Source organism: Actinophytocola sediminis (assembly GCF_054779715.1).
The window spans coordinates 1-54,671 of sequence record NZ_BAAGXS010000009.1 but is presented as its reverse complement, the minus strand read 5'-3'; the positions used below and the strand labels follow the sequence as shown (position 1 = coordinate 54,671).

56 protein-coding genes and 1 pseudogene (1 of these 57 running past the window's edge) are annotated in these 54,671 nt (G+C 69.9%); 23 read left to right on the top strand and 34 right to left on the bottom strand.

All coding sequences use genetic code 11. The features are described from left to right. On the bottom strand, positions 1-957 hold the 5' portion of the coding sequence (locus ACYVIP_RS05450; protein ID WP_460392653.1) for an RCC1 domain-containing protein. Its footprint begins 228 nt before the window's first position; only the first 957 of its 1,185 coding nucleotides appear in the window; it begins with the start codon at positions 955-957; its stop codon lies beyond the left edge, outside the window. 184 nt (positions 958-1,141) lie between these two features. Here ACYVIP_RS05450 and ACYVIP_RS05445 point away from each other — a divergent pair, with 184 nt between their 5' ends. After that, positions 1,142-2,350, top strand: a complete 1,209-nt coding sequence (locus ACYVIP_RS05445; RefSeq protein WP_460392651.1) for a cytochrome P450 — start codon at positions 1,142-1,144, stop codon at positions 2,348-2,350. Between the two features lie 5 nt (positions 2,351-2,355). Next, the gene (locus ACYVIP_RS05440) at positions 2,356-2,553 is read left to right on the top strand and encodes a ferredoxin (protein WP_460392649.1); all 198 of its coding nucleotides are present in this window, start codon (positions 2,356-2,358) and stop codon (positions 2,551-2,553) included. Between the two features lie 68 nt (positions 2,554-2,621). Here ACYVIP_RS05440 and ACYVIP_RS05435 read toward each other — a convergent pair whose 3' ends face one another. Together ACYVIP_RS05435 and ACYVIP_RS05430 are read right to left on the bottom strand one after the other, a co-directional pair. Further along, positions 2,622-3,731 (bottom strand): DUF418 domain-containing protein, encoded by a 1,110-nt coding sequence (locus ACYVIP_RS05435; protein WP_460392647.1) that lies wholly within the window; start codon positions 3,729-3,731, stop codon positions 2,622-2,624. A 348-nt stretch (positions 3,732-4,079) separates the two neighbouring features. Then, on the bottom strand, positions 4,080-5,273 hold the full coding sequence (locus tag ACYVIP_RS05430) for a CaiB/BaiF CoA transferase family protein (RefSeq protein WP_460392645.1): 1,194 nt from the start codon (positions 5,271-5,273) through the stop codon (positions 4,080-4,082). Between the two features lie 136 nt (positions 5,274-5,409). Between ACYVIP_RS05430 and ACYVIP_RS05425 the strand changes: the two genes are divergently transcribed. From ACYVIP_RS05425 to ACYVIP_RS05415, 3 genes are all read left to right on the top strand, one after another. Further along, positions 5,410-6,780: an SLC13 family permease gene (locus ACYVIP_RS05425; protein WP_460392643.1), complete on the top strand. Its 1,371-nt coding sequence runs from the start codon at positions 5,410-5,412 to the stop codon at positions 6,778-6,780. 153 nt (positions 6,781-6,933) lie between these two features. Next, a complete protein-coding gene (locus ACYVIP_RS05420) occupies positions 6,934-7,368 on the top strand; it encodes a hypothetical protein (protein WP_460392641.1) in 435 nt (144 codons plus the stop codon). A 27-nt stretch (positions 7,369-7,395) separates the two neighbouring features. After that, complete coding sequence (locus ACYVIP_RS05415) at positions 7,396-7,821, top strand: hypothetical protein (RefSeq protein WP_460392639.1); 426 nt, start codon at positions 7,396-7,398, stop codon at positions 7,819-7,821. A 62-nt stretch (positions 7,822-7,883) separates the two neighbouring features. Here ACYVIP_RS05415 and ACYVIP_RS05410 read toward each other — a convergent pair whose 3' ends face one another. Next, positions 7,884-9,512: an outer membrane protein assembly factor BamB family protein gene (locus tag ACYVIP_RS05410; RefSeq protein WP_460392637.1), complete on the bottom strand. Its 1,629-nt coding sequence runs from the start codon at positions 9,510-9,512 to the stop codon at positions 7,884-7,886. Between the two features lie 122 nt (positions 9,513-9,634). Then, on the bottom strand, positions 9,635-9,883 hold the full coding sequence (locus tag ACYVIP_RS05405; protein WP_460392635.1) for a hypothetical protein: 249 nt from the start codon (positions 9,881-9,883) through the stop codon (positions 9,635-9,637). Positions 9,884-10,113: 230 nt separating this feature from the next. On the opposite strand from ACYVIP_RS05405, the gene ACYVIP_RS05400 reads away from it, so the two are divergent. The 3 genes and pseudogenes from ACYVIP_RS05400 to ACYVIP_RS05390 form a co-directional block, all read left to right on the top strand. After that, on the top strand, positions 10,114-11,352 hold the full coding sequence (locus tag ACYVIP_RS05400; RefSeq protein ID WP_460392633.1) for a helix-turn-helix domain-containing protein: 1,239 nt from the start codon (positions 10,114-10,116) through the stop codon (positions 11,350-11,352). Positions 11,353-11,372: 20 nt separating this feature from the next. Next, positions 11,373-11,903, top strand: a complete 531-nt coding sequence (locus tag ACYVIP_RS05395) for a flavoprotein (protein WP_460392631.1) — start codon at positions 11,373-11,375, stop codon at positions 11,901-11,903. Between the two features lie 6 nt (positions 11,904-11,909). Next, positions 11,910-12,143, top strand: a pseudogene (locus ACYVIP_RS05390) (hypothetical protein); the annotation flags it as partial. 54 nt (positions 12,144-12,197) lie between these two features. Here the strand turns inward: ACYVIP_RS05390 and ACYVIP_RS05385 are convergent. From ACYVIP_RS05385 to ACYVIP_RS05350, 8 genes are all read right to left on the bottom strand, one after another. Further along, positions 12,198-12,665, bottom strand: a complete 468-nt coding sequence (locus tag ACYVIP_RS05385) for a hypothetical protein (RefSeq protein ID WP_460392629.1) — start codon at positions 12,663-12,665, stop codon at positions 12,198-12,200. 13 nt (positions 12,666-12,678) lie between these two features. Further along, the gene (locus ACYVIP_RS05380; RefSeq protein ID WP_460392627.1) at positions 12,679-13,017 is read right to left on the bottom strand and encodes an antibiotic biosynthesis monooxygenase family protein; all 339 of its coding nucleotides are present in this window, start codon (positions 13,015-13,017) and stop codon (positions 12,679-12,681) included. Beyond that, positions 13,014-14,246, bottom strand: a complete 1,233-nt coding sequence (locus ACYVIP_RS05375) for a beta-ketoacyl synthase N-terminal-like domain-containing protein (RefSeq protein WP_460392625.1) — start codon at positions 14,244-14,246, stop codon at positions 13,014-13,016. The genes ACYVIP_RS05380 and ACYVIP_RS05375 overlap by 4 nt, the downstream gene beginning before the upstream one ends. Further along, positions 14,243-15,646, bottom strand: a complete 1,404-nt coding sequence (locus ACYVIP_RS05370; RefSeq protein ID WP_460392623.1) for a beta-ketoacyl-[acyl-carrier-protein] synthase family protein — start codon at positions 15,644-15,646, stop codon at positions 14,243-14,245. Before ACYVIP_RS05370 ends, ACYVIP_RS05375 begins: the two co-directional genes overlap by 4 nt. Next, entirely contained in the window at positions 15,643-16,536 is an 894-nt protein-coding gene (locus tag ACYVIP_RS05365) for a cupin domain-containing protein (RefSeq protein WP_460392621.1), read from the bottom strand. The genes ACYVIP_RS05370 and ACYVIP_RS05365 overlap by 4 nt, the downstream gene beginning before the upstream one ends. 14 nt (positions 16,537-16,550) lie before the next feature. Next, positions 16,551-16,796 (bottom strand): phosphopantetheine-binding protein, encoded by a 246-nt coding sequence (locus ACYVIP_RS05360; protein WP_460392619.1) that lies wholly within the window; start codon positions 16,794-16,796, stop codon positions 16,551-16,553. Positions 16,797-16,808: 12 nt separating this feature from the next. After that, positions 16,809-17,126, bottom strand: a complete 318-nt coding sequence (locus ACYVIP_RS05355) for a TcmI family type II polyketide cyclase (protein WP_460392617.1) — start codon at positions 17,124-17,126, stop codon at positions 16,809-16,811. Positions 17,127-17,374: 248 nt separating this feature from the next. Then, a complete protein-coding gene (locus ACYVIP_RS05350; RefSeq protein WP_460392615.1) occupies positions 17,375-18,433 on the bottom strand; it encodes a medium chain dehydrogenase/reductase family protein in 1,059 nt (352 codons plus the stop codon). 178 nt (positions 18,434-18,611) lie between these two features. Between ACYVIP_RS05350 and ACYVIP_RS05345 the strand changes: the two genes are divergently transcribed. Both ACYVIP_RS05345 and ACYVIP_RS05340 read left to right on the top strand, forming a co-directional pair. Further along, positions 18,612-19,088 (top strand): ester cyclase, encoded by a 477-nt coding sequence (locus tag ACYVIP_RS05345; protein ID WP_460392613.1) that lies wholly within the window; start codon positions 18,612-18,614, stop codon positions 19,086-19,088. Beyond that, complete coding sequence (locus ACYVIP_RS05340; protein WP_460392611.1) at positions 19,088-19,999, top strand: NAD(P)-dependent oxidoreductase; 912 nt, start codon at positions 19,088-19,090, stop codon at positions 19,997-19,999. The genes ACYVIP_RS05345 and ACYVIP_RS05340 overlap by 1 nt, the downstream gene beginning before the upstream one ends. A gap of 255 nt (positions 20,000-20,254) precedes the next feature. Here ACYVIP_RS05340 and ACYVIP_RS05335 read toward each other — a convergent pair whose 3' ends face one another. The 3 genes from ACYVIP_RS05335 to ACYVIP_RS05325 form a co-directional block, all read right to left on the bottom strand. Continuing rightward, positions 20,255-21,334 (bottom strand): hypothetical protein, encoded by a 1,080-nt coding sequence (locus tag ACYVIP_RS05335; RefSeq protein ID WP_460392609.1) that lies wholly within the window; start codon positions 21,332-21,334, stop codon positions 20,255-20,257. Between the two features lie 82 nt (positions 21,335-21,416). Next, complete coding sequence (locus ACYVIP_RS05330) at positions 21,417-22,280, bottom strand: SDR family NAD(P)-dependent oxidoreductase (protein ID WP_460392607.1); 864 nt, start codon at positions 22,278-22,280, stop codon at positions 21,417-21,419. Between the two features lie 10 nt (positions 22,281-22,290). Then, positions 22,291-22,800, bottom strand: coding sequence for a nuclear transport factor 2 family protein (locus ACYVIP_RS05325; protein WP_460392605.1), 510 nt, complete (start codon positions 22,798-22,800; stop codon positions 22,291-22,293). Positions 22,801-22,894: 94 nt separating this feature from the next. Between ACYVIP_RS05325 and ACYVIP_RS05320 the strand changes: the two genes are divergently transcribed. Further along, on the top strand, positions 22,895-23,788 hold the full coding sequence (locus tag ACYVIP_RS05320; protein WP_460392603.1) for a LysR family transcriptional regulator: 894 nt from the start codon (positions 22,895-22,897) through the stop codon (positions 23,786-23,788). Positions 23,789-24,115: 327 nt separating this feature from the next. On the opposite strand, the gene ACYVIP_RS05315 is transcribed toward ACYVIP_RS05320, so the two are convergent. The 8 genes from ACYVIP_RS05315 to ACYVIP_RS05280 all read right to left on the bottom strand — a co-directional run bounded on the left by ACYVIP_RS05315 (position 24,116) and on the right by ACYVIP_RS05280 (position 31,386). Then, entirely contained in the window at positions 24,116-24,979 is an 864-nt protein-coding gene (locus ACYVIP_RS05315; RefSeq protein ID WP_460392601.1) for a hypothetical protein, read from the bottom strand. Between the two features lie 120 nt (positions 24,980-25,099). Continuing rightward, positions 25,100-25,714 (bottom strand): PIN domain-containing protein, encoded by a 615-nt coding sequence (locus ACYVIP_RS05310; RefSeq protein ID WP_460392599.1) that lies wholly within the window; start codon positions 25,712-25,714, stop codon positions 25,100-25,102. Beyond that, on the bottom strand, positions 25,711-26,577 hold the full coding sequence (locus ACYVIP_RS05305; protein WP_460392597.1) for an ImmA/IrrE family metallo-endopeptidase: 867 nt from the start codon (positions 26,575-26,577) through the stop codon (positions 25,711-25,713). Before ACYVIP_RS05305 ends, ACYVIP_RS05310 begins: the two co-directional genes overlap by 4 nt. 13 nt (positions 26,578-26,590) lie before the next feature. After that, positions 26,591-26,926 carry a helix-turn-helix domain-containing protein gene (locus ACYVIP_RS05300; RefSeq protein WP_460392595.1) on the bottom strand — a complete coding sequence of 112 codons (336 nt, stop codon included), beginning with the start codon at positions 26,924-26,926 and terminating at the stop codon, positions 26,591-26,593. Between the two features lie 100 nt (positions 26,927-27,026). Continuing rightward, positions 27,027-29,612, bottom strand: a complete 2,586-nt coding sequence (locus ACYVIP_RS05295; protein ID WP_460392593.1) for an ABC transporter permease — start codon at positions 29,610-29,612, stop codon at positions 27,027-27,029. A 3-nt stretch (positions 29,613-29,615) separates the two neighbouring features. Next, complete coding sequence (locus ACYVIP_RS05290) at positions 29,616-30,383, bottom strand: ABC transporter ATP-binding protein (protein WP_460392591.1); 768 nt, start codon at positions 30,381-30,383, stop codon at positions 29,616-29,618. After that, positions 30,383-30,916, bottom strand: a complete 534-nt coding sequence (locus tag ACYVIP_RS05285) for a hypothetical protein (RefSeq protein ID WP_460392589.1) — start codon at positions 30,914-30,916, stop codon at positions 30,383-30,385. Before ACYVIP_RS05285 ends, ACYVIP_RS05290 begins: the two co-directional genes overlap by 1 nt. 23 nt (positions 30,917-30,939) lie before the next feature. Beyond that, positions 30,940-31,386, bottom strand: coding sequence for a DUF1707 SHOCT-like domain-containing protein (locus ACYVIP_RS05280; protein ID WP_460392587.1), 447 nt, complete (start codon positions 31,384-31,386; stop codon positions 30,940-30,942). A 181-nt stretch (positions 31,387-31,567) separates the two neighbouring features. On the opposite strand from ACYVIP_RS05280, the gene ACYVIP_RS05275 reads away from it, so the two are divergent. The 3 genes from ACYVIP_RS05275 to ACYVIP_RS05265 all read left to right on the top strand — a co-directional run bounded on the left by ACYVIP_RS05275 (position 31,568) and on the right by ACYVIP_RS05265 (position 34,222). Beyond that, positions 31,568-32,758, top strand: a complete 1,191-nt coding sequence (locus tag ACYVIP_RS05275) for a histidine kinase (RefSeq protein ID WP_460392584.1) — start codon at positions 31,568-31,570, stop codon at positions 32,756-32,758. Beyond that, the gene (locus tag ACYVIP_RS05270) at positions 32,755-33,420 is read left to right on the top strand and encodes a response regulator transcription factor (protein ID WP_460392582.1); all 666 of its coding nucleotides are present in this window, start codon (positions 32,755-32,757) and stop codon (positions 33,418-33,420) included. Before ACYVIP_RS05275 ends, ACYVIP_RS05270 begins: the two co-directional genes overlap by 4 nt. Positions 33,421-33,532: 112 nt before the next feature. Further along, positions 33,533-34,222 carry a hypothetical protein gene (locus ACYVIP_RS05265; RefSeq protein WP_460392580.1) on the top strand — a complete coding sequence of 230 codons (690 nt, stop codon included), beginning with the start codon at positions 33,533-33,535 and terminating at the stop codon, positions 34,220-34,222. Between the two features lie 62 nt (positions 34,223-34,284). On the opposite strand, the gene ACYVIP_RS05260 is transcribed toward ACYVIP_RS05265, so the two are convergent. The 5 genes from ACYVIP_RS05260 to ACYVIP_RS05240 all read right to left on the bottom strand — a co-directional run bounded on the left by ACYVIP_RS05260 (position 34,285) and on the right by ACYVIP_RS05240 (position 40,573). Next, a complete protein-coding gene (locus ACYVIP_RS05260; RefSeq protein WP_460392578.1) occupies positions 34,285-34,950 on the bottom strand; it encodes a response regulator in 666 nt (221 codons plus the stop codon). Beyond that, entirely contained in the window at positions 34,934-35,665 is a 732-nt protein-coding gene (locus tag ACYVIP_RS05255) for a sensor histidine kinase (RefSeq protein ID WP_460392576.1), read from the bottom strand. The genes ACYVIP_RS05260 and ACYVIP_RS05255 overlap by 17 nt, the downstream gene beginning before the upstream one ends. 149 nt (positions 35,666-35,814) lie before the next feature. Further along, positions 35,815-36,684: a hypothetical protein gene (locus tag ACYVIP_RS05250; protein WP_460392574.1), complete on the bottom strand. Its 870-nt coding sequence runs from the start codon at positions 36,682-36,684 to the stop codon at positions 35,815-35,817. A gap of 96 nt (positions 36,685-36,780) precedes the next feature. Beyond that, positions 36,781-38,373 (bottom strand): ABC-F family ATP-binding cassette domain-containing protein, encoded by a 1,593-nt coding sequence (locus ACYVIP_RS05245; protein WP_460392572.1) that lies wholly within the window; start codon positions 38,371-38,373, stop codon positions 36,781-36,783. Between the two features lie 178 nt (positions 38,374-38,551). Beyond that, positions 38,552-40,573 carry an AfsR/SARP family transcriptional regulator gene (locus ACYVIP_RS05240; protein ID WP_460392570.1) on the bottom strand — a complete coding sequence of 674 codons (2,022 nt, stop codon included), beginning with the start codon at positions 40,571-40,573 and terminating at the stop codon, positions 38,552-38,554. A 261-nt stretch (positions 40,574-40,834) separates the two neighbouring features. Here ACYVIP_RS05240 and ACYVIP_RS05235 point away from each other — a divergent pair, with 261 nt between their 5' ends. Together ACYVIP_RS05235 and ACYVIP_RS05230 are read left to right on the top strand one after the other, a co-directional pair. Further along, positions 40,835-40,957 (top strand): hypothetical protein, encoded by a 123-nt coding sequence (locus ACYVIP_RS05235; RefSeq protein WP_460392568.1) that lies wholly within the window; start codon positions 40,835-40,837, stop codon positions 40,955-40,957. Continuing rightward, positions 40,957-41,097 (top strand): hypothetical protein, encoded by a 141-nt coding sequence (locus ACYVIP_RS05230; protein ID WP_460392566.1) that lies wholly within the window; start codon positions 40,957-40,959, stop codon positions 41,095-41,097. The genes ACYVIP_RS05235 and ACYVIP_RS05230 overlap by 1 nt, the downstream gene beginning before the upstream one ends. 79 nt (positions 41,098-41,176) lie before the next feature. Here the strand turns inward: ACYVIP_RS05230 and ACYVIP_RS05225 are convergent, their stop codons facing one another. Continuing rightward, positions 41,177-42,364, bottom strand: coding sequence for an FAD-dependent oxidoreductase (locus ACYVIP_RS05225; RefSeq protein ID WP_460392564.1), 1,188 nt, complete (start codon positions 42,362-42,364; stop codon positions 41,177-41,179). A 74-nt stretch (positions 42,365-42,438) separates the two neighbouring features. Between ACYVIP_RS05225 and ACYVIP_RS05220 the strand changes: the two genes are divergently transcribed. The 3 genes from ACYVIP_RS05220 (at position 42,439) to ACYVIP_RS05210 (ending at position 45,603) form a co-directional block, all read left to right on the top strand. Continuing rightward, entirely contained in the window at positions 42,439-43,059 is a 621-nt protein-coding gene (locus ACYVIP_RS05220; protein WP_460392562.1) for a PadR family transcriptional regulator, read from the top strand. Between the two features lie 196 nt (positions 43,060-43,255). Then, positions 43,256-44,611: a hypothetical protein gene (locus ACYVIP_RS05215; RefSeq protein WP_460392560.1), complete on the top strand. Its 1,356-nt coding sequence runs from the start codon at positions 43,256-43,258 to the stop codon at positions 44,609-44,611. Continuing rightward, the gene (locus ACYVIP_RS05210) at positions 44,608-45,603 is read left to right on the top strand and encodes a glutamate ABC transporter substrate-binding protein (protein ID WP_460392558.1); all 996 of its coding nucleotides are present in this window, start codon (positions 44,608-44,610) and stop codon (positions 45,601-45,603) included. Before ACYVIP_RS05215 ends, ACYVIP_RS05210 begins: the two co-directional genes overlap by 4 nt. On the opposite strand, the gene ACYVIP_RS05205 is transcribed toward ACYVIP_RS05210, so the two are convergent. Continuing rightward, a complete protein-coding gene (locus ACYVIP_RS05205; protein WP_460392556.1) occupies positions 45,534-46,190 on the bottom strand; it encodes a hypothetical protein in 657 nt (218 codons plus the stop codon). The genes ACYVIP_RS05210 and ACYVIP_RS05205 overlap by 70 nt on opposite strands. 453 nt (positions 46,191-46,643) lie before the next feature. Between ACYVIP_RS05205 and ACYVIP_RS05200 the strand changes: the two genes are divergently transcribed. Together ACYVIP_RS05200 and ACYVIP_RS05195 are read left to right on the top strand one after the other, a co-directional pair. Beyond that, entirely contained in the window at positions 46,644-48,929 is a 2,286-nt protein-coding gene (locus ACYVIP_RS05200) for a serine/threonine-protein kinase (protein WP_460392554.1), read from the top strand. 56 nt (positions 48,930-48,985) lie between these two features. Beyond that, positions 48,986-49,543 (top strand): SMI1/KNR4 family protein, encoded by a 558-nt coding sequence (locus ACYVIP_RS05195; protein WP_460392552.1) that lies wholly within the window; start codon positions 48,986-48,988, stop codon positions 49,541-49,543. Positions 49,544-49,632: 89 nt separating this feature from the next. Here the strand turns inward: ACYVIP_RS05195 and lysS are convergent, their stop codons facing one another. From lysS to ACYVIP_RS05180, 3 genes are read right to left on the bottom strand one after another with little or no spacing between them, the layout of a single operon-like run. Next, entirely contained in the window at positions 49,633-51,291 is a 1,659-nt protein-coding gene (lysS, locus tag ACYVIP_RS05190; protein WP_460392550.1) for a lysine--tRNA ligase, read from the bottom strand. Between the two features lie 56 nt (positions 51,292-51,347). Continuing rightward, complete coding sequence (locus tag ACYVIP_RS05185) at positions 51,348-52,553, bottom strand: metallophosphoesterase (protein WP_460392548.1); 1,206 nt, start codon at positions 52,551-52,553, stop codon at positions 51,348-51,350. Between the two features lie 25 nt (positions 52,554-52,578). Further along, positions 52,579-53,160 (bottom strand): PaaI family thioesterase, encoded by a 582-nt coding sequence (locus ACYVIP_RS05180; RefSeq protein WP_460392546.1) that lies wholly within the window; start codon positions 53,158-53,160, stop codon positions 52,579-52,581. A gap of 137 nt (positions 53,161-53,297) precedes the next feature. On the opposite strand from ACYVIP_RS05180, the gene ACYVIP_RS05175 reads away from it, so the two are divergent. Next, positions 53,298-53,774: a hypothetical protein gene (locus ACYVIP_RS05175; RefSeq protein ID WP_460392544.1), complete on the top strand. Its 477-nt coding sequence runs from the start codon at positions 53,298-53,300 to the stop codon at positions 53,772-53,774. Continuing rightward, the coding region (locus tag ACYVIP_RS05170; protein WP_460392542.1) for a PPE domain-containing protein at positions 53,771-54,671 on the top strand (901 nt) is incomplete at its 3' end. The genes ACYVIP_RS05175 and ACYVIP_RS05170, both read left to right, overlap by 4 nt.

The following is a 54,671-nucleotide window of genomic DNA, read 5'->3' as shown; positions in this document are numbered from 1 at the left end:
GTTGTCGTCGCCGCCACCACCGGTCGCGGCGATCTGCACCACGTCGGTCAGGCCGGCGACCTCGACCGGGGTCGGGCGCTCGACCGTGCTGCCGTCACCGCACTGGCCGCGGTCGTTGATGCCACACGCGCGGACGGTGCCGTCGTTGAGCAGGATCAGCGAGTGGTGGTACGCGCCGGCGACCGCCTTCACGTCCGACACCAACGCCTTGACCGGGGTGCGGTACTCGCGCTTGCGATTCTCCGCCACACCGTCGCCGAGTTGGCCACAGTCGTTCAGTCCCCAGGTGAGCAGCGAGCCGTCCTCGAGCACCACCAGGCAGTGCCCGCCGCCGGTGGCGACGAACGTGGCGCCGTTGACGCCCTCGACCGGCTGGGGCAGCGCGCGGATCGGGTACTCCCGGCCGGCGTGCACCTGGACCAACGCGCCGTCCCGCTTGCCGGTCTGGTCGCCGTCGGCCAGCTGGCCGCAGTCGTCGCGGCCCCAGGCCCACACGGTGCCGTCGTCGAGCAGCGCGAGCGCGTGGCTGCCGCCGGAGACCAGCTGCACGATGTTGCTCGGCGCCTCCAGCTTGACCGGCACCGGGTGCACCCGCATGTTGTCCGGGCCGAGCATGCCGAAGAAGCCGGCGCCACAACCCCAGACCGTGCCGTCCTCCAACAGGAACAGCGTGTGTCCGCCGCCGGGCGCGACCGCCTTGATGCCCTCCAGCTTCACCCTGGTCGGCTCGACCTGCTGATCGGTGGAGATGTCACCGATCTGGCCGAAACCGTTGCGGCCCCAGCCATACGCCGATCCGTCCTCGAGGATCGCGATCACGTGGCCGCTGCCGCCCTCGATCGTTCGCACGCCTTCCAGCGCCTTGACTTCTTGGGGCAGGTGGGTCTGTTCGCCACTGCGCCCGTTGGCGAGCTGTCCGTTCGTATTGTCGCCCCATGCGCTGACGATCTGGCTCATGTCGTCCCTCTCGTTTCTGGGGATTCCGTGATCGGCGGCAAGCCTCGATTTCTCCTCGATAATGAGTGATCCGGACAAACCGCGCCAGCAACCTCGAATGGTTCTTGAGCGCGCAGTCAAAGGCGCGCGTCATGGTAGGTGCAGGCAAATAGCTCCGCGGAAATACAGAGCCTGAGAGGTCGCCATGGCGCCGCCGTCTTCGTTGCCCGAGCTACCCCGCTCGCGCACGCATCCGTTCCACCCTCCGCCGGAGTACGAGCAGCTACGCAAGGAGTCCCCGATCTCGCGGTTCGTCTGGCCGAACGGGGTCGAGGGCTGGTTGGTCACCACGTACAACGAGGTGCGCAGCCTGCTCGCCGACCCCCGGCTGTCGATCAACCGGTTCAACAGTCCGCCGCCGTCGCTGTCGGCGATCAAGGACCGCAAACCCGAGGTCATGCTGCCGAGGTCGTTGGTGGCCATGGATCCGCCGGAGCACACCCCGTGGCGGCGGGCCATCGTCAAGGAGATGACGCCGCGCTGGGCCAGGTCGATGGAGCCCAGGATCGCCGCGATCACCCGCGAGTACCTCGACCGCATCCGGGACATCGGGCCGCCGGCCGACCTGGTGGAACAGCTCGCGTTGCCGGTGCCCTCCAGGGTGATCTGCGAGGTGCTCGGCGTGCCGCAGGCCGACCAGGAGTTCTTCCAGGAGCAGGCCGAGGTGCGCAGCCAGGTCGGGGCGCCGGCGGAGAAGATCAACGCCGCCACCAAGGCGCTCTACGAGTACCTCGGCGAGCTGGTCACCGACAAACGCAAGAGCGCCAACACCTCCGACGTGCTCGGCCGGTTGGTGCACGCGGAGATCGCCGGTGAGCCGGCGCCGCACGACATCGTTGTCGGGCAGGCGATGCTGTTGCTCATCGCCGGGCACGAGACCACGGCCAACACGATCGGCCTCGGGGTGGCGACGTTGATGGACAACCGCGAGCTGATCGCGGACCTCAACGACACCACCAAGGGCACCGCGCTGGTCGAGGAGATCCTGCGGATGCACGCGATCATCCAGTGGGGCATCGTCCGGCGGGCCACCGACGACATCGAGATCAACGGGTTGCGCATCGCCAAGGGCGACTGGGTGGTGTGCTCGCTCGCCTCGGCCAACCGGGACGAGGAGCGGTACGCCTGTCCGCACGCGGTGGACACCAGCCAGGCCCAGTCCCCGCACGTCACCTTCGGCTACGGCGTGCACCAGTGTGCCGGGCAGAGCCTGGCCAGGACCGAGGTGCGGGTGGTGTTGCGCGAGTTGTTCGCGGCCTTCCCCGGGCTGCGCACCACCGTGTCGCCGGAGGAACTGCGCTACCGCTACGAGATGTGGGTCTACGGCCTGTACGAGTGCCCGGTGGTGTGGTGATCGCGATGCCGAGGGTGATCGTGGATCGGGACCGGTGCTGCGGTGCGGGTCTGTGCGCGGACAGCCTGCCGAGGGTGTTCGACCAGGGCGACGACGCGGTCGTGGTGGTGCTGGACGACAACCCGCCGGCCGAGTTGGCCGGGGAGCTGGCGGACGTGGTGTTCGCCTGCCCGTCCGGGGCGATCCAGGTGGTCAGCGAATAGTTTCGTGAACGACGAAGATGGGCCCGGTGGCGAGTCGCCACCGGGCCCACCTTCGTGGTGCCGCGCCGTCAGGCGTTGGCGGGAACCTTGGGGTCGGGCTTGGCCTGCGAGGACGCGTCGCGCCCGTAGGTGAGCCTGCGGTAGACGATCTCGACCGGGCCGCGGATGTTGCGCCGGGCCATGGCCGAGGAGACGCACAGCGCGAAGATCCACACCACGGCGCCGACGCCGAGCGCGCCGAGCTCGGACATGGTGTTGCCGAGGCCGAACAGGTAGGGCGCGCCGAGCACCATCCAGCACAGCGACTGGAACAGGTAGCAGCTCAGCGATCGCTGGCCGGTGGCGACCAGCGCCTTGGTGAACCAGCTGCGCTTCTCGCCGATCTTGACCGCGAGCAGACCGAACATCGCCGCGAAGGCGAAGCCGCCGAAGTAGCCGCCCATCTGGTTGATCCAGTACAGGCCGTTGTAGACGACCTCGGACTGGGTCATGAAGTAGCCGCCGTTGAGCAGCCCGTACGGCAGACCGAGGACGATCGTGATCAGCATGCCGTACCCCGCGACCTTGCGCAGGTAGGACCGGTGCAGGTGGGGCTCGTCGAGGATGCGCTTGCGGGCGGCCCAGATGCCGACGATGACCGGGAACACGGCGCCGACCACGACCAGCGGGACCATCATCGGCCACTGCAGGCGGTAGAGCATGTCCGTCACCGGGGTCACGGTCTCCGGCTGGTTCAGGCTCATGAACACCCTGGGGATACCGAAGGCGTAGATCAGCGTGCCGACCGTGGCGAAGATGCCGCCGGTGATCCACAGGCTCCGGCCGCTCCAGCGCAGCGCGCCGACGAACAGCAGCGTGACCAGGCCGTAGGCGGCGAGCAGGTCACCGAAGAACAGCAGTGCGGTGTGCAGCAGGCCGATGACGAGCAGCCAGAAACCCCGGCGTTGCATCAGCGCCCGGAAGCTCGGCCACTCCTGACCGCGCGCGGAGTACCGCAGGTACATCTGGGACAGGCCGTAGCCGAAGAGGAAGGCGAACAGTGCGGCACCCCGACCGTCGAGCAGCACCGCGGAGGCCGTGTTGTAGATCGCAGAGATCGGGTCGATGTTCGAGTAGCCGTCCTCCGACCACGCCGCGCGCAGCACCGACGAGTGGCCGAGCGCGATCAGCAGCAGCATGAAGCCGCGGGCGAGGTCGGGCGCGAGCGAACGCGCCTGGAACGATTGTGGACCTAACGACGTTGGACCAGCCGTGGCCGAACCACGGGATAAATTGGGAGCACTGTCAGGCATGGGGGTGTCCGCTTTCCAGTCGGCCGGATGACTCCGGGTGCCCAGGTCCCCCGGAAGGGATGCACGTCGGGCTCAATAAACCGCGACCCACTCAACGTCATCGCAACGTTCGCTCGAGCCGCCTCCCCGCGTTTAACGCTTGTGGGTGCGTGGGTTGGTAGCAGCCGGTTCGGCGCGGGGTTGATGGCTGGGCTGCGTCCCGTTCCCCTTAGGTGCGGTGTCGTGCCGCTTGCGTTAGCCAGCAACAATTCCGCGTTTTTGCAGGTCAGCGATCTGTTCTTCCAGGTAGCCGAGTTCGGCGAGCACCTCGGCGGAGTGTTCGCCGAGGTCGGGTGGCGGCAGGGTGACCTGGGCCGGCTCGCCGTTGACCCAGATCGGTCCGCGGACCAGTGGCGTGGAACCGCCGCCGGGCAACGGGGTCTCTGTGACCATGCCCAGCGCGCTGACCTGCGGGTCGGCGAAGACCTGGTCCATTCGGTACACCGGGCCGGCCGGGATCCCGGCCGCGCGCAACAGCGGCACCCACTCGGCGGCCTTCCGCCTGGCCAGGGCATGTTCCAGCTCGGCCTGCAGCGCGGCGCGGTTGACCACGCGGGCGGTGGCGTCGGCGTACTCGGCCCGCTCGGTGAGCTCCGGCACGCCCAACTCGGCGCACAGCGCGACCCACTGCGCCGGGGTGCCGGCGGCGACGTTGATCGGGTCGTCGCCGGTGGCGAAGGTCCCGTAGGGACTGATCACCGGATGGTCGTTGCCGGTGGCCGGCGGCACCTCACCGGCGCCCAGATAGCGCTGCGCCTGGAAACTGAGCACGGCGATGGCCGACTCGAGCAACGAGGTCTGCACGTAGCCGCCGACCCCGGTGCGTTCCCGGCCGGCCAGCGCGGCGGCCACCGCGAGCGCGGCCACGATGCCGGAGATGCTGTCCACCACCGGGACCCCGACCCGCATCGGGGTGTGCTCGCCGGCCCCGGTCACCGACATCAGGCCGGACATGCCCTGCGCGACCTGGTCCAGCCCGGGGGTGTCCCGCTCCGGCCCGGTCGGCCCGTACCCGCTGACGCTGGCGACCACCAGCCGCGGATGGTCGGCGGCCAGCCGCTCGGGCGCCAGGCCCAGTTTCGCCAGCGTGCCGGGGCGGAAGTTCTCCACGAGCACGTCGCCGTGCGCGACCAGCCGGTGCAGCACCTCCTGGCCTGCCGGGTCGCGCAGGTTGAGCGCGAGCGAGCGTTTGTTGCGGTTGACCGAGGCGAAGTACTGGCCGCGGCCGTCGACGAACGGGCCCCACGCGCGGGCGTTGTCCCCGCCGGGCAGGCCCTCCACCTTGATCACCTCGGCGCCGAGGTCGGCGAGCAGCGCGGTGGCTGTTGGGCCGGCGAGGACCCGGGTCAGATCGATCACCCGCACGCCGGTCAGCGGAAGGTTCGACATTCCACACAGTGCACCACAAGGGGTTCAAGACCCGGTCGAGACCGGTGCTGAGCTGGGACTTCAGCGGTTTACGAGCATTTGTAGCTCGGTGGTCCCCACGATGCCACGCAATCATCTCCCTGGAGGGAGCGCGCCCATGGCTGCCCAAATCACTGCGCTGCTGGTCCTCGCCCTGGCTTTCCTGATAGCGACTGTACGGCCCGTCCATCTCGGCGCGCTCGCTCTGGCCGCGGCGTTGGCCGTCGGCACCGGGCTGGCGGGCCTCGAGGTCAAGGACATTCTCGCTGGTTTCCCCGTCGACATCCTGTTGTTGCTGCTCGGTGTGACGCTGCTGTTCGGCATCGCGCGGGCCAACGACACCCTGGACTGGTTGATCGACCGGTCACTGCGGCTGATCGGCAACCGGACCACGTTGTTGCCGGTGCTGTTCTTCGTGCTCTCCGCGGGGATCGCGAGCCTGGGGTCGCCGCTGGCGGCGATCGTGCTGATCCCCGTTTCGGTGTCCTTCGCCGGGCGCAACCGGCTCAGCCCGGTGGTGCTGGCGCTGGCCACCACGACCGGCGGCTCGGCCGGCGCGTTCGCGCCGACCAGCCTGTTCGGCCTGATCACCGCGGGTACCGCGCGGGGTAGCGGGATCGACTTCGACGGGCTGTTCCTGTTCGGCGCGGCGCTGGCGGTCAACCTGGTGCTGTTCGTCGGCTCGTGGATGCTGTTCGGCAAGTACCTGGTCAAGGAGTCCCAGGAGCTGGAGGAGCCGGACGGCGGCGCGCCTTCGAGCGGGCCTTCAGCCGACGTTGAGCCCGACCCGCTACCGGCCGCCAACGGGACCGTCACCGCCACCGCGACCGCCACGCGGGTCACCGCGCCGGTGATCACGGCGCCGACGAAGCTGAACGCCTACCAGCTGGCCACCGTGGTGTCGTTGCTGCTGCTGGTCTGCTCGGTCATCGGGCTGGCGTTCTTCGGCGTTGACCTGCACGTCGGCGCGACCGCGCTCGGCCTGAGCGTGCTGCTCATGCTGGCGTTCACCAAGGAGACCGCCGACGCGGTCAAGCGGGTCGACTGGTCGACGATCCTGCTGGTCGGCGGGATCACGACCTATGTCGGCGTGCTCGACCACATGGGCGCGGTGAAGTCGGTCGCCGACCTCGGCACGAAGATCTCCAGCCCGTTGCTGGCGGCGTTCGCGTTGTGCGTGTGCGGTGCGTTGATCTCCGCGGTCGGGTCGACCACGGCGCTGCTCGCGATCATCATTCCGCTGGCGTTGCCGCTGGTGGAGGCCGGTGGGGTGCCGGCGGTCGGGGTGATCTGCGCGCTGGCACTGTCCTCGTCGCTGGTGGACATCAGCCCACTGTCGACCGTTGGGGCCACCGCCGTCGGCGCGGTCGACGAGCGGATCCGGCCGCAGGTGCGCCGGTTCCTGTTCCAGTGGGGCTTCTCGATGGTGCTCATCGGCCCGGTCCTGCTGTGCGCGTTCCTGGTGCTGCCGGGCTACCTCGCCGGCTGAGCCGTCTGCTCGTCCCCGGTCCGCGAGTTCGCGCGGACCGGGGACGTTTTGTTTTTCGGTGGTCCCTGGTTCCGGGGAACATTTCCCGGTCGGCTGTGACCACACACTACTTACGCTGGGTGCCGACGTTTTGTCGATGCTGACGGAGGTCCAGTGAAACTCAGAACAATGGCCGCCGCACTTCTTGGTGCGGTCGGATTGTTGGTGGCCCCTGCGGGTGTCGCCCAGGCGAGTCCGGCGGCGACCTCGGCCTGCGCGCCGACCGCCGAGGACGCGTGGGTGGGCACCTTCAACGGGCCGCACGTGTACAACAGTGGCTCGGTGGCCGACCGCGTGGTCGAGGTCGAGCACAACGCGAACGGCCAGTTGGTGATCAGACGGGACGGGTTCGTCCCGTGGGGATACACCGACACCGGCCTGTTACGGACCCAGGAGAACCATCCGATCGTGGGCCTGGAGACCGTGTCCGCGACCTGTGACGCCGCCGGTGACGTGGTCGCGTTCGCCGGCGACTGGTATTTCTTCTACAACTGGCCGGAATGCTGGGGTTGCGTCGTCTGGGGCACGTTCGACGTAGCACGAGTGTGAGCCCCGCGCTTACCAACGGAGGTCTGAGTGAGGTTCGGAAAACTGTTAGCCGGCTTGTTGATGGTCATCGGTGTGCTGGTGGTGCCGGCGACCAGCGCGCAGGCCGACGAGTCGTGCGCGCCGACCGCGAACGAACCGTGGCTGGGGAACTTCAACGGTCCACACAACTATCACACCGGTGAGCTGTACGGCGTGCTCGACGTCACCGTGTACATCGACGAGGACGACGAGTTCCGGATCATGCAGTTCAACGGTTACTCGTCGATCGGCTATGTCCATGAAAATGGCATGCTGAGCACGACTGGCGGATTTCTCTGGGGAATGAGCGTCACCTCCGCCACGTGTGACAGCGACGGCAACGTCACGCGGATGTCGGGCAACTGGTGGAAGAACTGGGATCCCGAGTGCATCAGCTGCGCTGACTACGGACCGTTCGACGTCGTCCGGACGTAACGCCAGGCCGATCGGCCCGGCGGCCTCGTGAGCCACCGGGCCGATCGGCATCGTCGACGGGTCTACTTCTTGTCCTTCAACCCGAAGGCGAGCATCACTGTGCCCTTGTCGGTCGGGTAGAAGGGGTAGTACCCGGCCATCACGTACACCATGCCGTTCACGATGACCGCGCCACCGTTGCCCGACAACGCGCTGCCGCGGCCGGGGACACCGTTGACGCCCTGGTAGTCGCGGACGGCGTCGTAGCTGAAGAGGATCTCGCCGGTCTTCGAGGAGAAGACGCGGAACTTCCCGTCACCGCTGCCCTCGTAGATCAGCCCGGGCGTTCCGCTTGGCGCCGGCGTGAAGATCGGCGAGCAGATGTCCGGATGCGGTGCGGCACCGCCGGTCGAGCAGCCGTCCTCCGGGTGCGGGGTCTCCCAGACGATCTTCCCGTTCGTCGCGTCCAGCTTGATCAGCCGGGAGGGGTTGTCGTACCAGGTCGCGCCGTAGAGGTAGCGGCCGTCGAACACGCTGCCCCACTGCACACCGACGCCGCCGAGCGGTCCGGGCGCCACCTCGGTCTGCCACTCCACCTTGCCGGTGCGGGCGTCGAAGGCGTAGAACATGCCGTTCTTCTGGCCGATGGTGACCAGGGTCTTCCCGCGCACCTTGATCACGTTCGCGGACGCGCCGAAGTCGGCGTCCAGCGCGTAGGTGCCCTTGCCGGGGCAGTACTCGCCGGGATCGTCCTGCTCGCAGGCGGTGGTGTAGGTGTCCGGGAAGGTCATCCGGTTCTTCCAGCGCACCTTGCCGGTGTCCATGCTCAACGCGATCACGCTGTTGATGTCACCCTCGGAGCCGGTGGTGTTCTGCCCGGTGCCGACGAAGATGGTGCGGGTACGCAGATCGGCCACCGGGCTGGACCAGACGCTGGCGCCGGATGGGCCGTACTTCGTCGCGCCGCTCGGCCATTTGCCGATCGGCTCGGCCTCCCGGAGGGTGTAGTAGTTCCAGACCACCTTGCCGGTGCGGATGTCCAGCGCGAGCACCTGACCGCGGTGGCGGCAGCACGGGTAGTTGGGGTCGTTCACGAACCCGGCTTCCAAAGTGGACACCCCGACGAACAGCCGGTTGCCGACCACCAGCGGTGAGCTGGTCATCACGGAGTTGGGCTGCGTGCTCGCCCGGCTGATCCAGGCGACCTTGCCGGTCTTGCGGTGCAGTGCGAACACCCGGCCGGTCGAGTCACCAAAATAGACGCGGTCGCCGGCGACCGCCGCCCCGTCCCGGATCCCGTTCGGCTTGCCGTCTGGCAGCGGCCCGGTGACCGCGTTCGCGTCGTAGGACCATTTGGTCTTGCCACTCTTGGCATCCAGGGCGACGAACACGCCGTCCGGGCCGCCGACGTAGAGCACGCCGTCGGCCACCGCCGGCTGGCTGCCGACGCGGGAGTAGGGCACGTTGCCGAACGTGTAGGCCCACTTGAGTTCCAGCTGGTCCACGTTGCGCGGCGTGATCGTGCGCTCTTTGTCGTTGTAGCGCGTGCCCGAGGTGTTCAGCTGCCAGGTCGGCCAGTCGGCGGACCGATGACCGCGGTTGGCATCGGCGTCGCCGCTCGCGGCCGTCGGCCCGGACGCGGCGGCGACCCCTAACGCGGCAACCGTGACGGCGGCGAGGCCGGCGACGAACGCCGATACCTTACGCCGCACGCTTTTGGGGTTCCGTAACTGCACGACACCTCCAGGTGTGAAATCCATAGAAGTCCAGAGAACGATGATCCCCGCTCGGGATGCCGAACGGGGATCTCTCGACTGTGCCGTGTGGCTGGCTGTCAGCGGTCCTCGAGCGAGTCAGTCCGCGATGGACAGTCGGGCTCCCAGACCAGCTCCACCGGCGTGACCATGCCGAACCGCCGCCGCGCGGCCTCCACGGACCGATGGACCGCGACCGACGACCGCCCATCCGCCTCGCGGCGGAAGGTGACGACGTCCCGGCCGGACGGCAGGTCGATGTCGAGCCCGTACGCGACGATCTTGGCGCGGTCCTCGGTGCTGATCAGTGCGAACGGTGTGGCGGTCACGATGTGGCTCCTGAGTGCTGATGGTCGGTTCCAACCGGTGGGGAACGGTGGCGGCCGGTGTCCATGGCGGCGAACGGCCAACTGGTCCAGCAATGACCGTCAGCGGAATGTCGGCACATTCTGGCGCGTAGTCAGTGGTCACGCACCGTTGGTTCGCCTGCCGAAAAGAGACCGTATGTGCCCAGCCAACGAGAATCCCCAACAAAGCGTTGGGGTCGTATGCTGGGGTTGTGCGGCTGGATGACGAAGCGACCGTCGGTGAGCGGATCGCGTACTATCGCAAGCGACGAGGCATGACTCAGGAGGTGCTGTGCGGTCTCGTCGGCGGCCGCTCCACGGAATGGCTGCGTCAGCTCGAAAATGGTAAACGGGACGTCGACAAACTGTCTACCATCGTCGCTGTCGCCGAGGGACTTCGGATCAGTCCGTCGGCGCTGCTGCCAGGGCCGTTCCGAACGAATTCCGGGCGAAGCGACTCCCTGGGAACGGCGCCGAACGCGGTCCCGACTATCGAAGCGGCGATGCTGCGCTATGACGGCATCGCCGGACTGGTCGGCGTACCGGACCGACCCTCGGTCTCAGCACTTGATCTTCGCCGGCGCACGGCGAGGGCATTCGTCTGTTCCCAGACCGAGCAGTGGTCGGAAATGGCCCCGCTCGTCCCCGACATGATCGCCGACTCGTGGCAGCTGGTGCGGAACGCGACCACGGACCAACAACGCCGCACGGCCTACGAACTGCAGGCCCTGGTCTACCGCGTGACCTCCGGGATGCTCGACCGGTTGGGTGAAAGTCACCTGCCGTGGGTGGCCGCCGAACGGTCGATGCACGCCGCTGAGCAGGTCGATGACCAGCTGCTCATCGCGGGCGGAGCCTGGCGCATGGCCGTCGTGCTGCGGCATGCCGGACGCCTGCTCGAATCGACCGACGCGCCGATCGCGGCCGCGGACGCGTTGCGGCCACAGCTGGACACCCCCGAGTCCTACAGCGTGTACGGGTCCCTCATGCTGAAAGGCGCCGTCGGTGCGGCCACATTGAGCGATCACAAGCATGTGCGGGAGTACCTGGCGGAAGCCTCGCGGGCGGCGGATGTTGTCGGCGACAGAAATGACTACTGGTTCGCATTCGGCCCGACGAACGTCGCAATACATCGGGTGTGGCTCTCGCTCGAACTGAGCGACCCGAGCAGGGCAATTGAGGAAGCCGATTCCGTAGCACATGACCAGTTGCCCCGCGAGTTGGCCGAACGACGTACGTCACACCTGATCACCGTCGCCTGGGCGAACTATCTGCGCCGAAAAGACCGTGAGGCGGTCGATGCGCTGAGGTCAGCCCGCGCCGCGGCTCCGGAGCAACTCATCTTCACCCGTCGGGTACATACGATGTTGCGCGGAATCATCCGCCGCGGACGTCGCTCGATCAGGAGCGACGTGCGCGAGCTGGCCGAGTTCGTCGGCGTGGCAACGTGAGTGCGACCGAGCCTGCGCGCGTGCTGTACATCATCGCCTGTGCCACGCCGGCCGCCCGTGATGTGGGCAGGCTGGTCGACCTGGCGCAGGCCGACGGCTGGACCGTCTGCGTGGTCGCCACCCCGATGGCCATGCGTTTCGTCGATCGAACAGCGTTGGCGGCGCAGACCGGCCACCCGGTTCGGAGCGACTACAAGCAGCCGGGCACACCCGATGTCCTGCCGCCGGCCACGGCGATCATCGTCGGCGGGGCGAGCTTCAACACGATCAACAAGTGGGCGGCTGGGATCGCCGACACGCTGGCGCTCGGGCTCCTGACCGAGGGGATCGGTCTGGGGCTTCCCTTGGTGGCCTTACCGTTCCTGAACAACGCCCAGGCCGCGCATCCGGCGTTCGGTCGCAGCGTCGAGGTGCTGCGGAGCGCTGGCGTACGGATCCTGTTGGGCCACGAAGGTTATACGCCGCACACGCCACACCAAGGCTCGAAGCACTTGCCGGAATATCCGTGGCAGCTGGCACTACAAGCGTTGACGAGACTCATGGAGAGGTAGATACACGTGCACGCCGAACGAGGGCGCATCTTCCGCGAAGCGTGGATCGCTGGGGTCAACACGTACTTCCCTGGCGAACCCAAGCCCGGCTACGTCACCCCCTGGGACGACACGCCGGAGTGGGAACGCGCCGCCGCCACCGAGGTCTATGACCAGGTGCGCGCGTTCATCACGGCCACCGACGGTGCTACCGCCAAGTTGACCCGTGAGCAAAAAGGACGGTTCGTGGCGACCTGCTGGAAACACCAGGATCCCCGCTCGGCACAGACCGAGCGGGGATCCCGACTGTTCCAATCAGACGGTGAAGATCGCGGCGATGTACCCGACGACGGCCACGATCGCGCCGTAGGTACGCACCTGGTGCGCGAGGTGCCAGATGTGCCGCTTCTTCGCCCACTGCTCGTCGTCGACCGTGTCGACGCTCCACTTCTCGATCTGCCGCCAGATCGGCCGGTTCACGCCCTCGGACGCCAACCCGACGATCAGCATGCCGACCGAGCCGATGACGAACAGCGCCGCCGACGCGCCGGACGTCGTGGCGAACGCCGCGATCACGCCGACCCCGGCCGCGATGACGCCGTTCCACACCGCGATCGGGTGAAACACGTGCATGTCGATGCGCTGGCTGGTGCTGACGTACTGGCTGTACGGCAAACCGTTGAGCAGCGGCAGGATCGACAACTTCATGATCCAGAGAGTGCCGAGCTGAATGCCGGACGCGGCCAGCACCCAGACACTCATGATGGTGAGTGCGGTGGTCATGTCATCTCCTGTTTCAGCCGGCGCGCCGGAGGGTCGTGTTGGCCGTCTCTTCGCGGATCTCGAACTTGATCGACTTCGCCTCGGCCATGCAGGCCCGCATCGGGCCCGCCAGCTCGCGGTGCCCGGGGCTGCGCTCCCAGGCGACGAAGTGCTCCAGTGACTCCCACTCGCTGGTGATCAGCCACTGCTCCGGGTCGGCAGGCGACTGGCAGACCTGGTCGAGCACGTGCCCCGGCACCCCGCCGGCGACCTCGTAGCGGATCCGTTCGTAGGCGGCCAGGAAACGCTCGGTGTCCGCCGCCAACACCCGGATCAGGAACACGATCCGCGCGCGTGCCGCTTTCCTACTCATGAACCCTCCTCGTACCGGCCGACGACGAGTGAGGTGTTGTACCCGTCGTAGCCTCGTGCGTTCACCAGCGCCAGGGACGTGCGCCGCGCGGTCGGCTCGGTCACGAAGTTCAGCTCGCAACCCGGCGCGGGCTCGCTCAGCGTCGACGTGGCCGGCAGCAGGTCATACCGCATGGCCTGCAACGCGGTGGCCACGTCGACCGCCGCACCACCCTGGTACATCCGGCCGAGCTGGCCCTTCTGTGTGGTGACCGGCACCTGGTCGCCGAACACCGACCGGATCGCCGCCGCCTCGACCCGGTCGCACTCCGGCACGCCGACCGCGTCCGGGAACACGACGTCCACATCGGACGGTGCGCGGTCCGCGCGGTCCAACGCGATCCGCATCGCCCGCGACACCTGGCCGACATCGCCGCCGTCACCGGGGCGGGACGCGCGACCGTCGTGCGTCGCGGCCCAGCCGAGGATCTCGCCGTAGATGTCCGCGTCCCGTTCCCGCGCGTGGTCGAGGTCCTCGACCAGCAGCACCGCACCGCCCTCGCCGACCACGTAGCCGGCCGCGCCGGGCGCGAACGGCTGGTAGGCGGTCGCCGGGTCGGTACTGGTCGACAGCCGCCGGGTGGACAGCTGACAGGTCAACGCGTAGGGCGACAGCGGCCCCTCGGTCCCGCCGGCGAGCACGACCTTGGTGCCCCGCCGGATGGTCCGCGCGGCCTGGGCGAAACTGTCCAGCCCGCCGGCGCTCTCCGCGACCAGCACGCTGCACTGGCCCTTGAGCTGGTGCAGGATCGAGATCTGCCCGACGCTGGCCGCGTAGAACCACGCGATCGACTGGTACACGCTCACCGCGCCGTCGGGCTCGCACCACAGCGCCTGCAGCTCGCCCTGGCCGAACTCGTTGCCGCCGGACGAGGACGCCAGCGCGACCGCGGTCTCGTACGGGTCCATTGTGGACAGGTCGACGCCGGAGTCGGTCAACGCCTCCTGGGCGGCGGCGAAGCCGTGCCAGGTCCACCGGTCGGTGGCGACCTTCAGCCGGGGCGAGACGAACTCGTCCGGGTCGAAGTCGGGGACCTCGCCGGCGAGCCGCACCGGATAGCTGGACGCGTCGAACCGGGTGATCGGCCCGAGCCGCGACTCACTGTCCATAATGGACTTCCAGTGCGCCCCCGCTCCGATCCCGGACGGTGCGACCACTCCAATGCCCGTGATCACCGCACGAGCCGTCATGACGCCTCCTTCAAGCGACTGAACACCATCGCCGACTGGAACCCGCCGAACCCGCTACCCACCGACAGCGCGACGTCGACCGGGTGCTCGCGTGCGGTGTTCGGCGTGTAGTCCAGGTCGCACTCCGGGTCCCGGTTGGCCCAGTTCGCGGTCGGCGCGACCGTGTTCCGGTCGATGGTCAGCGCGCAGGCGGCCATCTCGATCGCCCCGATCGCGCCGAGCGAGTGGCCGATCATCGACTTGATCGAGCTGACCGGGGTGCGGTAGGCGTGGTCGCGCAGCACGTTCTTGAACGCCGCGGTCTCGTGCCGGTCGTTCTGCTTGGTGCCGGAACCGTGCGCGCAGATGTAGTCCACATCGGTCGGATTGGTCCGGCCCTGGTCAAGCGACACCCGGATCGCCTCGGCCATCTCCAGCCCGTCCGGGCGCAGCCCGGTCATGTGGAACCCGTTGGAGCGGCTGGCATAGCCGGTGACCTCGCAGTAGATGTTCGCTCCCCGCGCGAGCGCGTGGCCGAGCTCCTCGAGGATCAACACCGCGCCACCCTCACCCATCACGAAACCCTTGCGGGTCGCGTCGAAGGGCCGGGAGGCGTGCTCCGGGTCGTCGTTCTCCGGCGTGGTTGCCTTGATCGCGTCGAACGAGGACACCGTGACCGGCGAGATCGGACTGTCCGACGCGCCGGCGATGATCACGTCCGCCTCGCCGTCCTGCACCAGGTGCAACGCGTAGCCGATCGCGTCGATGCCCGAGGTGCAGCCGGTGGAGATCACCTGCGTCGGGCCGTGGGTGCCGTAGCGGTGTGCGATGTCGGCCGCCAGCGAGCTGGGAACCAGTGCCTGGTAAAGGAACGGGCCCGCGTAGGTGTGGTCGACCAGCCACTCCTTGCCGGTGTTGGACACCGCGACGTACTCGTCCTCCAGTGCCATCGTGCCGCCGACCGCCGAGCCCATCACCACGCCGGTGTTGTCCAGCGTGCGCTCGTCGAGCTCAAGGCCGGAGTCCGCGAGCGCCTCGGCGGCACACGCGAGTCCGAACTGGACATACCGGTCCGCCCGGCGGATCTCCTGCGCCGACAGGCCGGCCGCGATCGGGTCGAAGTCCGCCTCGGCGGCGACCTTGGACCGGAACTTGGTGGCGTCGAAGAAGGTGATCCGTCTGGTGGCGGTGCGCCCGGAGGTCAGCGTCGACCAGAACGCCTCCCGGTTGACGCCACCGGGAGCGACCACACCAACTCCCGTGACGACAACGCGCCTGTGTTTACTGGTCGCTCCCGCGACTGCGCTAAGACGCCGTCTTCCCTCCTCACGTGCTCGGCGCTGGCGCGCCTGCGCGCGCTCGTCAGTCCAGACGGCGTCCGCTCCGTCGCTCCCGCTCCTGTGTTTGTGTTTCCCGCTCATGCGGCTTTCTTCTCCCTCGACGCCAGGATCTTCGCGGCGATCTCGGCGGCTTCCTCGCGGGTCTCGGTGTCCACGTGCCCGAGCTCTGGCCGGGGCGCGAGCGGGCCGAGGTGGAAGACCGCGAAGACCTCGCCACCGCCGACGTTGCGCAGCCGGTGACGGGTCTCCTTGGGCACCATGATCGCCGTGCCGGCCGGCACGGAGACGGCCTCGCCGTCGATGTCGGCCTCGAGCTCACCCCGGATGCAGAAGACGAACTCCTCGCTGTAGGGGTGGTAGTGCTCGGCGATGGCCTCACCGGGGGCGAGCGTCGCGCCGCCCATGAAGCCCGAGGTGGAGCCGACCGTGCGCGGGGAGAGCAGCGTCTGGATCGTGCCGCCCCGCCGGTGGTCCTGCGGGCAGTCGTGCAGCGACACCGTCCGCTGGTCGGTCGCCCGCCGCGAGTGGTAGATCTTCTCGATCTTGTCCTTGATGACCTGCTGCTGCACCTTGGAGTTCTTGTTGATGTTGTTGACCATCCACTCGTCGTCCACCGGAGCGGTGTCCTTCATGTGGAAGTCCTGCACCCAGCGCAGGATGACGCCGCCCTCGACCTCCTCGTAGAACCACTCGAGGATCATGAACTCGAACGGGCCGGTCTCGATGCGGTGGGACCTGGTGCGCTTCTCGTCGAGGAACTTCGTGCGCTCGCTGACCCAGCTCCACACCTGGCCGTTGTCGTCCGGGTACATGGTGAGCCGGAAGGTGATCGTGTCACCGTCCTGGCTGACCACCTCGGTGCCGGCGTACTCGGTGAACAGGTCCGGCCAGTTCGGCACGTCGTTGGTGATGTCCCAGACGAGCTGGAACGGTGCTTCGATACGGATCTGGTTGTCGGTGTGCCCAGCCATGTCGATATTCCCCTTTACGCTGCCTGCTCGTTGGCGTTGTTGATGAACTCGACGATCTCGCCGACGTTGAGGCTGCCGCTCTCGTCGGGAATCTCGACCCCGTACTGCTTGGTGATCACAATCTGCAACTCGAGGACCGCCAGCGAGTCGAGGCCGAGGTCCTCCAGCGTGTTCGCCGGAGCGTCGGCCAGCGTCTGTGGCGCCAGGCCAACCTTCTTGACCAGGATCGACTCGACGTCGTCGAACGACACGTTCGCCATTGCGTTGGCTCCTTATTTCTCGTAGTTGTAGAAGCAATGAGCCTGGGCATCCTTCGGCGAACGCCAGGTCGACAGGTACGGGGAGATGAACTCGCTGAGCTTCTCGGAGATCCCGACGAACTCAGGGTGTCCCTTGATGCGGTTGATCGTCTCCTGGCCGGGCTCGGCCGTCTCCAACAGCTGGATGTAGACATCCCCGAGAGTCCACAGGGAACGGTGCTCGACCCCCGCGATCCTCGGCAGCTCCGTCGCGTCGGAGTCAGCCCAGATCTGCGCGACCTTGTCCTGTGAGTCGGGCATGATTCGAGCGACGATGAGTGATCGGTGCATGCCATTCTCCAACTTCGACAGCGCGGCTTCTTATCGAAAAGAATGCGTTGCGTGGGGTCCCAGATGCATGAGGCGACCGTCCCGGTGGGCTGGGCAAGTTACCCGGTTCCACCGATTTTCGAGTAGCCGTTGACCAGACGAACGATGCCGGCCCGAACAAATGTCGGGCCGGCATCACCGCGCGGGTGAGGGAGCGAAGGGTCCCTTCACTGCGGTGGGCGCAGCGAAGGGACCCTTCGCTGCGTTTGTCAGCGGCAGTCGAGGACCAGTTTGCCGGTTACGCCGCGCTCGGCGCGGGCCAGCGCCTCGGGGGCCTCGGTCAGCGGGAGGGTGCTGATCTCGCGGGGGGCGATCTTGTCGGCGGCGAGCAGGTTGAGCACCTCGGCCAGGTCCTCCCGGTAGGCCTGCGGCTGCGACTTCTCCAGCGACCAGGCGTTGTAGAAACCGGTCCGGCGGCCGTCCGGGCGCAGCTTCGGCAGCACCAGTCCACCGAGGAACCCGACCGCGCCGATGGCCATCTTCGGCTTGCCGTCCCGCAGCACGTCGTTCTGCCCGTAGGCGACCAGCCGGCCGCCGCGCCGCAGCACGCTGTAGGACCGCCAGAAGTGCGGGCCGCCGACCGCGTCGAACGCGGCGTCCACGGTGCCGTTCCGGTGGTAGGCCGTGGTGGCGTTGATCGAGCCGTCGTCGTCGATCGTGCCGCGCACGATGTTGGCGAAGTCCTGGTTGCGGTAGTCGATGGCGATCGCGCCGTGCCGGCGCAGCAGCGACAGGTTCGCCGCGGACGCCGTGCCGAACACGGTCACCCCGCCGATGTGCTCGGCGAGCTGCAGGAACGCCAGGCCGACACCGCCGGACGCGCCGTGCACCAGGATCCGCTGCCCGGAGGTGACCTGCGCCACCCGGTGCAGCATCTGGTGGGCGATGAAGTAGTTGAGCGACACGGCCGCGACCTTGATCGGGTCGACGCCGTCGGCCACCGGCACCAGCCGCGCGGCCGGCAGGTTGATGGCCGAGGCGTAGCCGCCGGACACCACCAGCGCCGCGACCCGCTGGCCGACCTCGAGCCCGGTCACGCCAGCGCCGACCGACTCGACCACGCCGACCAGGTCACAGCCGGGGGTGTACGGCGGCTTCGGTCCACCGGGGACCACGCCGCGTTGGAAGAGCACGTCGCCATAGGAGACACCGGCCGCCTCGACCCGGACCCGCGCGTGACCGGCGGGCGGCGCCTCGAGGTCCCTCTGGCGGACTTCGAGACAGTCGGTCTGCTGCCGGTTGACGGCGTACACCTGGGTCGTCTGCATCTGCGCCTCCGTCAACGGAATACAAGTATTTCAACTGAACAATTTATACGGATCCCCACCCAGATGGTCCGGGAACTTGTCACCAACAGGTGGGACAGCAGTCGGGTTGCTTAGGGATATGCCCATGCGACTGTGGACTGGACTGTGTATTCGGCTGTTCAGCGCGCGGAGGTCGCAGATGTCCGAAGAGAACATCGAACTGGTCCGTTTCGCGACCGAAGAAGGGCTAAACAAGGGTAACCTCGGATTCATCAACGACGTTTTCGCGGACGACTACGAGGTGCACACCGCCGGCCTCGAGCTGCCGAAGGGGCCGATCGCGTTCAAGATGGCCACCGAGTTCTGGAAGCGGGCCTTCCCGGACTTCACCTGTGGCATCCAGGACATGTTCGCCGCCGGCGAGCTGGTCGGCCTGCGGTTCCGCACCACCGGCACGCACACCGGGCCGCTGATGTGGATGCCGCCGACCGGCCGCACGTTCGTCGTCGAGGGCGTCGACCTGCACCGGGTGCGCAACGGGAAGGTCATCGAGTCCTGGATCAGCGACGACTTCCCGAGGATCCTGTTCGAGCTGGGGATCGTCGAGGAGCCCAAGCCGCCGGTCGGTGCGGCACCGCCGGTCGGCGTGGCGATCCCGGAAGCGAAAGCAAGCTGATGGCGGCCAAGATCGCGTTCGTCGGCCTCGGCGCGATGGGTGGGGGCATGGTCTCCCGCCTGCTCGCGTCCGGGGCGAACGTCACGGTCTACAACCGCACCCGTTCGCGGGGCGAGGCCCTGGCCGAGGAGGGCGCGGTGCTGGCCACCACGCCCGCCGCTGCCGCGCAGGGCGCCGACGTGGTGTTCCTCTCCCTGGCCACCAGCGAGGTCGTCGAGCAGTTGCTGTTCGGCGAGCACGGGGTGGTCGAGGGGCTGCCCGAGGGCGCGATCGTGGCCGACCTGTCGACCGTGGCCCCGGACTTCGCGGTGAGCCAGCAGGCTCGCCTGGCCGCGACCGGGCACCGCGGCCTGGACGCGTGTGTCCTCGGCAACGCCCAGCACGCCAAGGACGGTGAGCTGCGCTTCATGATCGGCGGCACCCGCGAGGACGTCGAGGCGCTGGAGCCGGTGATCGAGCCGCTGGCCAAGGAGGTCGTGCACCTCGGGCAGGGCGGCATGGGCGCGACCGCCAAGCTGGCGCTGAACCTGCTGATGGGGGTTCAGATGCAGGCGTTGGTCGAGGCCATCGCCTTCGGCGAGCGGGCGGGCCTGGACCGCAGGGCGCTGATCAAGCTGATCGCCGCCGGCGGGTACAGCAGCCCGATGATGAAGTTCAAGGCGGGCGTCATTGCGAGACGTGCGTTCGAGAAGCCGGACTTCCGGCTCAAGCTGATGCGCAAGGACCTCGGGCTGGTGCTGGCCGAGACCCAGCGCCTCGGGGTGCCCATGCCCACGACCGCCACCAGCTACGACTGGCTGACTGCGGCGCAGAACCGAGGGCTCGGCGACCACGACGTGGCCGCGCTGATGGCGTTCATGGAGTCGGTGTCCGGGCTGGCGGACTACGCGTGGCCGGAGGAGGCCGCGTAGCCCGTTGGAAAAAAATCGGCCGCCCTCGTATCCAGCGAGGGCGGCCGTGCTCTTTACACGTGGGGGGCAACGAAGACCGCCTCCACTTTGGGGAGAGTGGGAGCGGTCTCCGGCCTGAGGGGGGAGGAGGGCCGCCTTCGTCTGGGGAGTGACGAAGGCGGCCTTTCGTCTGCCCGGCCCCGGCCGCGATGCCCTGAATGAGGCATTGGCGACGTTCACCGTCCTGAATGGGGCATTCAGGGCAGTCGCGCTGAGTCAGCTCGCCTCGTCGTTGACCAGTGAGGCGAGCCGCTTGGCGTAGCTCGCCTCGTCGGGCGAGGTGTCGTAGCTCTGTTCGGAGTGGTCGTCGGGAAGGACGTAGATCATGGCAGCGCAGTCGGTGTCGGTGGACCCGTCGATGGTGAAGGAGGACACCGGGCGGCCGGTGCGGGCCTCGTAGATCTCCACCTGATAGCGGCCCTGGTAGACGGTCATCGTGTAGCCACCCTCGTAGGGACACGAGACGAGTGAGTCCGGCGTGGCCTTGCCGATCTGGCGAACGCAGCCGACGAGCTGCACGGTGTCGGCCAGCGGCCAGCCCTTGGCGTCGGTGACGGCACCGTCGCTGTATTCGGGATAGGAGTGGTCGCTGTAGACGGCGATGGGATGCGGCCCGCGACCCTCGTACGCCGCGGCCCGGCCGAAGTCGCGCTCCCCGGCGCACACCTGGCCGAAGTTGGTGATGTCATCGGGGCGCTCCCCGAGAACCAGGTCGAGCACGACCGGCACCGCCGCGAACCACACCACGGCCGCGGTCGCGATGGCCGCGGTGGCTGTGCGCGCTAGCCGGCCCGGGGTCCAGCGCCCGACCCGGCCGGACCGCGCCACCGCCTGGATCAGATCGCCTCGGCCCGACACCCCGGTCAGCCCGAGCGTGTGCCGCTGCCCGCCGTCCTCCCAGGTGAGTTGGGGCACACGCTCGGACCAGTCGACCCGCAGGTCGTCCCAGCGCACGGCCGCCGACGGGGTGTCCGAACCGGGTGACCACACCAGCAGGCCGTGCTCGGCGATCACGAACCAGCGCCGCCGGTCCGGGTCCGGAGTCGGACCCCAGAACCAGGTCGCGGCCGTCACCCCGACCAGCCCTGCCAACCCGAGAACCGGCAACCGCCACAGCGGCGACTCGTTGAGCACGAACGCGAACACCGCGATCGCCGCGGCAAAGATGGCCAGCACCGTGACGCTGACGAGGACGCCAAGAAGACCCGAGTCGCGCATGTGCCGGTGCACCCGCACGACCCGTCCGAAGCCGGCTTCCAACGCGTACCCGGCGACCGCGCGCCGCGTTCGGCTCATGTCTCACGCTCCCTGACATGCCGACACGATCACCACGCGATCATAGGATGGGGAAACCGGGACCGGTCCCCAGTGATGCGGCTCAGCCCGCCAGATAGCCGCCGGTCGCGTCGAGGTCGTGGCCGACCACGGCGCTGGAGTCGGCCGAGGCGAGGAACATGACGATGGTCGCCATCTCCTCGGCCGCGACGATCCGCTTGATCGGGTAGTCCTGCGCGATCTGCTCGTAGGTCATGCCGAACGCCTCGGCGGCGCGGCGCAACATCGGGGTGTCCACCGCGCCCGGCGCGAACGCGTTCACCCGGACGTTGTCCGCCGCGTACTCGAGCCCGGCGACCTTCGTGAGCGACGCCACGGCGTGCTTGCTGGCGTTGTACGGCGCGATCGTCAGGAACCCGACCTCGGCCGACATCGACGCGGTGTTCACGATCACGCCGCCGCCCTGCGCGAGCATCCTGGGAATCTCGTACTTCATGCCGAGGAAGACGCCGCCGACATTGGTGCGCCACACGGCTTCCAGGTCGGCGAGCGTCTGCTCGTGCAGGCGGACAGCGCGCGGCGACTCGATACCGGCGTTGTTGACGGCGATGTCCAGCCGGCCGTACCTGCGCACGGCCGCGTCGACCAGGTCGCGGACCTCGTTCTCGTCGCGGACGTCCGCGCGCCGGTAGGTCGCCTCGCCGCCCGCCGCGCGGATGCTCGCCGCGACCTGGTTGCCGAGCCGCTCGCGGCGACCGCAGAAGAACACCTTCGCGCCCGCCGAGGCGAACGCGCGCGCGGTGGCCTCACCGATGCCCGAGGTGGCCCCGGTGATCAGCACGACCTTGCCGGCGAACCGGCCCCGGCGCTCGGCTGGTTCGGCGGCCGCGGTCGCCGCGGTGGTGACGGTCGCTGCCGCGCCGAGCGCGCCGGCCGTGAGCACCGTACGGCGGGATGGCTTGTTCATCGGGGTCTCCTTAGTCGAATCGGCCGGGCAGGGGAGCCAGTGGGAACTGGCGCCAGAAGTACGAGTCCGCCGCGTGCTGGTCTCCCGCGAAGTTGATCGCCTCGACGATCTTTCGGCCGCGGATGCGGAACGCCAGCACCCAGGTGAGGTCCAGCCCCTCGGGCGTGGTGCTCCAGCCTCGGTGCAGGTCGATCACCCAGTCGCCGTCGGCGGCCAGCGCGAACAGCTCGGCGCGGAACCCGGCGCGACCGAGCTGCGTGAAGAACGCCAGCACCTCCTCGACACCGACCTTCGTGCCGGCGAGCGGGTGGTGGCCGGGGATCGTCCAGCGGATGTCGGGCGCGAAAAACCGGCGCAGCGCGGTCAGGTCGCCCGCGCCGTAGGCCACGTAGTACTGGCGGATGAGCGCGATGTTGGGGTGCTCCCGGCCTTCGGCCTGTGCGGTGCCGGCGCTCAACGAGGTGGCCAGCACCCCGGCCGCGCCCAGTCCCGCGCCCCGCAGCAGGGTGCCCCGACTCACCGTTCTTCTTGTCATACGAGCCAGGCAACCAGCGGACCTCACAGCGGTCCAATACCAGCGGCCATACCTTCAAGGCATAGCTGGGAGGTCCGGCATGGATGTCGACAGCAGGGTGCTGCGGTACTTCATCGCGGTGGCCGAGCATCGGAGTTTCACGCAGGCCGCGCAGGCGGTGTTCGTGGCGCAGCCCTCGCTGAGCCGGCAGATAAAACAACTGGAGACCCGATTCGGCGCGAAGTTGTTCACCCGCTCCAGCACGGAGGTCCGGCTCACGGCCGCCGGCGAGGTGCTGCTCGAGGCGGCGCGCCGCCAGCTGGCCGACTGGCAGGACACCGTGCGACAGGTGCGGGCCACGGCGGCCGAGGCCGGGCAGGTGCTGCGAGTCGGGTTCGTGGCCACCGGCGGTGGTGCGCTCGCCCGACGGGCGCGCGCGGTGCTGGCCACACGTAATCCACATGCGACTGTCGCACCGAAACGGTTCGACTGGGGTGGCGAGGCACTCGCGTTGCGGGAAGGGCTGGTTGATGTCGCGTTCGTCTGGCTGCCAGCGGACACCGAGGGACAGCACACGGAGACGGTCGGCACCGAGGCCCGGTTCGCCGGCATGGCGCGCTCACATCCGTTGGCCCAGCAGGAGAAGGTGAGCATCATCGACCTGAACGCCGCGCCGCTGGCGTGGACCAGGGTGGCGCCGGCCGCCTGGGTCGACTGGTGGGCGGTCAACCCACGGCCGGACGGTTCGACACCCGTCTGGGGTCCGGTGAACGACAACGTCGAGGAGATGCTCGACCAGGTGGCCGCCACCGACGCCGTATGCATTGCCCCGGAGTCGATGGGCACCTTCTACGACCACCCCGACCTGACCTGGCGACCGATCACCGACGTCGAACCGTTGCGGATCGCGCTCGCCTGGCCGCAGGGCACCAGCAACCCACTGGTGTCCCAGTTCGTCCGGATCGTCCGGGAGTTGGTGTCTTGCCCGAGCTGAAGCGGCTGCATGCTGGTGATGCCCCGGCGGTCTTGGCCTTCGAGCCGTCGCGGATGAGCATGCCGGCGGACATGCTCATGTGTGGCAATCGCCGGAGGTATTCGTCGTAGGGCAACAAGTCGTCACTTTTCGTCGGGAAGCTGACGGGCGGCACATGTTCGCCGTCCACCAGTCCGTGGAGACAGCTCGGCGACGGTTCAGTCGCGTTACGCCGCTGGCGCTTGTCTGGGAACCGAGTTGTCGATGCTGCCTGTGTATCGCGGGCGAGGAATCCTGCGACGAGGACGGCGCGTGCGCGAACCACCGTCCTTTGTGAACTCCTCGTGGTCAGGCGAGCGGGACGCGGTCGTTTCGTTGGCGGGCCGCGCTGTCGAGCAGGTCGGCGACGGTCCGGCGAGTTGGGCCGGTGTCGGCCGGGCCGGTGTCGCCGCGGAAGCGGCGCAGCAGGTCCATCCGCACCCGCGCGGCCTCGCCCTGCACCACCCGCGCCAGCAGCCGGTCCTTCTCGGCAACCGGCAGCAGGGCCACCCAGGCGGCGACGTCGTCGGCGATCTCGGTCAACGGCGGCGAGGCCTGCGCCGCGACCGCGAGTAGGTCGCCGTCCAGGCGTAGGAAGTCGGCCAGCGCCCGCTGCGGCGCGGTGAGCGTGCCGAGCCCAGCCGGCACCGGTGGCTCGACATCGTCGTCGGCGTCGCGGGCGAAGATGTCCTCGTCGCGTTCCCACGCGCCGTAGGCGGCCAGCCAGGCCAGGTAGAGCGGCCGGAGATCGCCGGCGGCGAGCTCGGCCCGGACCCCGACGATCGCCGACAGCACCGCCTCGCCGTCGTAGTCGAACTCGGACTCACCGGAGTCGTCCTCGCTGGTGAGTTCGAGCACGACGAACTCGTTGGCGACCCAGGCGTTCAGCTGGTCGTCGACGCAGTAGTCCGCGACGACATCCGGGTCGAGCAGGTCGCTTGGCAGGCGGAACATCACCCGGTGAGTGCCCCAGTTGGCGAAGTACAGGTGCGCGTCGTAGTAACGCGCCATCAGCTGGCTCGGGTCGCCGTGGAAGTCGCCCCACTGGTACTCGTTCACGAAGCTGGTGGCGGTGATCCTCGCCCGCGTGGACAGCGACCGGATCTCGGCCTGCTCGGCATCGTCCAGCGGCCGGTCGATCGCCAGGAACTCGTAGTACTGATACTCACTCAACGCATGTCCAGTTCTGCTCGGAAACTTGGCTGGGGGCCTCGAGCCACGGGGCGTCAGAGTAGCGATGGCGCGCGGTCGACCGGTAGATACCTCGCCGACCTGATCCGGAGGTCGTCACTCTCAGGACCAGTGCGGAGATCCGAGGAGGGTGGTTCTCTCGATCGGCGGCAGGCCGTCATCGAGGCCGCGTAGGCGGGTGTAGATGGTGCGCATCGTGGGCCTGTCGGGGATGTGCTGCCCGCCTGCCGCGCGCGCCAGAATTGTCAGCGTGTTCACCAGCCTGATCGCCCCAACGGCGCGACCGCTGGCATGAAGTCGTTGTAGCCGGTTGATTTCAGCGGTGGCAGTTCGCGCTCCTGCGCCATCGTCGATGAGAACGGTAACGGTTTCACCTGCTTCGGCAGCGACGACTGCGTGTGCGATGACCATGGTCTCGCCGAGGTCCTTCGGACATTTCAGTCGTTGTTCCATGGATTGCCGGGTGATCCGATGGACTACAGCGGCGAGTTCGGGTGTCTGGTCATCGGAGAGCACCTGCATCCAGGTGGGTGTCAATTTTCGCCAGACCACAGCGGCAGCGCGGAAGCGTTCGTCTTGTCGGGACTTGCGAAACACCTCGGTTTGCACGGTCTCCGGGGCACTGAGCTGCCCCATAATGCCAATAAGGAGACGCTCCTTGTTGATGGAGAGGAAATTTAGGCCCGGTCCGGCGTCGATGATCGGCCGGTGACTCATTCCGCCTCGTTTTCCTCCGCTGTGTGGTGGCCACCATTGTCCGGCGAGCCGAGGGTCTCGTCCAAGGCCGTCAGGTCCACATGCACGTCAGGCAGTTCGGCGGGGTCAGTCCACGTGATCGTGTCCTGGGCGGGCGTAATGCCTGCCTTGCGTAGGTCCGCCTCGGCGTCCGCCAGTGGGATGCCGCGCAAGGTGGCGATTGCCTGCGCGGACAGTACATTCTCTTCGTAAGCCTTGATTGCGCGGGCGAGTAGCCGTTGTGGTGCCCTCTGCTGAGAGGAGTCTGCCTGCAATGCGCGGTACTGGTCGATCCATCCGAACCGGACAGCCAATTTTGGCGCGGTCAGTGTCATCAATTCGAATTTGGTCTTGTCGCTGATATATTTCGCTTGATTGAGCGCAATGGCCGCAATTTTTGGCGATATCAGAAATCGCTGAACTACCTCGGAGACGGTGGATTGGGTCACCAGTTTTCGCTCCCCGAGGAATTCACGCAGGCCTTCGGTCGGCGCGAGTAGGTGGCGCGCGAAGGCGTCGGCACGAATCTCTGGAAGAGTTCGGTCGCTGGGGCTGCTCGCGCCATCGCCTGTCCAGTCCTTGAACAGTACGTGGCCGAGTTCGTGGGCGAGTGTGCTGCGCTGTCGCATCGGGTTTCGTGTGCGCGCGACGCCTATGAAGACGGCGTCACGCGCAGGATCCCGTGTTGTCAGGCCGTGCTCATCCGGTCCGGCGTCGAGAATGGCCACGTCGATCACGGTCGTCTGTTCGATGACCGCTACCAGGTCACCCAATGGCTGTATGCCCAAGTGGTGCTCCTGGCGGAACCTGGCGGCGGCGGTACGGCCTTCGGTCTCGGCGTTCATCGGACCACCCGTATCAGATCGCGGCGGGGATGGCCTGGTCGTCCAGGTAGTCATTCAGTTCCACGAAATGCAGCAGTGCGGCCCGCATGTGATCCATGTCGGCGTCGTTGGTCGCTCGTGCCGCGTACTGCGTTCGGGTGGCTACCGACCCGGTCCCGGTGAGTTGGGCGACTGTATGTCCGGTTGCCCATGCGATCGCCACCACCTCCGGCATCTTCGCTGGCCTGTCTCCGGAGATGATCCGCGACAGGGTGGGCTGCGAGATGCCGGTCGCGTCCGCGAGGGCACGTTGGCTGAGGCCTGCGGCGACCCGGGCTCGTTCAATCAGCGCGCCGACGCCGATCGTCATCGTAACCACCCCTCGCCGGACTGAATCAATATCGTCCTGTGTGATTCAGTGTAGCTCGGTGCGGAGTGGAGTGCCAGCGGCAGGCAGTTCGAGGGCTCAACTACTCGTAGGCGATGGCTGCCAGGACGTTGACCTTCGCCGCTCGGGTGGAGGGGGCCAGGGCGGCTACCAGGCCGGCGACGACCGCCAGGCCGAGGAACAGGGCCAGTGAGGTCCACGGCACGGCCAGCTCCGCCAGTCCGGCCACCGACACGAACGCCGCGCCGGCCAGGCCGCCGAACGCCAGGCCGAGCAACCCGCCGAACACCGACATCACCAGGGACTCCGCCACCACCATGTGCACCATGTGCGAACGCCGCATGCCGATCGCGCGGAGCAGGCCCAACTCCCGCGTTCGCTCCAAAATGGACAGTGCCATGGTGTTGATGATCCCCAGGATCCCGATCACCACCGACAGCCCCAACAGCACGTACAGCATGATCTCGGCGATGTCGAACCTGCTCGACGCGTCGGCCGCCAGCTGGGTCTGGTCGGCGACGGTGACCTCCGGGTTCTTCGCCACCAGCGCCGTCACCTCGGCCTTCACCGCGGCGACGTCCGCGTCCGGGGACAGCTCGACATACCCGAGCGCCGGCAGCGCCGAGACGAACCGCTCGGTCGCCGCCTTCGTCGACAGCACCGGGCCGGTCAGCAGGAAGTTCGGCTCGTAGCTGCCGACGATCCGGTAGTCCTGCCAGCCACCCCGCTGGGTCGACAGCCGGACCGTTCCGCCGACGGCCAAACCCTGGGTGGCCAACGTGTCCGTGTCGAGCACGACCTCGTCCACGTCGTCGACCCGCAGCGTGCCGTCGACCGTCTTCAGGCCGAGCACGGATTCCAGCCGGGACAGGTCGCCGGCGTTGGCCGGGCTCTGGCCCGGCTCGCGGCCGTCGATCTCGACCGTGTCGACGTACTGGGCGGTCGCGGTCGCCACGCCCGGCAGGGTCGACGCCTTCTCGACCACGGACGGTTCGAACGTCGGCATGATCCGGCCGTCGGCCGCCGTTGGTGGGCCGCCGGAGCCGCCGCCGGCCCGGGCGCTCACGCCGTCGCCGGAGATCACCAGGTCGGCGGACAGGTCGGTGGCGACCAGGGAGGACACGTCGCGGCGGAGGGACTCGGCGACCACGCCCACGCCGCCCACCAGGCCGAGGGTCACTACCAGGGTGGCCACGGTGATCGCGGTTCGTCGGGGGTTGCGGGCGGCGTTGAGGCGGCCGAGGCGACCGGGGGTGGACCAGCTCAGCAGGCGGCCGACGGCCGGCAGCAGGACCTTGCTGGCCGCCGGGGTCAGTAGCGCCAAGCCGAGCAGGCCGAGCACGACGCCACCGGCGAGCGCGGCCCAGCGGAAGTCGCCGACCACATCGGTCACCGCCGCGACGATGCCGGCGACGCCGAGTACCGCGGGGATCGCGCCGGCGACGGTGATCCTGGTCAGGGAACGCTGTTCGGCCGCGGACGCGCGCATCGCGGCCACCGGGGGGATGCGGGAGGCCCGCAGTGCGGGCACGAGCGCGGCGATCAGCGTCACCAGGACACCGACGCCGAAGGCCAGCAACAGCTCCGGCACCGGCACGATCAGGCCGACCGGCAGCTGCGCCCCGCTCTGCGCCTCCATCACCGCCTTCAGCCCGGTCGACACCGCGATCCCGAGCCCGATGCCGACCGCCGACGCGGCCACCCCGACCAGCGCGGCCTCCACCAGCACCGAACCGACGATCTGCCGGCGCCGCGCGCCGAGTGCGGCGACCAGCGCCAGCTCCCCGGTGCGCTGCGCCACCAGGATCGAGAACGTGTTGAGGATCAGGAAGATCCCCACCAGCAACGACAACCCGGAGAACGCGAGCAGCACCATCCGCACGATGTCCAGGAACGCCCGCCCGTCGGCCGCGGTCTGTGCGGCCAGCTCGTCGCCGGTGCGCACCTGGTAGGCCTCGCCGAGCACGCCGGCCACCTCGTCGCGCAGCGCCTCGTCGGTCACGCCGTCGGCCGCGGTCAGCGTCACCGACGAGTACACATCGGACCCACCGAGGATCAGCCGCTGGGCAACCGGCTCGGTGAACGCCACCTCGGTGCTGCCGCCCATGGTGCCGAGACCGTTGCTGAAGCCGTAGATCCCGACGACCTTGAACGTCTGCCGAGGCTCCAGGGTCAGCACGTCGATCGTGCCGCCGACCTGGAAACCGCCCTGCTCGGCCAGACCGGCGTTGATCGCGACCTCGTCGTCGGCGCTCGGGCCCCGGCCGTCGCGCAGGCGCACCATGCCGGTCTCGCCCTGCCAGGCCACGCCGAGCCTCGGCGGGCCCTGGACGCTGATCACCTTGCCGTCCTGGCCGACCGGCCGCGCGCCGTCGGCGGCCACCTCGCCGGTGACCTCGGCCGCGCCGTCGACCGCGCGCAACCGCTCCACGACCGACGCCTCGACCGGCGGGGTGAACGTGGCCTCACCGCCGACGTTGGGCGCGGCCGAGACCGAGACGTCCACATCGGACGTCGTGGTCTGGAAGATCGAGTCGAAACCACTGCCGATGGTGGCGGTGGTGACCATCGCCGCGGACACGGCGGTCACGCCGAGCACGACCGCGAGACCGGCCAGCATCAACCGAAGCTTGCGGGCCAGCAGGCCTTTCAGGGTCGCCTTCAGCATGACTTACCTCGACTCGGGGAACGTGTCCAACGCCTTCATGGTGTCCAGCACGGCCTCGGCGTCCGGGTCGTGCAGCTCGTGCACCATCCGGCCGTCGAGCAGGAAGATCACTCGGTCGGCGTACGCGGCGGCGTTCGCGTCGTGGGTGACCATCACGATCGTCTGGTGGAAGTCCTCGACCGAGCGGCGCAGGAAGCCGAGGATCTCGTTGCTGGAGCGGGAGTCCAGGTTGCCGGTCGGCTCGTCGGCGAAGATCACGTCCGGCTTGGGCAGCAACGCCCTGGCGCAGGCCACCCGCTGCTGCTGGCCGCCGGACAGCTCGCTCGGCCGGTGGGTCAGCCGGTCGGCCAGGCCCACCGCGTCGACCACGGTCTCGAACCACGCCGGGTCCGGCTTGCGGTTCGCGATCGCCAGCGGCAGCGTGATGTTCTCCTCGGCGGTCAGCGTCGGCAGCAGGTTGAACTGCTGGAAGACGAACCCGACCCGGTTGCGCCGCAGGTCGGCGAGGCCCTTGTCGTTCAGGCCGGTCAGCGGGGTCTCGCCGATCCACACCTCGCCGGCGTCCACTGTGTCCAGTCCGGCCAGGCAGTGCATCAGGGTCGACTTGCCGGAGCCGGAGGGCCCCATGATCGCGGTGAACCGTCCACGTTGGATGTCCACACTGATCTCGTCCAGCGCGGTCACGGTGGCCGCGCCGGTGCCGTAGGCCTTGGTCACGCCGTCCGCGCGCGCCGCGAGGCCGGTGATCGTCTCCTGGGAAACGGTGGTCATCACGACTCCTGGGTAACGGTTTGCCTGGCAGGTCGGGTGTTCTTCGCGCCGCGCCACGGGATCCGGCCCCACGGCTTGGTGACCGACAGCACCGCGGCGAACAACGTGATGCCCGCGATCACCCCGAGCATGCCGAGCAGGCTGGCGCCCTCGCCGCTGGTCAGGTCGCCGGCCTCGGCAAGGTCGGCCGTCTCGCGCATCGTCGCCTCGAGGGTGTAGGAGCCGGCGACCAGCAACGCGCAGCCGATCGCGAGCTTGACCGTCACCCAGTAGTACCTGAACAGGCCCCACTTGGTACCAAGGCCGAGCACCAGCCCGCTGAGCAGCATCAACAGCGTGGCCGGCAGGAAGAACGTGTCCGCGATCAGCACGGCCGCGTCGTGCGCGGTACGCACCGTGGCGGGATCCTCGGCGCCGAGGCCGATGGCGGTCAGCCCGAGGACACACACCTCGATACCCAGCCAGCCGACCGCGCTCACGATGTGCGTGATCTGCCAGACCTTGCGGGGGACGCCGTGCAGCGGCTTGATCATGCTCGTTCCCGTTCCGTTCCGCATCACCGTTCAACCCCCCAGGGTGGTGGCCCCCACTGACGAACACCTCGACGCAGGACCGCGGCGTGCACGAAGAAGCTGCCCCACAGCAGCAGCATCGGCCCGGCCGGCCAGAAGAACGGCACCCCGGAGGCGACCCAGCGCACGATCAGCATCACCGACAGCACCGCGGCGATCGTCGCGTGCACCCGCAGCCGCTTCGGCTGGCCGGCGAAGCGCCTGGCGGGGGTCGCCGAGGCCACCGGCTCGGCCGGCAGGTCGGCCACGAACGCCGCCAGCTCGTGGCGGTAGGTGGTGGCGTAGATCAGGTTCATGCGCTCGTCAGCCTCGGCGAGGGTCAGTCGGCCCTCGCCGGCGGCGTCGCTCACCAGTCTGGCGACCCGCTCCCGCTCGGCGTCCGAAGCGCGGAGGGACATATCCGACCGCTTCCGCTCGCTTGGCTCGTTCATGACTACCAATCTCCTCCCCAGCAGCGATTTCGTCGTCGCACCCGCGACTGAACCCGGCCTACCCTGACCGGCGACGACCGACCGCCGCGCCTGCTCCCGGGGGCGTACGTGAACCCCGTCGGGGTCGGGTCCTGATCGAGCCAGGAGGTCAGGTCCCGGCCGGCTGCTCTACCTTCGTGGCATGCAGACAGCGGCGCCGGAGCGCGGCCCGCGGGGGCCTGCCCTCTACGGGTTGCCGCCGTTCGCCATGGCCATCCCGATCGCGTTTCTCCAGTACGCGGGCTCGTTTCCGCTCGCGGCCGTGCAGGAGGAGCTGCACCTGCTCAACCTCGGCTCGACCGCCTTGCTGCTCGCCGGGCCCGCGGTGTTGCTGTGGCGCAGGCGCTGGCCGCTGCTCACGTTGCTCGGCACGGTCCTGATCACGCTGTGTTACCTGCTGCTCCACTATCCGCTCGGTCCGGTGTTCGTCTCGCCGATCGTGGCCGCGTTCAACGCGGTGCTGCTCGGGCCGCGGCTGGTGGCGTGGCTGTCCTCGGCGGCCGCGTTCGCGACGTTGCTGGTCACGGCCCACCTGACCAGTGACCACTACAACGCCGACCTCGGCGGGATCGGCTTCGGCGTCGCCTGGAGCACGCTGATCCTCGGCCTGGCCGAGATCGTCAAGTCGCGCCGGGAGCGGGCCGCGCAGACCAAGCGCACGCTGGAGGAACAGGGACTGCGCCGGGCGAGCGAGGAACGGCTCAAGATCGCCCGCGAGGTGCACGACGTGCTGGCCCACCACGTGTCGCTGATCAACGTGCAGTCCGGGGTGGCGCTGCACCTGATCGACGAGCAGCCAGAACAGGTCCGCCAGGCACTGTCGGCGATCAAGCAGTCCAGCAAGGAGGTGCTGGTCGAGCTGCGCACCATCCTGGGCGTGCTGCGCGATGTCGACGGCTCGGCGCCCCGCCAGCCGGTGGCCAGCCTCGACCAGCTCGACCGGCTGCTCGAGCGGATGCGGGAGGCCGGCCTGCCGGTGGCCCTCGAGCGGACCGGCACGCCCCGCACGCTGCCGAGCGGGGTGGACGCGGCCGCGCTGCGGATCGTGCAGGAGTCGCTGACCAACACCTACCGGCACGCCGGCCCGACCCAGGCGACCGTGCGCCTGGGCTACCAGCAGGGCGAGCTGTCGATCGAGATCCGCGACCACGGCCGGGGCGACGTCGCCGGCTTCGTCGAGGGCAGCGGCAGCGGTTTGACGGGGATGCGCCAACGCGCCGAGGCGTTGGGCGGCACACTGTCGGCAGGGCCTCGGCCCGGTGGCGGGTTCCTGGTCGCCGCGACCCTGCCGACCGGGCCGACCGACGCGACCGAAACCGAGGACAGGGCATGATCCGAGTTGTGCTGGCCGATGACCAGGCACTGGTACGAGCCGGGTTCCGGGCGCTGTTGAACGCCCAACCCGACGTCGAGGTGGTCGCCGAGGCCGCCGACGGCAACGAGGCGGTCGCCGCCGCCTACGAGCACCGGCCCGACGTGATGCTGATGGACATCCGCATGCCCGGCCTCGACGGTCTCGAGGCGACCAGGAAGATCTCCGCCGACACCTCGCTGGCCGAGGTGCACATCCTCATCCTCACCACCTTCGAGGAGGACGAGTACGTCTTCGAGGCCATCCGCGTCGGCGCGAGCGGCTTCCTGGTGAAGGACACCGAGCCGGTCGAGCTGGTGCGCGCGGTGCGCGTGGTGGCCGGCGGCGACGCGCTGCTCTCCCCGGGGGTGACCCGCCGGCTGATCGGCGAGTTCGCCACCCGGGCGAAGAAGGCCCCCGAGTCGACCACCCTGGACGTGCTCACCGAGCGTGAGCGTGAGGTGGTGGCGTTGGTCGGCGAGGGCCTGACCAACGACGAGATCGCGGTGCGTCTGGTGGTCAGCCCGGCGACGGCCAAGACCCACGTCAGCCGAGCCATGATCAAGCTCGCGGCCCGCGACCGGGCGCAGCTGGTGGTGCTCGCCTACGAGTCCGGGCTGGTCCGGCCCGGTTGGGCCGAGTAGCTCCTACGCTCGCCGGAGTAGTCGCGAAGCCTCCCCTGGCCTGAGGCGTTTGTCAGCAGGCGATGCCAGGCTGGCCACACGTCCGTGTGTGTCTGTCAAGGGAAGGATCGCGATGAGCGCAACCCAAGAAACCCGTCGTCGGGAACTGGGGATTCTGACGGGTTCGTTGTTCGTCGTGCTGTGGCTGGCCGGAATGGTCGTGCAGGACATGTCCGGCGCCGACTCCCCACGGCCGACCGACGACATGGCGACGGTCGCGGGTCATCTGCGCGACGGTGCGTCCCACATGGAGCGCAGCGGCGGGCTGCAGATCCTGGCCGCGGTGGCGTTGCTGTGGTTCGCCGCCGTGCTGGCCGGAAACCTGCGCCGCAGCACCAACCCCGCCGCCAAGCCGGAGCTGGCCCTGGTCGGTGGCATCGCCGCCGCGGTGACCCTGATGGTGAGCGCCACCTCGTCGATCGCGTTCGCCGGCACCGACCTGGTCGACGAGGACGCGTTCGCGCAGCTGTCCTACCAGCTGACCTTCTGGCTCGGCGGCCCGATCCACGTCGCCGGTCTCGGCCTGCTGATCGTGGCGGCCGCGTCGGGTCTGACGCTGCCGAAGTGGCTGAACATCGCCGGCCTGGTGATCGGCACCATCGGGCTGCTCTCGTCCCTGTCGCCGATCGTGTACCCGCTGGTGGCGTTCACCCCGATCGGCCGGTTCCTCGGCTTCCTCTGGCTGCTCACGGCCACCGTGATGGTGGCGCTGCGCAGGGAGCCGGCCGCCAAGTCCACTGTGGAGGAATCGGCGCGGGTGTAGGCACCACAACAAGAACGCCGACCGTGCGGTCGTCCCTCCGCACGGTCGGCCTTTTTTTGTGCTCAGTTACCGAGTCCCGCGCGCCTTGCCTGCACCGCTGCCTCGGTCCGGTCGGCGATCTGCAGCTTGGCGAAGATCCGCGACAGGTAGTTGCGCACCGTCTTGATGGACAGTCCGAGCCGGCGCGCGATGGAGGCGTTGCCCAGCCCGTCGGCCACCAGCTCGAGCACCGCCAGCTCCCGGTCGGTCAGCTCGGGGAACGGCTTGGCCGACTCCCTTGGCTTGTTCAGGTAGTCCAGCGCCCAGTTCGCCACCGCCGCGCCGAACACCACCCCGCCGCGGCGCACGGTGCCGATCGCCTGCCCGATGTCCTCTGAGGACGCGCCCTTGACCAGATAACCCCGGGCCCCGGCGCGCATCGCGGCGAGGAAGGTGTCCCGGTCCTCCAGCATCGACAGCATGATCACCGACGTCTCCGGGCAGCGCGAGGCCAGCGTCTTGGTCACCTCGATGCCGTTGGTGCCCGGCAGGTTCACGTCCATCAGCACCAGGTGCGGGCGCAGCCGGTAGATCTCGGCCAGCGCCTCCGGTCCGGTGCGCGCCTCGCCGACGACCTCGACCACGCTGATCAGGTCGAGCAGCATCCGCAGCCCAGACAGGTAGACCGGGTGGTCGTCGGCGATGACGACGCGGATCGAGGACACGCTCTGCTCAGTCTGTGTTGTCACGGTAGGACTCCTCAGCTGGCGACGGTGCTGGCAGGTGCGCGCTGACCGTGACGCCGATGCCGTCGTCGGTCACCTCGCACCAGCCGCCGAGTTCGGCCGCCCGGCTGCCCATCGACGTCAGGCCGACGCCGGGACGGCCGAGACCGGCCCCGCCGACACCGTCGTCGCTGATCTCCACGCGCAGGCCGTGCTCGACCCACACCCGGATCACGCAGGCGTCGGCCTTGGCGTGCTTGACCACGTTGGTGAGCGCCTCCTTGGTGATCCAGAACGCCGCCACCTGCGCCGCCCGGTCCACCAGCAGGGCCGCCGGCGCCACGTCCGTGGTCACCAGCAACGTGTTGCCGCTGGCCCGGCTCATCCGCCTGCCCAGCGTGCGCAGCGCGTCGTCCAGGCCGGTGCCGTCGAGCTCGACGGGGCTCTGGTCGGCGAGCATGCGGCGGAACTCCGCCATGAACGAGGCCGCCTCGCGGCGCAGCTCGTGCAGCATCTCCTCGGCCGCGCCCTGGTTGGCGGTCAGGAGCTGGGTGAGCACGTCGGCGCGCATCATGATCCCGGCGAGTCCGGGACCGAGGCCGTCGTGCAGGTTGCGCCGTAGCCGCACCATCTCCTGGTAGTGCTCGCAGTCACCGGTCCGGCAGTCGGTCGGCAGGGCGGCCAGCGCCTTCCTGGCGTGACGTTGTTTCCGGTCTTCCACGGTGAGCGCGCGGGGCACGATGACCTCCGAGGACTTGGCTGACCACTCGATGTTGTGCCGAGTGCCTGGAAGTCACCTCGAAGCGGGAGCAGGGCGAATTCAAGTGCCCCGTCAACGCCGGATCAGCCGGCCGTGCGGCTGACCTCGGCCGACTCAGCCGACCGAGGTCAGCCGACCGACGGCCGGCAGCGCAGTACCACCGGCCCGTGCGCGCTCATCGCGACGTCGAGTGCCAGCGGTCTGCCGGCGGTGGTCGCGGCGTCGCGGGACATGCCGGCCAGCTGCCGGACCGTGGTGCGGCCGAGGGCGTAGCGGTAGCGCAGGCTGGCCGGCAGGGTCACGGTGTGCGTGCCGCCGTGCGCCATCACGTGCGCGGTCGGCTTCCAGGCGAGGCGTTCGCGGATCGGCCCGCCGCCGGGGGGCACCTCGAAGATGTCGGCCGGCGAGGACATCTCGGTCAGCCCCCACCGCCCGTCGACGCGCACCGACCGGCGCCGGTCGTGGTGCACGTGCACCACCGCCGACGCGGCGGTCGGCACGAACCGTTGCAGCAGCAGGACACAGTTGCCGAGCACGGTGGTCAGCCCGCAGCGCCGGGCGGCGGTCACCGCCTCCACCAACGCCTCCGGCATCGTGTCGCGGTGCATGTTGTACAGCGCGAGGTCGCCCGCGGTGCCGGAGCGGACCGGCTCGGGGCTGGTGATGCCCAACGTCAGCGTGGCCGACTCCGGCTCTGGCTGGTCGAGCATGCCGAGCGCGGCGGTGAGCAGCCGGTCGACCACGTCGGCGATCTCGACCTCCGGCTCGACCACGAGCACCACGGCCGGGCGGATCGGCAGCTGGTCGAGCAGGCTCGCGGTGACGCCGATCTCGGCGCCGACCATGGCGTGCCGTCTGGACATCCAGCGCCGCAGTCGCGACACGCGAACGCCGAGGCGCAGCGACGACCCGCCGCCGCTTAACACCGAGACGTCCGAGTCGTGCTCGGCGATCTGACCGTAGGGCCGCTCGTCGGGGGCCCGAACCTCGGACTGCACAGCCGTTCCCCTTTTCGCCAGCCGACCCACAGTGGCCGCTGTGGCAACAAAATAGGTAGCCATAAACGAGGGCCGCTCAACGCCCGGTGGAATCCCCTACCGGTCCTCGAGGCGGCCGTCGGTGAGCTGTAGCCGCCGGCTGATCCCGATGTCGGCCAGGAACCGCTCGTCGTGGCTGACGACCACGAACGCGCCGCGGTAGGCGCCAAGCGCCGAGGTCAGCTGATCGACGCTGGTCAGGTCGAGGTTGTTGGTCGGCTCGTCGAGCAGCAGGAGCTGGGGTGCCGGCTCGGCGCGCAGCACGCACAGCAGCGTGGCCCGCAGGCGTTCGCCGCCCGACAGCGTGCCGACCGGCAGCCGGGCGCGCCGCTCGTCGAGCAGGAACCGGGCCAGCAGGTGCATCGTCTCGGTGACCGGCAGCCGGGGGGCGGACGCGCGCAGGTTGGCCCGCGTGTCCAGGTCGGGGTCGAGCAGGTCCAGGCGCTGGGACAGGTAGGCGACCCGGCCGGGTGCCCGGCTGGTCTGGCCGGTGGTCCCGAGTTGGCCGGCGATGACCCGCAGCAGGGTCGACTTGCCGGTGCCGTTGGCGCCGGTGAGCGCGATCCGTTCCGGGCCGCGGATGGTCAGGTCGACGCCGTCGCCGGCGAACAGGGTCCTGACCTGGATCCGTTCGCCGTGGAAGACCGTGCGGCCGGCCGGAACCTCGGTGTTGGGCAGGGTCAGCGAGATCGTCGCGTCCGCGCGGGCGGCCCGGTCCGCCTCGTCCACCCTGGCTTGGGCCGACTCGACCCGCTTGGCGTGCACGTCCTGGGCCCGGCCCGCGGACTCCTGGGCGCGGCGGGCCAGGCCGCCCTTGACGATGCGCGGGATGTCGGTGTTGGTCCTGGCGCCGGTGCTGGCCCGTTTGGCGGCCCGCTCGCGGGCCTGTTGTTGTTCGCGGCGCTCCCGTTTCAGCTCCTGTTCGGCGGTGCGCAGGTTCTTCGTGGCGACCTCGCGCTGGGCCCGCTTCGCCGCCTGGTACTCGGTGAAGTTCCCGCCGAACAGCCGCAGCCGCCCGTCGGCCAGCTCGGCGATCCGGTCCATCCGGTCCAGCAGCTCCCGGTCGTGGCTGACCAGCAGCAGGCAGCCCGACCAGTCGCCGAGCACGTCGGCCAGCCGGTGGCGCGCGGCGCGGTCGAGGTTGTTGGTCGGCTCGTCGAGCAGCAGCACGTCGGGCCGGCGCAGCAGTTGGGCGGCCAGGCCGAGGGAGACGACCTGGCCGCCGCTGAGCGTGCCGAGGGTGCGGTCGAGGGCGACCTCGCCGAGGCCGAGGCGGGCCAGCTCGGCCCGCGCCCGCTCCTCGACGTCCCAGTCGGTGCCGACGGTGGCGAAGTGCTCGTCGGCCACGTCGCCGGACTCGATGGCCGCGAGCGCGGCGACTACCTCGGCGATGCCCAACACCTCGGCCACCGTCGGCTCGCCGGTCAGCGGCAGCGTCTGGGGCAGGTGGCCGAGCACGCCGTCGACGAGGACCGTGCCCGCGCTCGGCGCGTACTCGCCGGCGACCAGGGCCAGCAGCGTTGACTTGCCGGCGCCGTTGGGGGCGACCAACCCGGTCCGGCCGGCGCCGACGGTGAAGGTCAGGTCGGTGAACACCGGGGTGCCGTCCGACCAGGAGAAGGACAGACCGGTGCAGGTGATGCCAGACATGGCTGAGCGTTCCCAACGCGAGAGGGACAGGCCGTGGAAAGGCGTGCTCAGCGCATCGGAACCAGAAACCCCCAGTCAGCGAACAACGGTCACCCACACCCTACCCGCGCCGCGCCCGTCGGCGAACGCGATGAAGGACGCCGGGGGCGCCTTCATCGCGTTCGGGCGGCGGCCGGGGTCAGCCGGGGGAGTGTTGGCCGGTGGTTTTGCGCCACCAGGAGCTGCCGAGCATGCCGGACAGGCCGACCAGGCGGATCAGCGCCGGGACCTGGTGGCGGGGTTCTGGCTCGTCGCTTTCCAGCTCCTCCACCAGGTCGGCGTCGACCAGCTCATCCAGCACGGCGTGCACGGCCGCGGTGCTCAGGCTGACCCGCTCGGCGATCTCACTGGCGGTCAGCAGCTCGCCGTCGGCTGCGGCCAGGCGGCGGAAGACCCAGCGCTGCCTGGCGGTGAGCGTCTGGTAGGCCTCGGCCAGCTGGCCGAAGACGTCGAAACCGGCGTAGCTGAGCTCGGACAGCCGGTTGCGCTCGTCGGCCATCCTGGCCACCATCCGCGACAGGTGCCAGCCCGGCCGCCCGGCCAGCTTCGCGCCCACCGCGCGCAGCGCCAGCGGCAGCCGGTCGGTCAGCTCGGCCAGCCGCTCGGCCGCGTCCAGCTCCCGGCTCACCCGCTGCTCGCCGACGGTGTTGGCCAGCATGCGCACCGACTCGGCCACCGACAGCACCGGCAACCGCAGCCGCAGCGCACCGGCCAGCGCGTCCACCGGCACCCGGCTGAGCACCACCAGCGCGCAGCCAGAGCCGCTGGGCACCAGGTGGCGCAGGGTGTCGGTCGACGCCGCCCGGTCGAGCACCACCAGCAGCCGCCGGTCGGCGGTCCAGCTGCGGAACATCAGCGCGGCCTCGGCCACGTTGTGCGGCACGTCCGCCTCGTCCGCGCCGATCGCCTTCAGCATGGCGACCAGCACCTGCCTGGTCGGCATCGGCCGCCCGTCGCCGCCGGTCAGGTCGACGTAGAGCTGCCCGTCGGGGAAGTGGGCGCGTACCGTCCGGCCGGCCTTGGCCAGGAACGCGCTCTTGCCGATGCCCGGCCGGCCGACGATGTTGACCACCCGAAGACCGTGCAGGTCCGGCCCGGTCAGCGCCTGGGTGAAGGTGTCCAGCTCGGCCTGTCGGCCGACGAAGTCCGCGACCTCGGCCGGCAGCTGGGCCGGTGCCGGGCGGGCGGGGTGCGCCGGGTGGCGGGGGTGTGCGGTGGCCCGGCCGTCGGCGCCGATCGGCGCGGTCGGGTCGCCAGGCAGGTCGAGCTCCGGGTCGGCCTCCAGCATCAGCTGGTGCAGCCGGCGCAGCTCGGCGGCGGGGTCGAGGCCGAGCTCGTCCACCAGCGCGGTGCGGATCCGTTGGTAGACCCCGAGCGCGTCCGCGCGCCGGCCGCTGCGGTACAGCGCGATCATCAGCTTCGCGGAGAAGTCCTCGCGGGTCGGCTCGGCGTTCACCAGGCTGGTCAGCTCGCCGATGATCTCCTGGTGCCGGCCGAGCTGCAGGTCGGCCTCGATGCGCAGCGCGAGCACCGTGCGGCGCAGCTCCTCGAGCCGGGTGGCGTGCGAGTACAGCAGTGGCCCGGTCGCGACTCCCTCGAGGAACCCGCCGCGCCACAGGGACAACGCGCCGCGGAAGGCCTCCGCCGCGGCCTCCACCCGCACGCCGAGCAGCTCCTGGCGGCCGCGCCTGGCCAGTTGCTCGAACTGGTTCGCGTCGATGGTCTCCAGGTCGGGGAGCTGGAGCACGTAGCCGCCGGGGTGGCTCAGCAGCGCCGGGCTGGCCCCGCCGGTGACCCGGTAGGCGGCCGGCTTGTCATCGAGCTTGAGCAGCTTGCGCAGCTGGTAGATGTAGGTCTGCACGGTGGTCAGCGCGCTCTGCGGCGGGCATTCCTCCCACAGTTCCTCCACCAGCTGGTCCACCCTGGTCACCGAGTTGGCCTGCACGGCGAGCAGGGAGAGCACCTGCCGCAGCTTGGGTGCCGACGGCGTGACCACCCGCTCGCCGCGCATGAGTAACAGCGGACCGAGCAGCCCCAGCGTGATCGAGTCGTGGTCTCTGACCGCCGGCTGGTTCGCTACGATGCGGGTCGTCTCGGAGACCGGTGGTCCGGTGAGCTGAAGTGCTGTGGTGGCCTCTGCTCCAGAGTGACGATTCTGCATGGAAACTCCCAGACTGCGCTGTTCCGCCCGACGAACCAGACACGCGTCATGGTGACATCGACAGCACCGGGAATCGGGCACTGTCAGCGATCTTCGACCACCCCTCGACTAGACCGCTACGAGTCCCGCCACGTTGTCACACTTTCATGTGTCCTCAAAGGACCGACAATGGGGGTGAATGAATAGCGCCGGCCTGGAAAAGTCCAGCCTTTTCGTGCATTTCTCGAGCGACCGTCGAGTTCTCGTTTCCAGACTCACCGCATGAGTGAACAGTCCAACGGGGAACGCGAAGCCACGGTGAGCGGCCCGCCGACGCGGGAGGGACAGCGGCAGGGCGGCGCCGAACGCTCCGCCGAGGACCACCTCATCCGCGGATACAACTGATGACCGCTCGGCGCCGCCTGTGCGGGCACTGCCTGCTCGCCACGCTGGCGGGCGTGGCGTGGCCGATGTGGGGCAGCCGGCCAGAGGGCTGGCCACGGAAAGTTCTGTGCCGGTCCTGCACTACCCGGCAGCGCGACTGAGCACCGCGCTGCCGGGATGGGGCCCGGTGCGGTGTCGCGCGGTCAACGACGCCCGCGCCGCGCCGCACCGGATCCCCCATCATCCGGCGAGCACCCGTTCGTCCCAGTCGATCCGGTGGTCGAAGATCCAGTTCTGCCCGCCGCCCGGCGCCATGGCCATGAGCCGGAAGAACAGTGGCAGCAGCGCCCGGCCGACCGGGCCGAGCGCCTTGCCGTCGCCGTTGCGCTTTCCCCTGGCCACCACCCGTTCCACCCGCCCGCGGCGCAACCGCTCGTAGGCGGCGAACGCGGCCGGCACGTCCGGCAGGTCGCGCAGGCACCTGGCGAGGGTCACCGCGTCCTCGAACGCCATCGACGCGCCCTGGCCGGAGGAGGGCGCGGTGGCGTGCGCCGCGTCCCCGACGATGATCAGGCGATCGCGGTGCCAGGTGGGCACTGTCGGGAAGTCGTAGCTGTTCCAGCCGGTGAACAGGTGCGCGGCCCCGTCGACGAGTCGCCCGGCGATGGGGACGTCCTCGGCGAACAGGTCCCGTAACCGCGCCCGCCACTGGTCGGCGGTGATCGCGCCGACCTCCCGCGCGGAGAGCTCCGTCGGCTGCGGCGGGTTCGCGAACCACCACACGGTGCCGTCCGGGGCCAGTTGATGGCCGAGGAAGCACCGCTTGCCGAAGACCATGTTCAGCACGCCGGGCGCGGTGCCCGGGCGCACGCCGGTGGCGTAGCCGCCGACGTTCATCAGCGGGATGTACCTCGGCGCGGGCGCCTGGCCGTCGATGGCCCGGCGGGTGACCGAGTGCAGTCCGTCGGCGCCGATCAACAGGTCGCCGGTGGCGGTGGTGCCGTCGGCGAACCTGGCCAGCACGCCGTCGGCGGTGGACTCCGCGGCGACCAGCCTGCGGCCGTACTCGATCGGCACGCCCCGGCGCAGCGCCTCGTCGCGCAGCGCGCCGTAGATGGCCGCCCTGGTCATCGTCTGGTTGCCGGTGCCGTCGGGCAGTGGGGCGCCGAAGGAGAACTCCGCGATCCGCCGGCCGCCGCCCGTCCAGGCGACCATTGCCGGCGTGTCGAAACCCTTGTCGCGCAACAGGTCGGTCAACCCGAGCGGCGCCAGCGCGGCCAGCCCGTTGACCGCGACGGTGAGGAACGCGCCGACGCCGTCGGCGGTCCGGTCGTAGGCCTCGTAGACCGTCGAGTCGATCCCCACCTGTTTGAGGGCGATCGCCGTTGTGGATCCGGCGATGCCGCCGCCGATGATCAGTGCCCGCATACCAACCTCCCTATGGTTATAGAATGACTATACATAAAATGACCTGCGTGACCAGGGGTGGTTAGGGTGAGGTCGTGCCGAGGAGTTCCGATCGACGTTCCCCGCTGGCCTTGGTGCTGCTCGCGCTGCTGGCCGAGGAACCGATGCACCCGTACCGGATGCAGCAGCTGATCAAGACGCGGGGCAAGGACCGGATCGCCAACGTCGCCCAGCGCAACAGCGTCTACCAGACGATCGACCGCCTGCTGCGGGCCGAGCTGATCGCGGTGCATGAAACCGAGCGCGCCGAGCGCCGCCCGGAGCGCACGGTCTACGAGCTGACCGACGACGGCCTGGCCGCCCTGCGCGAGTGGACCGGCGCGATGCTGTCCGATCCACGCAGGGAGTTCGGCGAGTTCCCGGCCGCACTGGCCTCGATGATGCTGCTCGACCCGGCCGAGGCGTTGGCCAGGCTGACCGTCCGGCTCGACGCGCTGCGCGCCGAGGTGGCCGAGCTGCGCGCGGAACTGGTGGCCGTCCCCGACCTCCCCCGGCTGTTCCTGCTGGACGACGAGTATCGGATCGCCCTGCGCACGGCGGAGCTGTCCTGGGTCACCGAGATCGTCGACGCCCTGCGCACCGGCACCCTGACCTGGTCGCGCGAATGGATCCGCGAGGTCGCCGAGGCTGTCGAGGGTGGCGAGGGCGGCGACTGACCCGGATGGCAGCCGGGGGCTGTTACCCAGCGTGACTGATGTCGCTGGGGTGAGTGGCTCGAATGGTGGCCCCGCTGGGGTCACTGCACTAAGTTCAGATCACATCACAGGGGCGTAACTGCGAGGGGGAACCAGACACCATGAGGTGCGCGGTCGTGTTGACTCTGCGAGCGTGGGCACTCCGCCGGGGTCACAGATGGTGACTGTCTCACCACCCGAAACGGGCATCTCTCAGTCGCGTAAGGGCGTGTGGGGGATCCCGGGCACGGCCGTGCGCCGGGCCCGCCGGTCCGCCGCGAGCACGCCGGGGCGACTGTTCGTGGTCGGCGTCGGGCTGGTCGTGCTCTCGTTGCTCACCGGCCTGGTCGGCGCGATCGCCCTGCAGCAGAAGCAGGACACGATCGACAACCTGATCGAGCACCGGGAGCCGGTGGCCGCGGCCTCCCAGCAGATCTACCGCTCGCTGTCGGACGCGGACGCGACCGCGGCAAGCGCGTTCCTCGCCGGCGGCAACCCCCCGGAGGCCCTGCGCGAACGCTACGAGCTGGACATCGCACAGGCCGGCGCGAACCTGGCCAAGGCGGCCGCCGACGTCGCCGGGGTGCCCGAGGCACAGGCCCAGGTCGACCAGCTGTCCCAGCAACTGCCCGTCTACACCGGACTGGTCGAGACCGCGCGGGCCTACAACCGCCAGGGTTTCCCGGCCGGCGCGGCGTACCTGCGCGAGGCGTCCGGGCTGATGCGCGCCAAGCTGCTGCCGGCCGCCCAGGAGCTGTACTCGATCGACTTCCGCCGGCTGGCCGACGAACAGGCCCAGGCGCGGTCGTTCCCGTGGATCACCGCGGCGCTGGTGCTCGCGCTGCTGGCCGCGCTGGTCGCGACCCAGCTGTACCTGACCAGGCGGACCAACCGGCTGCTCAACGTCGGGCTGTTGGCGGCCACCATCGCGGTACTGGTCGGGCTGGTCTGGGGCACGGTGGCGTTGGTGGTCGAGGCGGTCAGCGTGGCCGACGGACACGACTCCGGCACCGAACAGGTGGAGTTGGCGGTGCAGGCGCGGATCGTGGCGCTGAAGATGCGCGCCAACGAGACCCTGACGCTGGTGGCCCGCGGCGACGGCGGCGGCTACGAGGAGGAGTGGAAGGGCCTTGCCGGCGAGCTGTCCGGCGACGGGCGGGAGAATCTGCTGGTACGCGCCGAGGAACTGGCGGCCGACGACCAGACCAGGGCGGTGCTCGAACAGGCGAGACGCGACGTCGCCGACTGGCTGGAACTGCACGGTCAGGTGCGCGAGCTGGATGACGCCGGCTCCTACCAGGAGGCCGTCACGCTCGCGATCGGCGGCGACGAGGAAGGCGCGGCGGCCAAGTTCAGCAACCTGGACGGGAACCTGCTCAAGGCGATCAACAACGGCCGCACCCAGTTCGTCGAGGAGACCGGGGCGGCCAGCAGCGCGTTGACCGGCCTGGTGCCGGGGGCCGCGGTGCTGGCACTGGTGGCCGCGACCGGGGTGACAATGGGGATCAGGGACCGACTGCGGGAGTACCGGTGAGGGTGGCTCGTTCGAGCAGGGTGGCGTTGCTGTTGGCATCGCTGGTGTTCGCCGTGACCGCGTGCGCGGGCGCCGGCCGGCCGGTCGACCTGGCCACCGTCGAGTCCGCGGAGCGACCGCAACCCGTTGGCGCGGAAGAGAACCCGGCGCCGCCGTCGACCTCGGACGCGCCCGCGCCGGACTGCGACCCGACCGAGAGCCTGCGCCCGCTCGACCCGATGCCCGCGCCCGGCCAGATGCCGGACCGCTCGACCATGAAGGAGATCCAGGACGCCGGCAAGCTGATCGCCGGCGTGGACCAGAACACCTTCCTGTTCGGCTTCCGGGACCCGACGACCAACGCGTTGGAGGGCTTCGACATCGACCGCGTCCGCGAGATCGCCAAGGCGATCTTCAACGACCCGAACAAGGTCCAGTTCAAGGTGGTCACCTCGGCCGGGCGGGTGGACGCGCTGAAGAACAAGGACGTGCACATCGTGGTGCGCACCTTCACCGCGACCTGCCAGCGGTGGCAGGAGATCAACTTCTCGGCGATCTACTACCTGGCTGGCCAGCGCCTGCTGGTCGACCAGGCCTCCGAGGTGACCACCCTGGCCGAGCTCGGCGACCAGAAGGTCTGTGCCGCCAAGGGATCCACCTCGATCAAGACGATCGCCGAGCACGAGGCCGGGCCGATCCCGGTGCAGGTGGAGAACTGGACGGACTGCCTGATCATGTTGCAGCAGGGGCAGGTCGCCGCGGTGTCGACGGATGACACGATTCTGGCCGGGATGGTGGCGCAGGACCCGAACGTGAAGATGGTCGGCGAGCGCTTCACCAAGGAGCCGTACGGGATCGGGATTCCCAAAGAGGACGAGGACATGGTGCGGTTCGTCAACGGGGTGATCGAGCAGTCGATCGACAGCGGCGACTGGGTGGACAGTTACAACACCTGGCTCGGCGGCACGGGCGGCCCGCGACCGGTCGCACCGACTCCGAAGTACCGGGAATGATGGCGATGGTGAACTGCCCGAGGCCGGGATGCGCCGGTGACGTGGTGGACGGCAACTGCACGCTGTGCGGGGTGGCCGTGCCGGGGGCCGATTCGGTCGAACAGCTGCGGTGGCAGGCCGCCGAGCAGGCCCAGCGGTCGCGTGCGGCGGGTGCGGGGCCGGAGGACGGGTGGTTCCGGGCCCCGAACGAGCTGGCGGCCGGTGAGGCCGGGCCGGTTCAGGTGAGCGCTCGCCAGTCGGGCCCGGCCGGTCAGGAACCGGGTGAGCAGGCCCGCCAGCCAGGCCCGGGACGTCCTGGGTCTGGCGGTGCACATGCGGCGGCCGAGCCGAGCCAGCCGCAGCCGGGGCAGTGGGCTCCAGGCCAGCCACAGCCCGGCAACGCGCAACCGAGCCAGTCCCAGCCGGCTGCCGGTCGCCCGCAGCCGAGCCGTTCGCAACCGGGCCAGCCGCAACCGAACCAGTCGCAACCGGGTCAGCCGCCTGCCGATCAGGCCCAGTCCGGTCGTGCGCAACCGGGTCAGTTCCAGCCGAGCCAGTCTCAGCCGGGGCAGCCGCCGGCTGGCCAGCCGCAGTCCGGTCGTGCTCAAGCGGGTCAGCCGCAGTCTGGCCAGTCCCAGCTGAGCCAGTCGCCACCGAGTCGTTCGCAACCGAGCCCGGGACAGCACCCGAACCAGCCACCGCCGAGTCGGTCTTCGACAGGCCAGCCGCCGGCTGGCCAGGCCCAGTCCGGTCGTACGCAGTCGGGCCAGTCGCAACCGAACCAGGCCCAGGCCGGCCAGGGGCAGCCGAGTCGTTCGCAGTCAACTCAGTCGCAGTCGAGCCAGTCCCAGGCGGGCTACGCGCCGCCCGCGCCGTCCCAGCCCGCGCAGCACCCGCGCCCCACCACCCAGTCCCGAACCGGCTGGACATCTCCCGGCCAACCGCAACCCAGCCGGCCGGCCTCCGGCCAGCCCTCCAGCCAACAACACGCCACCCAGTACGTCCCACCCCGCGCGACTCCCCAGCCACCGGCTGCCCCCGGCTGGAACCAGGGCACCCCCATGCCCAACGTCGCCCCCCGCCAGGCCGGCACCCGCCCCCCGGCGGCCCTGTCCGACACCGACCCACAACCCACCAGCGTCCTCGCCGAGGCCCCGGTCACCCTCAGCATCGAGTCCCCGGCCGCCCCCCACCGCGAGCCGACACCCAGCCAGGACAGCCCGCACGGCACCGGCTCCCAGTCCTCCCCGACCACCAGCGGCCGCCGGACCTCCTCCCGCACCTCCGGCCGCGGCCGCCTCGGTGCCGGCCTGGTCGAGGTGCCCGTGGTGCCGGTCAAGGACCCGGCCTCGGCCGTGCTCACCGACCCCGCGGTCAGCGAGAACAAGCGCTTCTGCAGCAACTGCGCAGCCGAGGTCGGCCGCGCCCGCGACGGCAAGCCCGGCGTCACCGAAGGTGAGTGCCCCTCCTGCGGCAACCCGTTCAACTTCCGCCCGCGCCTGTTCCACGGCGACCTGGTCGCCGGGCAGTACGAGGTGCTCGGCTGCCTGGCCTACGGCGGCCTCGGCTGGATCTACCTCGCCAAGGACCACAACGTCAGCGACCGCTGGGTCGTGCTCAAGGGCATGATCGACACCGGCGACGCCACCTCGATGGCCTCCGCGGTCGCCGAGCGGCGCTTCCTCGCCGAGGTCGAGCACCCGAACGTGGTGCGCATCTACAACTTCGTCGAACACCCCGACCCGAAGACCGGCAACCAGGTCGGCTACATCGTGATGGAGTACGTCGGCGGGCAGTCCCTGCGCCAGCTCGCCCTCGAACACCACCGCGAGACCGGCCGCGCCCAGCCGCTGCCGATCGGGCAGGTCATCGCCTACGGGCTGGAGATCCTGCCGGCCATCGGGTACCTGCACAGCGTCAACATGCTCTACTGCGACCTCAAGCCGGACAACGTGATCCAGGCGGGCGAGCAGCTCAAGCTGATCGACCTCGGCGCGGTCCGCCAGACCGACGACTACGAGAGCCCGCTGTTCTTCACCCTCGGCTACTCCGCGCCGGAACTGGCCACCGAGGGCGCGTCGGTCGCCTCCGACATCTACACCGTCGGCCGCACGCTGGCCGTGCTGTCCATCGAGTTCTCCGGCTACACCACCCGGCACAAGTTCACGCTGCCCGGTCCGGACGAGGAGCCGCTGTTCGCCCTGTTCGGCTCCTACCAGCGGGTGCTGCGGCGGGCGACGCACGAGAACCCGTTGCTGCGTTTCACCTCCGCCGAGGAGATGGCCGACCAGCTGACCGGCGTGCTGCGCGAGGTCATGGCGCTGGGCACCGGCCGGCCCCGGCCGGGCACGTCCACGGTGTTCGCCCTGGAGACGCGGACCTTCGGCTCGGGCATGGTCGTCAGCGAGGGCGGCTCGCTGCCATCGCCGGACCCGATGGAGGTCGCGTCGATCCTGCCGCTGCCGATGGTGGACACCGGCGACCACGCGGCGAGCACGCTGGCGAGCATCACCGCCGCCGAGCCCGCCGAGATGCTGGCCGCGCTCTCCTCCGCGCCGCAGGACTCGATCGAGGTCCGGCTGCGCCTGGTCAGGGCGCGGCTGGAGCTGGGCGACCTGCGCGCGGCCCAGGGCGAGCTGGAGGCCGCCCGCCGGCTGGCGAACGACCCGGCCGACTGGCGCCCCGACTGGTACCAGGGCCTGATCCACCTGGCGCTGCGCCAGCCGAACGAGGCGAGCGCGGCGTTCGACCGGGTGTACGACGCGGTGCCCGGCGAGGTCCCGCCCAAGCTCGCGCTCGCGGTCGGCGCCGAGTACGCCGGCAACTACTTCGCCGCCGCCCGGTACTACGAGCTGGTCTGGCGCACCGACCGGCAGTGGGTGAGCGCGGCGTTCGGCCTGGCCAGGGTGTACCTGGCGCAGGGCGCGCGGACCAGCGCGATCGAGGTGCTCGAGGCGGTGCCGGACACCTCGAGCCACTACGTGGCGGCGCAGGTGGCCGCCATCAAGATCAAGATCCGGCCGAACGAGGTGACCGCGGTCGCCGAGCACGACCTGCACGACGCCGGCCGGCGCCTGGAACGGTTGTCGCTGGACGCCGAGCGGCGCGCCGAGCTGTCGGCCGAGGTGCTCGAGGCGGCCTACCACTGGGTGCGCGCCGGCCGGCACGGCGCGGCCCCGCCGGGCACCGCGGGCCCCACGATCCTCGGCTGTCACCTGGCCGAACGCGAGCTGCGCTTCGGCCTCGAACGCTGGTACCGGGCGCTGGCCCGGCTGGCGAGCAACCCGGAACGCCGCCACACCCTGGTCGACCGGGCGAACGCCATCCGCCCCCGCACGCTGACCTAGTGCCCAGGGGCGATACCTGGGACACACGTGCGGACGGGATCCAAAGGAGTAGCCCCGTGTCGGAGTTCAGCAGTCTCCGTGAGGTCATGTCGGCCGAGCAGGCCGAGGGGGATCTGTTCGACTGGCGGGTGGTGGAGGCCGAGCTCGGCACGGGCCTTCCCGCCGACTACAAGGAGTTCATGTCGGTCTACGGCACGGGCTCCGTCGGGACGGAAGGGCTGACGGTCCTGCCCCCGACGGCACCGGAGGGCTACCCCTACCGCGCGGACGAGATGGCCGACGAGTCGGTGAACCTCCGCGATATGTGGAACGACCGGTGGGACGAGGACCTCGTCATCCCGGGACTGGATGCCCCGGAACAGCTCCTGGCCTGGGGGGTGGGCCACAGCGAGCCTGACCTGTATGGCTGGATCATGACCTCCGCCGAGCCGGACGAGTGGCCGGTCGTGGTGTGGCGACGGGACGAGGACCCGGACTTCGTCCACTTCGACATGGGCATGGTCGAGTTCCTCCGTCGGCTGACGACCGGGGACCTGCCCGAGAATCCCGCGAGCAACGATTTCGTCTGGGGCATGCGGAAGCCGTACCTCGGCTGGCGAGCGAAGCTCGCCTGAGGGGACGGTTCAGCGACCTCGTCCGCGGGCTGCACCGTTGGTCTCGGCGGGGTAGGGACCCGCGTCCGGCCGGTCGACGACGTCGCGGGTCAGGCCCGGGTCTCGGGACCGGCCAGTAGCTGGTGGACGCGCTCCTGGCCGATGGACAGCAGCAGCGTGGGCAGTCGTGGGCCGGTGTCCGAGGAGCACAGCAGCCGGTAGAGCGCGGCGAAGAACGCCCGCTGGGCCTTCTTCAGCTCCGGGGTGGGCGGGGTGTCCAGCGGCAGGCCGCGCAGCAGCTTGGGCACGCCGTACACCAGCGTGGTCAACCCGTCCAGCGTCCAGGCGTCGTCGACCTGCTCGTCGAGCCTGTGCACGCCCTCGCGGGTCTGCTCGTCGAGGCCCTGCCACACCTGGTCGTTGAACGACGTGCGGATCGTGGTCCGCTCCTCGGGCGGCAGCAGCCTGGTCGCGAAGTTGATCGCGCAGGTCAGCCGCGGCTCCAGCTCCTTGACCAGCGTGTCGTGCGCCGGCAGGTCGGGCAGGTGCTGGCGGACCAGGCGGTCGATCTGCTCGGTGTTGGCCTGGGTGATGTCCGCGGCCGAGGACAGCAGCCGGAACGACACCGGGCGACGGCTGTGGTCGACCACGCCGGCCGACGTGCGCAGGCACACCTCCCGCAGATGCGCCTCGGCCGGGGAGGCGTCGGCCGCCTCCGCACGCTCACCGAACTGGTCCCACTCGTCGTAGAGCCGCTGCACCGCGCGCGGCGACAGGTCGATGGTGAACGACTGGGACGGCGCGCGCCGCACGTACAGCCAGCGCAGCATCGCGGGCTCCAGCACGTCCAGCGCGGTCGCCGGGATCGCCGCGCCGCCGGTCGAGCTGGACATCTTGCTCGACCCGCCGGCCAGGCCGACGAACGTGTAGGGGAAGGAGTAGGGCGCGACTCCGCCGAAGATCTCCCTGATCACCACGCTGCCGGAGGCGATGCTGCTGGTCGGCGCGTGGTGGTCCTCACCGGCGGGCTCGAAGTCCACCTGCTCGTGGACCCAGCGCATCGGCCAGTCGACCTTCCACACCAGCTTGCCGGAGATGGTCGCGCCGTCGGCCAGGGTCATCTCGCCCGCGTGGCCGCACCGGCACCGGTAGGTCACCACCGAGGCCTGGTAGTCGGTGACGGTGGTGAAGTCCTTGCCGCAGGTCTGGCAGTACGGCTTGAACGGGTAGTAGGCGGCCCGGCGCTCCTCGACGGACTTCTCCTGGCGGCCCTCGGTCTGGAAGCCGGCGAGGATGTCGAAGATCTCGCCGCGGCGGTCCATGGCGTGGCGGATCGCGGGGTTGTAGGTGCCTTCCGGATACCGCGTGGACTGGCGGATCTCGCTCATCCGCACGCCCATCCTGGTGAGCGCGTCGGTGAACTCGGCGATGAAGTGCGCCGCGTAGGACTCGCGCTCGCCGTAGGGGTCGGGCACCGCCGCCAGCGGCTTGCCGACGTGCTCGGCCAGCCCCTGGTCGAGGCCGGCCGGCACCTTGCGGAACCGGTCGTAGTCGTCCCAGGAGTGCAGGTGCACCGCGTCCAGGCCGCGGGCCCGCAGCTCCTCGGCGACGAAGTGCACGGTCATCACCTCGCGCAGGTTGCCGAGGTGGATCGGGCCGGACGGCGACACCCCGGACTCGCACACGATCGTGCCGGCGCCCGACTTCTCGGCGTGCTCGATCGCCGTGTCCGCCGCCCGCTGGACCCAGCTCAGTTCCCCCTCGGCCACGAGGTTCCTCCGCACCCTGCACTCAGCGCCACACCTGCTGTAGCGCGTGCGCCAGCCTACTGCTGGTCCGGGCGCAGCTCGATGACGGTGATGTCCGGTGGGGCGCCGACCCGCACCGGCGGGCCCCAGAACCCCGCGCCCCTGGTCACGTACAACCACGTGTCATCCACTTTGGACAGCCCGGAGACCGCGGGCTGCTGCAGCCGGACGAAGTGCTGGAACGGGTACATCTGGCCACCGTGAGTGTGGCCGGACAGCTGCAACCCGACCCCGTGCTCGGCCGCCTCGTCGACCATCACCGGCTGGTGGGCCATCAGCACCACCGGCCGCGCGGTGTCCCGCCCGCCCAGCGCGCGCTCGAAGTCCGGCGCGTCCCCGTTGCGCTCACCGGTCACGTCGGTCACCCCGGCGAGGTCGAAGGACGCCGACCCGCGCCGGATCGCGGTGCGCTCGTTGCGCAGGGTGTGCACGCCCAACCGGTCCAGCTCGCGGACCCACGCGTCGGCGTCGGCGAAGTACTCGTGGTTGCCGGTGACGAAGAAGCTGCCCTCGCGGGGCGCCAGGTCGGCCAGCGGCTCGACCGCGTGGCGCAGCTCGTCTGGCAGGCCGTCGGCCAGGTCGCCGACGATGGCCACCAGGTCCGGCTCGGTCTCGTTGATCATCCGGGTGATGCGCTCGGTGTGCCCCCGGCCGAGCAGCGCGCTCAGGTGGATGTCGCTGACCACCGCGATCCGGAAGTCGGCAAGGCTCGGGTCCAGCCCGGGCAGCCGCACCGGGACCCGCAGCAGGTCGGGTGGGCCCAACGCGTTCGCCATGCCGGTGCCGACCAGGCCCGCGGTCGCCGCGCCGGCCACCACCGCGGTGCCGCGCGCGAGGAACAGCCGCCTGCTCTGGTTGACCTGCGGGGTGGGCTCCGGCTCCGGCGCCGGCTGGCTGACCGGCGGCGCCTCGCCGGTGGTCGCGGTCGCCTCCAGCGGCGTCCGGCGCAGCCAGCCGCGCAGCGCGAGCCGGGGCAGCTCCAGCACCAGCGTGGTCATGAACAGGTAGACCACGATCGCGAACCAGACATATCCGGGCCAGCTGAACCACTGCGCCACGTCCGGGGCAACCACCCGGCCAAGCGTCAGCGTGGCGATCATCAGCAGGGCGAGCACCACGAGCGCGACGGTGGCGACCCGGCGCGCCCGCCCCGGTCTGCTGACGTCCTTGACCAGACGTTTCCACACGTACCAGTGCACCAGCGCCATGAGCACGCTGAGCATCAAGCCAAACACCACGGCCGGCCTCTCACGGGTTGATGTCGTAGCGGCGCTGCCGCAGCAGGCTTGGATCCTCGGCGATGGCGCGCAGATCCTCGGCACGGCCGTGCTCGACGAAGTGGGCGATGTCGACGGTCACGAACAGGGCTCGTGCCCGCAGTGCGACCGGACCGTCCGGCGCGTTGAGCCGGCCGTCGGCGCTGGCGTAGACCTTGCGCCCGGCGATCCCGTCGAGCTTGCCGACGATGTGCAGGGTGGAGCCGACGGGGACCGGGCGCAGGAAGTCGGTCTCCAGGCGGCCGGTCACCGCGGGTTGGCGCAGCTGCTCGCCGACGGTCACGCCGAGCGCCTCGTCGAACGCGCAGGCAAGCAGGCCGCCGTGGGCGAGGCCGGGCGCGCCCTGGTGGGCCTCGGTGACGGTGAACTGGGCGCGGATGGTCATGTGCTCGTCCGCCACGGTGCGCAGGTGCAGCCCGTGCTCGACATCGTCGCCACAGCCGAAGCAGTGTGCGTAGTGCGGGCCGAGCTTGGTGCCCGGCTCGGGGGCGTCGGGATGTCGTTGGGCTGGCTCGACCTCGACCGGAGGCCATGGCGGGGGTACGCGACTCACCTCATCAGCGTAGTCACCGCGCTGTCTTGTTCAGTTGAGTCATCGATGTGACCAGTTGTGCACGAAGCGCTGGCTTCGGTGGTCCGCGCACGTCAGGATGACCAGGCTTGACACGGATCCGGGGTGGGAGGCGGCGCATGGTGCGCGAACGGGTGGACAGCTTCACCGAGGCGAAGGAGCGGTACCACGAACACCGGCCACAGGCCGTGGCCTATGTCTCACCCGACATCCGGGCGGGCGCGGCGCCGACGCACAGCGCGGCCGGTACCGGCATGGACGGCATCGCGGTCGACGTGGACGCCCTCGTCCGCGCCGAGCGAGAGCTCGCCGACCTGCACGACGACCTGTTCGCCCAGCTCCGTGAGGCCGGCACGCTCACCGGCCCGCTCGGCGACGGCGCGGGCCCGGTCGCCACCCACCTGCGGCAGGCCTTCCTCGACCGCGCCGACCTCGACGGTGGCGTCCAGGCCGTGCTGGTCGACTACCTGGAGGAGCTGGTCACCGTGCGCTCGGCCATCCTCGCGACCCTCGGCGCCTACCAGGGCGTGGACAACGACCTCGCGGCCCGGCTCAACCGCCACCTCGCCCAGCTGGCCGGGGAGGCGGACCGGTGAACGACTGGCTCTCCAGCGCGGACAACCACGCCTCCCGCGACTACGACCGCGACCGCCGCCGGGAGACCTGGCACGAGGCGCACCCGCGGTCCGAGCGGGCCCAGCGACGCGCCGACAAACGTGGCCGCGAGCGTGCCCGCAACCGCTCGGCCCGCCGGTTCGGCAAGATCAACTGGGATGCCTACCAGCACGAACAGCTCTACGACATGATCATGCGCGCCAACCCGGTGACGATGTACGCCCGTGCGGGCCAGTGGCAGGCGCTCGCCGGGCGGATCGAGGGCACCACCGGCCGCGTCCAGCAGGTCGTCGAACGGCTGATGACCTCGTGGCAGGGCCAGGCCGCGGTCGACGCCGCCGCCGCGAACACCCGGCTCATGCACTGGGCCGGCACCGCGTCGCACACCGCGGGCCGGATCGCCGAGGGCCTGGCCAACTACACCGAGGCGGTCGAGACCGCCCGCCGCCGGATGCCCGACCCGGCGTTCGCCTCCGCCGAGCGCAACTTCCGCGACGGCTACACCGTCACCCTGACCGGCGGCCCGAGCGACGCGGTCTTCCTGCGCGAACTGCTCACCGACGGCCTGGTCAGCCACGAGCGCGCCCGGGCCCGCAAGGCCGAGGCGGTCGCGGTGATGGAGAGCTACGAGGCGCACTCCCGCCAGGTGCACGACCAGATCCCGCACTTCACCGACGCGCACACCGGCATCGAGCCCGGCGAGTCCTGGACCCCCGGCCCCGACGCTCCCTACGCGGCTCCGCCGCCATCGGACCAGCCGCCGGCGGACCACCCGCCGGCGAGCCCACCGCCGCCGGCGGACACGCCCGTGCCGGCCGCCACTGTCCCCGGCACGACCGCCGCCGCCGGGTTCGCCGACCCGAACCTGCCAGCCGGCC

Excerpts from the sequence above, each read along its gene's own strand:
- ACYVIP_RS05445 (WP_460392651.1), top strand. The coding sequence starts at position 1,142 with ATGGCGCCGCCGTCTTCGTTGCCCGAGCTACCCCGCTCGCGCACGCAT.
- ACYVIP_RS05440 (WP_460392649.1), top strand. The coding sequence starts at position 2,356 with ATGCCGAGGGTGATCGTGGATCGGGACCGGTGCTGCGGTGCGGGTCTG.
- ACYVIP_RS05435 (WP_460392647.1), bottom strand. The coding sequence starts at position 3,731 with ATGCTGCTGCTGATCGCGCTCGGCCACTCGTCGGTGCTGCGCGCGGCG.
- ACYVIP_RS05430 (WP_460392645.1), bottom strand. The coding sequence starts at position 5,273 with ATGTCGAACCTTCCGCTGACCGGCGTGCGGGTGATCGATCTGACCCGG.
- ACYVIP_RS05425 (WP_460392643.1), top strand. The coding sequence starts at position 5,410 with ATGGCTGCCCAAATCACTGCGCTGCTGGTCCTCGCCCTGGCTTTCCTG.
- ACYVIP_RS05385 (WP_460392629.1), bottom strand. The coding sequence starts at position 12,665 with ATGACCACCGCACTCACCATCATGAGTGTCTGGGTGCTGGCCGCGTCC.
- ACYVIP_RS05380 (WP_460392627.1), bottom strand. The coding sequence starts at position 13,017 with ATGAGTAGGAAAGCGGCACGCGCGCGGATCGTGTTCCTGATCCGGGTG.
- ACYVIP_RS05375 (WP_460392625.1), bottom strand. The coding sequence starts at position 14,246 with ATGACGGCTCGTGCGGTGATCACGGGCATTGGAGTGGTCGCACCGTCC.
- ACYVIP_RS05370 (WP_460392623.1), bottom strand. The coding sequence starts at position 15,646 with ATGAGCGGGAAACACAAACACAGGAGCGGGAGCGACGGAGCGGACGCC.
- ACYVIP_RS05365 (WP_460392621.1), bottom strand. The coding sequence starts at position 16,536 with ATGGCTGGGCACACCGACAACCAGATCCGTATCGAAGCACCGTTCCAG.
- ACYVIP_RS05360 (WP_460392619.1), bottom strand. The coding sequence starts at position 16,796 with ATGGCGAACGTGTCGTTCGACGACGTCGAGTCGATCCTGGTCAAGAAG.
- ACYVIP_RS05355 (WP_460392617.1), bottom strand. The coding sequence starts at position 17,126 with ATGCACCGATCACTCATCGTCGCTCGAATCATGCCCGACTCACAGGAC.
- ACYVIP_RS05350 (WP_460392615.1), bottom strand. The coding sequence starts at position 18,433 with ATGCAGACGACCCAGGTGTACGCCGTCAACCGGCAGCAGACCGACTGT.
- ACYVIP_RS05345 (WP_460392613.1), top strand. The coding sequence starts at position 18,612 with ATGTCCGAAGAGAACATCGAACTGGTCCGTTTCGCGACCGAAGAAGGG.
- ACYVIP_RS05340 (WP_460392611.1), top strand. The coding sequence starts at position 19,088 with ATGGCGGCCAAGATCGCGTTCGTCGGCCTCGGCGCGATGGGTGGGGGC.
- ACYVIP_RS05335 (WP_460392609.1), bottom strand. The coding sequence starts at position 21,334 with ATGAGCCGAACGCGGCGCGCGGTCGCCGGGTACGCGTTGGAAGCCGGC.
- ACYVIP_RS05330 (WP_460392607.1), bottom strand. The coding sequence starts at position 22,280 with ATGAACAAGCCATCCCGCCGTACGGTGCTCACGGCCGGCGCGCTCGGC.
- ACYVIP_RS05320 (WP_460392603.1), top strand. The coding sequence starts at position 22,895 with ATGGATGTCGACAGCAGGGTGCTGCGGTACTTCATCGCGGTGGCCGAG.
- ACYVIP_RS05310 (WP_460392599.1), bottom strand. The coding sequence starts at position 25,714 with ATGAGTCACCGGCCGATCATCGACGCCGGACCGGGCCTAAATTTCCTC.
- ACYVIP_RS05305 (WP_460392597.1), bottom strand. The coding sequence starts at position 26,577 with ATGAACGCCGAGACCGAAGGCCGTACCGCCGCCGCCAGGTTCCGCCAG.
- ACYVIP_RS05300 (WP_460392595.1), bottom strand. The coding sequence starts at position 26,926 with ATGACGATCGGCGTCGGCGCGCTGATTGAACGAGCCCGGGTCGCCGCA.
- ACYVIP_RS05295 (WP_460392593.1), bottom strand. The coding sequence starts at position 29,612 with ATGCTGAAGGCGACCCTGAAAGGCCTGCTGGCCCGCAAGCTTCGGTTG.
- ACYVIP_RS05290 (WP_460392591.1), bottom strand. The coding sequence starts at position 30,383 with ATGACCACCGTTTCCCAGGAGACGATCACCGGCCTCGCGGCGCGCGCG.
- ACYVIP_RS05285 (WP_460392589.1), bottom strand. The coding sequence starts at position 30,916 with ATGATCAAGCCGCTGCACGGCGTCCCCCGCAAGGTCTGGCAGATCACG.
- ACYVIP_RS05280 (WP_460392587.1), bottom strand. The coding sequence starts at position 31,386 with ATGAACGAGCCAAGCGAGCGGAAGCGGTCGGATATGTCCCTCCGCGCT.
- ACYVIP_RS05275 (WP_460392584.1), top strand. The coding sequence starts at position 31,568 with ATGCAGACAGCGGCGCCGGAGCGCGGCCCGCGGGGGCCTGCCCTCTAC.
- ACYVIP_RS05270 (WP_460392582.1), top strand. The coding sequence starts at position 32,755 with ATGATCCGAGTTGTGCTGGCCGATGACCAGGCACTGGTACGAGCCGGG.
- ACYVIP_RS05265 (WP_460392580.1), top strand. The coding sequence starts at position 33,533 with ATGAGCGCAACCCAAGAAACCCGTCGTCGGGAACTGGGGATTCTGACG.
- ACYVIP_RS05245 (WP_460392572.1), bottom strand. The coding sequence starts at position 38,373 with ATGTCTGGCATCACCTGCACCGGTCTGTCCTTCTCCTGGTCGGACGGC.
- ACYVIP_RS05240 (WP_460392570.1), bottom strand. The coding sequence starts at position 40,573 with ATGCAGAATCGTCACTCTGGAGCAGAGGCCACCACAGCACTTCAGCTC.
- ACYVIP_RS05235 (WP_460392568.1), top strand. The coding sequence starts at position 40,835 with ATGAGTGAACAGTCCAACGGGGAACGCGAAGCCACGGTGAGCGGCCCG.
- ACYVIP_RS05230 (WP_460392566.1), top strand. The coding sequence starts at position 40,957 with ATGACCGCTCGGCGCCGCCTGTGCGGGCACTGCCTGCTCGCCACGCTG.
- ACYVIP_RS05225 (WP_460392564.1), bottom strand. The coding sequence starts at position 42,364 with ATGCGGGCACTGATCATCGGCGGCGGCATCGCCGGATCCACAACGGCG.
- ACYVIP_RS05215 (WP_460392560.1), top strand. The coding sequence starts at position 43,256 with ATGGTGACTGTCTCACCACCCGAAACGGGCATCTCTCAGTCGCGTAAG.
- ACYVIP_RS05200 (WP_460392554.1), top strand. The coding sequence starts at position 46,644 with ATGCCCAACGTCGCCCCCCGCCAGGCCGGCACCCGCCCCCCGGCGGCC.
- ACYVIP_RS05185 (WP_460392548.1), bottom strand. The coding sequence starts at position 52,553 with ATGCTCAGCGTGCTCATGGCGCTGGTGCACTGGTACGTGTGGAAACGT.
- ACYVIP_RS05175 (WP_460392544.1), top strand. The coding sequence starts at position 53,298 with ATGGTGCGCGAACGGGTGGACAGCTTCACCGAGGCGAAGGAGCGGTAC.